The sequence below is a fragment of the Oceanobacillus sp. Castelsardo genome (assembly GCF_001659985.1).
In the GTDB taxonomy this organism is placed as follows: domain Bacteria; phylum Bacillota; class Bacilli; order Bacillales; family Amphibacillaceae; genus Oceanobacillus.
The window spans coordinates 1-57671 of sequence record NZ_LYCS01000010.1; the positions used below are offsets into that span (position 1 = coordinate 1).

Here is a 57671-nt window from a genome sequence, read left to right on the forward strand (position 1 = left end):
CCCCCGCCGTAGGAGATAAAGGAAACATGCCCCTTCATAGGGGTATGTCGACGTTGGCCGCAAAGGCCGGTTTTAGTCGACCTTCCTTAAGTTTGAACCGATGTTGACTTTCACCACAAGGGTATAAGTGCGACTAAGCCCTCTGGTTTCACCAATTGGCAAGTCTTCTTTATCGTACGGAGGTGAAGGAAGTCTACTAGTCACTGGGCGCTGGAGCCGGACGTGGCTATTTCGATATCTAAGTTATCCACAGCCATACAAATTTTATAATTTCCTAGAAAACAAAAAAGGCATGAATAGAGTATGTGAAAATAAAGGATAGGGTTAGTTTTACCCAATCTCTTCATTTTCATAATCTCTACTCATGCCTGATCGAATCAGTTACACGTATAATTATGAATCCTTTTTTAAAAGTAAACGCTGCAGATGCATAGTTAAATAAACAGCTTCTGCATCGTATACAGGTTTTTTTAAGGTTTGCTGTATAATCTTAATAAGTTTCCACGAAAGATTATAACACACTGGATATTCATTTTTCAAGAGGGCAGCTAATTTCATTGGCTCCTCCGATTTTTCACCTTTTAACACTCGTTCAATCGTGTAACGTATATGTCTAACGATACGAAAATAGTCAATGCCTTCACGGTCCATTTTAACATCTAACTGTTCCTCAATCGTGTTAACTAATTGAGATAGTAAATTAGAATACGTATTTAGTTCAGATAATGATGTATCGGTTATCGCACTATGAACGTGTAAAGCTATAAAACCGATTTCACTTTCAGGTAAATAAATATCAAGTGAATGGTTAATGTGATCGACAACCTCTGCTGCAATTTCATATTCAAAAGGATATAATACCTTCGTTTCCGTTAGAAATGGATTCTTTATTCCCATACCACGATTCAGACGTGTAATCGCAAATAGTATATGATCAGTTAAAGCAACATGGACCTTTTCTTTTAGTAGGACATTTGATTTACGTTTAATCATTTCTGTTGCCGTAATGATAGCTCCAAGTGTGGATTCAGATAGGTTAGGCAGTAATTTTAAATAGTTCTCCTGCTCTAATTTATTTCGTAACACAAATAGTTTTTCTACCGTATCTTCCTTAATAAGATCATTTTTCTTCTTATTAAAACCAATACCTTTCCCAATTAATATAACTTCTTCCTTCTCGTCATTCAGTGCAATAATGACATTATTGTTTAAAACCTTAAAGACTAAGTAAGTTTCCAAAGTTGTCTACTCCCTTTAATAATACATGGCGGTGGCAAGTTTTACGGCCGGTGCCCTTGATGTTATTCGATGATGTTTCTCGATTAGATTAATCTGTTGTAGATTTCTCCAGATCCGCTTCAATTCTACTATAAAACTCTTCTGCTGCATTATACCCTTGTTGTTTCAAATACCAATTATTAGCAGCTGCTTCAATCAGTCCAGCTACATCACGTCCAGGTTGAAGCTGAATTTCCATAGAAGGAATTTTTACACCCATATAGTCTGTGTAACTAATCTCCTGTTCCAACTCATTATATAAGGCATCTTTCTCCCATTTCGTCAAATGAATGTCCAGTGTTATTCGTGTCTCATCTTGGAAAGCCCTCCGTCCATACATTCGCACCACATTCATTAATCCAATACTTCGTAATGCTAGAAACTCCTTCGTTTTTTCATCATGCGTGCCTAGAATTGTTCGTGGACTAAGTTTTTTTAACACGACGATATCGTCCGCTACTAAACGATGACCCCGGCGAATTAATGTATGTGCTGTTTCACTTTTTCCAACTCCAGAATTTCCTCGGATTAAAACTCCAATTCCTGAAACATTCATACAAACCCCATGCAACGCTATTTCCTTAGCCAATTCCTTTATTAAATAAGCATCTAATTTTTGGACAAACTCTGAAGTTATTTCAGGACGTTTTGTTACCAATAACGGAATCCCCTCTTCTACACAATGATGCGTTAAATAGGTCAACCCTTCCTCCCCACTAGTAACGATAAAGCATGGTGGATGGTAATGAACGATATTTCCAATTCGGATTTTCCGTTCTTCTTTACTTAATTTATGTAAATAAGTAACCTCTTTTCTCCCCAAAATCTGAACTCTTTCTGTTGGAAAAAAATCAAAATGTCCAACAAATTCCAAGCCAGGTCGATGCACTCGTGATTGTGTAATCATATTTTGCAATCGATTCTCTCCTGCAAGTACTTTCAATTGAAACTTATCAACTAAGTCTTCAACTGTTATTTGCTTCATCCCATTTCACCGTCCAATTAAGATATTAATAGAATTATACTTTAGAATATCGGAATCGTCACCTTAGTAGCTTAGCTAATATTAATAGCCCAATATTCGTATTCGAATATTGGGCTACAATACTTAAGCTTTTTGATAAATTTTCTGTTTACCTTGTTCTTTTTCCCTTAATCTCTCTAAATCCCTTTTCTCCACTTCTTCTTGAGATACTTTACTATCTCTCACGAAAAAGGAGATCACTAGTCCAACAAAGGCAAGGACTGCTACCACGATAAACGCGATATTCACTCCATAAATATCTGGATTAGGAATTTCTGCTCGTGCTGCTGTTTCCCCTGTGGTTGTCATCACGGTAACAAGAATAGCTGTTCCAACAGAAGCACCTACCTGTCTCATTGTATTATCCATCGCTGCTCCGTGAGGTATTAGTCGTTTAGGTAATTGGTTTAATGCCGCTGTTGAAATTGGCATCATCACCATGGATAGTCCTAGCATTCTAATACTATACATGATTGTCATGAAAGCAAGTGATGTTTCCGTGTCTAATCTAGTAAACGGGATAGATGAGACAGCAATAATTAGTAAACCAACTAGCGCTAGCTTACGGGCACCATATCTATCAAAGATCCTACCTGTAATAGGAGACATAAAACCAGAAATCAATGCACCTGGCAACAACGCAAGTCCCGCTTCAAAAGCTGTGAATTCACGCATATTTTGCATATAAAGTGGGATAAGTGTTTCTGTACCGATTAATCCCATAAATGTAATCATCCCAATAGCAACAGCTAGTGGAAAAATGGAATACGTAAAAACTCGGAATTCTAACATTGGATGCTGTAGTCTTAACTGTCTTAATATAAAGGAAAGAAGCGAAACAACTCCAATAGTGAGAGAAATAATGGTTAAACTTGCTCCCCAACCATAATTCCCAGCTGAAGTAAATCCATAAAGCAACCCTCCAAATCCAAAAGAGGATAAAATAACAGATGGAATATCTAATTTCGGTTTCTTTAATTCCGTTACATTCTTCATTGCGAAAAAGGCAATGATAATATCTATAATGGCAATTGGTAGGATGATAAAGAATAATACCCTCCAAGAATAATGCTCCGTCACCCATCCAGAAATAGCAGGACCAAGTGCAGGCGCAAATGAGATAACTAGACCAATTAAACCCATAGCTGATCCACGTTTATGTACTGGGAAGATCAATAGAAATACTGTCTGCATAAGTGGTAGCATAACCCCTGCTCCTGCAGATTGTATTACCCGTCCTATTAACAAAACGGAGAAATTAGGCGCAATACCAGAAATTAATGTACCTAAAGCAAAAACACTCATTGCTGTAATAAACAATTGTCTCGTGGTAAATCTTTCTAATAAAAATGCACTGATGGGAATCATAATACCATTGACAAGCATAAACACCGTCGTAAGCCACTGACCAGTGTTTGCCGTAATTCCCATTTCCTCCATTATAGGAGGTATTGCAGTAATCATTAACGTTTGATTTAAAATGGAGATAAATGCCCCAGCAAGCAACAATGCGACAATCGTTTTTCGATTATAACTTATCTTTTGTATATCGTTCCCCTCCCTTTACTTTTACACAACAATTTATAAATTATAATTCATTTTTGGCAAAAATGATATAGGAAGTTTATTAAATTTACATTACGGAGACACGGGGAGTCAGTCCAGCGTCCTAACATTCGCTGGAACGCTGGTCCTGTCTTTTTTTTTAGTAGGTAGGAAAGTGGAAAAATAACATGTAAAATGATTGTCCTTTTTCGACAATATCAACCATAACTTCCCATTTCCCAATCCCTAAACCATGTGTTATAATTAGCCTTTGTAAGTATTAAATACTTTGTATAAAAGCTAAAAATAACCCAGAAACCATACGAGGTGAATATTAAGTGAAGAAACTAATTTCTACGAAGATGGGGTTCTTCGCAATTGTATTAGTTCTATTTTGGTTAAAGACATATTTAATTTATAAAATGGAATTTGATTTAGGTGTGAAGGGTTCTATCCAGGAATTTCTATTATTCTTAAATCCTTTAAGTTCAGGTTTAATTCTATTGGGAATTACTCTATTTTCTAGAGGACGAAAATTTGGTAGACGCCTAATCTATATGCATATTTTGCTTGGCCTCATTCTTTACGCAAACATCGTGTTCTACCGTTTTAATAGTGACTTTATAACATTAGCTACGATGATGCAAACTAATAACTTTGGTAGCTTAGGTAGTAGTATTATTGATTTAATGCAATGGCATGACCTTCTCTATGTAATTGATATAGTCGTTTTAATAGTTTTATATAACAAGTTCAAAGGTAACTGGTCTGATACACGTATTAAAATCCGTAAACCTTTTATCATTCTAGCAATGGGAGTCTTCGTATTTACTATTAATCTAGGTTTAGCAGAAGCCGATAGACCACAATTGTTAGAAAGAGCTTTTGACCGTAACTATTTAGTAAAATATTTAGGTCTATACAATTTCATTGCCTATGACACGGTTCAAAGTGCGAACACATCTACACAACGTGTTTTAGCAGATAGTGACGATATTACTGTTGTTGAAAACTACACAAAAACTAAATATGCTGAACCAAACCCTGCTTACTTTGGTGTAGGAGAAGGGAAAAATATTATTAAGATTCATTTAGAATCTTTCCAATCCTTCCTTATCGACTTTAAATTACACGGTGAAGAAGTTACACCATTTATCAACTCTTTAGTACATGATGAAAATCAAGATTTCACGTATTTCGATAACTTCTTCCATCAAACAGAGCAAGGGAAAACAGCCGATGCAGAATTAATTATGGATAATTCGCTTTATGGTTTACCACAAGGATCTGCTTTTGTTGTGAAAGGTGATAATACGTACCAAGCTTACCCGGCAATCATTGGTCAACGCCAAGGATATACTAGCGCAATCTTCCATGGTGATGGTAAATCATTCTGGAACCGTGATGAAATTTATAAACACTTTGGTATCGATAAATTTTATCATGAAGATTATTATGATATGAGTGCGGATAAGGTTATCAACTATGGATTAAAAGACAAGCCATTCTTTGAAGAATCCATGAAATATCTAGAAGAATTGGAACAACCATTTTATGCACATATGATGACATTAACGCATCATCATCCCTTTACTATTAATGAAGAGGAAGCAACCATTGAACGCGCGGAAACTAGTAGCAACACGGTAAACAACTATTTCCAAACCGCCCGCTATTTGGATGAATCATTAGAACAATTCTTTACAGATTTAAAAGAAGCTGGTTTATATGAAGACTCTATTATTATGATTTATGGCGACCATTATGGTATTTCAGATAATCATAATAAAGCGATGGAAGAGCTTCTTGGTGAAGAAATTACGCCACTTAAATATTCCGAATTACAGCGTGTACCATTTATGATTCGGATTCCTGGAGTAGATGGCCAGGGAATTAATCATGAATATAGCGGACAAATGGATGTTGTACCAACTATGCTGCATATTCTAGGCATTGATGCACAAGATTATATTTTAATGGGTACAGATATGTTTTCCGAGGACCACAAAGATTATGTACCGTTCCGTAAAGGGAATTTTGTTACAGAAGAATTCACTTATTTAAACGGAGCATATTACGATAATGAAACAAAAGAAATTATCGAGGAACCTACAGAAGAAATGCTTAAACTAAAAGAAACGGTACTTCATGAATTAGAGTTATCTGATAAAGTTATGTATGGTGATCTATTACGTTTCTACACACCGAACGAACAATGGAAACCAATTGATATTAGTGATTATTCTTATATAAAAGAAGAATAAAATGTAAAAACCCGAACAGTTATAGCTGTTCGGGTTTTTCTTTTAAAGAAGGTAGAAGCCAACTCCCATAATTAAATAGGCAGCTAATAGTGCCAGTCCTTCAAACCAATTGGATTCCCCATCAATAGAAATCATTATTGTAAGTAATACCGCTGTTACCATACTAATTAATTCAGGCCAAGTAAATACTAGTGGCATGGAAGTCTCAAATAAAAGTGAGAGTAATACTAAAACAGGAGCAACAAACATCGCAACCTGTAAAGTAGATCCTACAGCAATTTCGACTGCAACATCCATTTTATTCTTATAAGCCATAATAACAGCCGATGCATGTTCTGCCGCATTACCGACAATGGCTACAATGATGACTCCTATGAATAACTCCGTCCATCCAAATGTTTCTCCTACTTCTGAAAAGGTATGAACTAAATTTTCCGACACATAAGCAACAGCTAAAGTAGCAAGAGCAAGAATAATAACAGCTTTCCCTTTCCCCCACTCTGGCTCTTCCTCATGTGTAGTCGGTTCTCCTTCTCCACCGGACGGATAAACTCCACGATGTGTGAAAAGTTTAAAGAATAAAGTAGCTAAATATAAGAAAATTAATATAATCGAGATAGCCACACTCAGATTCATCGTTTCCCCTGCAGTCATAGTGGTAGAAAAAACTTCCGGAATAACAAATGCAACCACTATAGCGAAAATCAATAACGCCGCATTATTCCTTGCATCATGTACATTAAAAGGCTGCCGTTTAAATTTAATTCCACCTACAAAAAAGGACAAGCCTGCCACCAGTAACAAGTTTCCTAATATAGAACCAGTTAAAGAAGCTAGTACAATTCCGATTAAACCAGCTTTTAATGAGAATATCGAGATTATCAGTTCGACCGCATTACCAAATGTAGCATTTAGCAGACCACCAATTCTAGGTCCCATAACAATAGCTAAGCTTTCAGTTGCCCTACCCATATACCCCGCCAATGTAATGATGGTTAAACAGTAAATAATAAACATAAGTACAGTTGGCCAATGCATGAGGGTGCCTGCGACGGAAAGTGGTAGTCCAATAATAAGTAATACGAAGAATAGTTTATTTACCATAACTTGTTATTTCACCTCACTACCTTAATCTATATTAATTTACCCTTAATACGGAAAATTATATAGTGAAGTGAAAGTTTCATAAGTGCAACTATGGATTTTCCAACGTAATAGCAAATTTGATGATTTAAACTTTAAATCGGAACTTTTGGATAGGATTATGAGGATTAGGATTTGAACAAATGTGGAGAAAGGTCAATAAATCCACCTTTCTCCCCTATTGAATGATTTGGTGAACTTTTTTAGATATTTTTTCAGGTGTTGTATCGAGTGCTAATGCTAAATCATTAAACAATATGTCTTGTATGTTCTCTAAAAGCTTTAGATCTTGAACAGAAAGTTTTTTATTCTCTTTTTCGGCATCATTTTGTTTGCGCATTAATGTATTTACAACATTACAAATGTCCGACCGATTACCTGATTGTATTAATTTAGAATATTTTTTATAACGTAATCTTACATCCTGAACCCAACTAATGCCCGGTTCATTGAATGTTTGTAAAAGCTCTTTCGCTTCCTCTTTCTCCAACGTTTTTAGCATGGAAACTTTTTCGTTATCAACAGGGACATTAATAATGAGACTCGAATCATTTTTTGGATGCATGACATAATAAGATTTTGTTTCTCCACGAAAAGTTCTTTCACAAATATCATCAATGACACATACTCCATGGACTGAATAAATGACCATTTCCCCAATTTTAAACATCACATTAGCTCCCTAATTATATTATCGTCAACTAAGTTTACAATTTAATTATAATACAAAACAACAAAACCGTCAATGTAGTTGACAATCTATGTTCACTTTTGTAAAATATTGGGCGTCAGAAAAGTAGTGGGGTGAAATTCATGGAAACAGAATTTAACAAACTAGATTTAATTGATTCTCTAAGTGAGCGTCATCACCAACTTCGAAGGATAATTGAAGAGTTATGGAACGACAATAGTAACATCCAATTATCTAATTCAGAATGGTTTATTATGGCAAGGATATATAAAAGACAACCAACTATCGCACATGTATCTAAAAGTGTGGATATATCTAGACAAGCAACACATAAATTAATCAAAAAGTTAGAAGCTAAAGGATTAGTTGAAATTAATGATGTAGAAGACAACAAAAAGGTAAAATCAATTCGATTAACAACATTGGGAGAAGAATGCTACGAGAAGAATGAACAACTTAAGAAAACAGTCCAAAAAAAAATTTCCGATAAAATAGGAACAGAAAAAATAAACATGCTTAAAGAACTTCTGCAAATGGATTGGGGCCTAGACAATTTAGATTAATAATTATAATACAGATATCAGTATACAAACCGTGTTGGATCCATATCCAACACGGTCTACTTTTATACAATACATTTTAAATTAATCATAATCCGTTCAGAAGTATTGAAAAATTAATTATCCTATGTAGAATAGCTATATAACGTGAAACATCAGATTACGGTATTTTTATCATCATTATCAATTTATTTATGAAGTAAGTCTTCCATCCATTTCACGTTAAAAATGTAAATTGGAAAGAAGGATTTGAATGGAAAAAGCAATACAAAAGAACGCTAGCATGACATATGATGAAAACCAAACTCTTTATCGAATTCTATTCATCATCGGAGCTTGTCACTTATTAAATGATTCTCTTCAAGCAGTAATTCCGGCTATGTTTCCTATTTTAGAAAAATCAATGGGACTATCGTTCACGCAGCTTGGACTAATTGCTTTCACATTAAATATGATTTCTTCTGTCATGCAACCTTTAGTCGGTACATTTACAGATAAAAAGCCTTTACCCTTCGCACTACCAATTGGATTAACTAGTAGCATGGTAGGAATGCTTGGTTTAGCATTAGCACCAAACTTCTGGCTTGTTTTAGTGAGTGTTGTTTTTATCGGATTAGGATCCGCGGTTTTTCATCCTGAAGGCTCTCGTGTTGTTTATCTTGCAGCAGGGAATAAAAGAGGGCTTGCTCAATCGATTTTCCAGGTTGGGGGAAATTCTGGGCAAGCATTGGCACCTATTATAACAGCATTAATTCTCGTTCCACTCGGACAAATTGGAGCGGCATGGTTTACTTTAATTGCTGGTTTAGCTGTTGTATTTTTAACTTATATTGCAAAATGGTACCGCGGACAAATTCAATATATTCAAGCGAAAAAGAAAAAATTAGAAGCCAAAAAACATAGTAAAGCTGTATCCAGGGCGATTAAAAGTGCCCTTATTGTCTTAATTTTTCTTGTCTTTGCTCGGTCTTGGTATGCAGCAGCCATTTCGAACTTCTATGCATTTTATGCGATTGATTCTTATGATCTAACTATCGCTAAATCACAAGTCTACATATTTATTTTTCTAGCAATGGGAGCGGTTGGGACATTTCTTGGTGGACCTCTAGCCGACCGTTTTGGTAGAAGAAATGTTATTTTATTCTCCCTTATTGCATCCAGTCCTTTATCGATTTTATTACCATATGTCGGGCCGGTTTTTGCTATGATTCTGTTAGCAACTATTGGATTATTCTTAATGTCTAGTTTTTCTGTAACGGTTGTCTACGCCCAGGAACTTGTTCCAGGAAAAATAGGTACAATGTCTGGTTTAATTGTTGGTCTTGCATTTGGTATGGGCGCCATCGGATCTGTTGCCCTTGGTTACTTTATCGATGTATTAGGACTCACAACAACTATGATTATGGCTTCCTTATTACCATTACTTGGGTTTCTTACTTTCTTATTACCGACGGATAAGAAAGTGGAGGAGTGGTATGAGTAGGATTCGTGTAACAATTTAACAGACATGAGTAATGAAGTATGCAGTGTGAGTAACGGATTAGCGGCCGTGAGTACCATCAAAATCAAAACAGGTGAATCCAAATTCAGGAATCACCTGTTTTACTATATCAATTCATTACCTTCCGCTTCCCATTTTCTAGTGCTTTTTTTATAAGAGGGACTAACGTAATAAGTTAATGATTATTACCTTGAGAAACGGAATAAGAACCATCCAATTTCTTCTCTCCCCACAGATAACCGATAAACGACCCGATAATAGCTGGGAAAATCCAACCTAAGCCTATATTGTACAATGGAATATAACTATATAAATCCATAATAAAATTTAAGTGAAAACCGATTTCCTTTAGACTACCTACAAGACTAATAAATGCTGTACCCACTATGGCGCCTATATAAACGGAGCGGTACCCTTTAAAATATTTATGTGAGAAAGATAGTAAAATTATAACAATAGTTAAAGGATAGATTGCTGTTAATATAGGTGAAGAGAATAAAATAATTTGATTTAATCCTAAGTTGGCAAGTATCATACTAATTAAACACAGGATTGCTGTCCAGCTAAAATAAGAAAGTTTTGGAACTACCTTTGAGAAATATTCACCACATGAAGCAATTAATCCAACTGTAGTTGTTAAACATGCAAGAATAAAAATAATACCCAAAATCAATGTCCCAACATTCCCAAATAAATGGTTCGTCACTGCTGTTAAAATTTCTCCACCATTACCAGCTGATTGAAGTAAGGATTGGCTTGAAGCACCTAAATGACTTAACATTACATAAATGATGGCTAAACAAAAGCCTGCAATCATACCCGCTTTAATCGTTAATTTCGTTTGAATTCCTGAATCGGTAATCCCCTTTTTTCTGATAGCATTTATAATAACACTTCCAAATAAAAGTGCGGCCATCGCATCCATTGTAGAATATCCATCCGTTATCCCTTTAAAAAGAGCATTATTCATATAAGTTTCGGACGGTGTACCATAATCCCCAATCGGTTGATTTAAACTTTGAATAAAGATCAATGCGATAAGTACAATAATGATGGGGGTCAAAATTTTTCCAATCCGTTCAAAAAGCTTTGTAGGGTTCATACATAACCAAAATGCAATGGCGAAATAAATGATTGTCCACAGAAAAAGTGGCAACCAGTGATTGGTTAATCCTTCTGTTATAAATGGCGCAATTCCCATTTCATAAGCAGTTGTCCCAGCACGTGGAATAACTAAGAATGGACCGAGACATAAGTACGTAATCACGGTAAAACCAACAGCAAAGATAGGGTGTACACGATTGGTTATCGTGGATAAATCACCTGATTTTGCAATAGCAGCAACACCCAATATTGGCAAACCAACAGATGTAATTAAAAATCCAATCATTGCCCATCCAAAGTTTTCTCCTGCTTCAAATCCTAAAGATGGTGGAAAAATAAGATTCCCCGCTCCAAAAAATAATGCGAACAACATTAATCCTGTGTAAAATGTATCTTTCATTGAAATTTTCATAATGTATTCCTCCTGATGTTCATTTAAGATGAATGAAAATTATTCTAGTATTTCTTTTACATCTGAGACGTCTTGAATATTTGAAAACCTTCTTCTTAATTTTTTACATGCTACATCATCTACATAGACAGTAATGTTAATTTGAATTTCCCCTGGCTTTTCCGTTGCTTTGGAAAGAAAATCGTCAAATTTTATGTGATGCTTATATAGTAATTTCGTTATTTGTATAAGTACATTTGAATTGTTATTTGCTAAAATAACGATAGTTTTTTTCATGTTATTTTCCTCCTCCATATACCCCAAAACAAAAGTCGCCTCAGAAAACAAACACAATTGGCTTGTTTCCTGAGGCGACTGTATCGCGTTACCACCCAGTTTTCCCTATTTCCCTCACAGAAAATAGGCTTAATAAGTCTATTTGCTAGACTTTTAACCGTTAACGGGGTCAGTCGTTGCTTACTACTTTACTTCACAAACAATGCTCCAAGGCGACTTCAAAAAGATTTAACGACCATTCTCTCAGAACTAGGAACGGATCTCTGTACGTTAGGGTTCTCTTTTACTACTCCTTATCAAAGCTGCTATATTCGATTGTTGTTTTATTAAAAAAGCCTCAACAGCTCCTCCAATAGATGGAGAAACTGCTGAGGCGTTCGTTTCGCGTTACCACTCAGCTTCCCTATTTTCTTCGCAAAAAATAGGCTCAAAAAGTCTACTAATAGACTCGTAGCCGTTAACGAGGCCAGTCGTTGCTTACTACTTTCACTTCACAAGCAATGCTCCAAGGCGACTTCAAAAAGATTTAACGACCATTCTTTCAGCCCATGGAATGGATTTCTGTACGTTAGGGTTCTCTTTTACTATTCCTTTTCACAGCAAATGTATATTCAATCACGATGAATTCTAGTTGATAGAATTTAGTATATTCACAATCTAATAGTTTGTCAACACTCATTTTTTAGATTCGAAATGCTCCTTCATTGACTTAAATTAGAAAACTATAAATATATTGACATCTTTTTAATAATACATCATAGTTAATGATACAAAATATTAATTGTAATAAGGAGATGTTAAGCTACATGCTTAAAGATTTGTTCATCGCTTTTTTTCGTGCAGGTATGCTTGGCTATGGTGGGGGTTTATCGGCAATCCCTCTTATGCAAAAAGAAGTTGTAGAAAGATATAAATGGATGGATGATGATGAATTTTCCGATATATTGGCACTTGCGAACACATTACCTGGTCCAATCAACACAAAGATGTCAGGCTACATTGGTTGGCGTCTGAAGGGATTTCTAGGAATGTTAGTTTGCATCATTGCGACGGTGGCCCCTACAGCGATTTTGATCATTCTTTTACTCACAGCCTTACATACATATAAAGATAAGCCTTGGGTGCACGGCATGTCTAAAGGAGTGCTTCCTATTGCTGGTGTCATGATAGGTGTACTGGCCGTGGATTTTTTCCGTAAATCTAAAATAAATCTTGGGTGGGGTATGGCAGTTGTATACACAGGGATTAGCTTAGTCATTATAGAGTTAGTTGGTATCCACCCAGCAATCGTTATTGTTTCATTAATTTTATTTGCACTACTCTTTCCAACAAAAGAAGAACGAAGAGGCGCTAAACAGGAGGGAGACTCGTGATTGTTAAGTACTGGCAAATTTTTTATACCAATTTTATTTCCAACATTCTTGGCTATGGAGGTGGTCCCGCAACCATTCCCCTCTTACAGCATGAAGTAGTTGATAAATATGGATGGTTTACAAATCAAGAATTTAGTGAATTGGTAGCTTTGGGTAATGCTTTACCGGGACCTATTGCAACGAAAATGGCTGCTTACGTTGGTTATGATCAAGGTGGGATTCTAGGAGCTGTAATTGGTATTTTCGCATCCGTTGCCCCTTCCTTAATCCTGTTAATAGCCCTTTTAGGTATTTTATTTAAATTTAAAGATTCACCTAGGGTTAAAAAACTAACCCAAATTATCCGCCCTACTATTGCGGTACTTCTTGGAGTCATGACAGTTGAATTTTTCTTTGATTCATACATAGATGTTGGCATGTTTCATACGATTATATTAATTATTGCCGGTTACTATTTCCTAGAAGTTAAACGGATAAGTCCTGCTTTTGTTGTGCTAGGTGCTCTTATTTATGGGGCTGTATTCTTGGGTTCGTAGGGAGACATAGGGACAGTTGCTTGTCCCCCGTCTCGCCTTTATAATAACATCCCCAAATACTTTTCAAAATTAACTCCTTCTACTTCAGGTATTTGTTCTGAGGAGGAATCATTGATAGCCATTGTTAAGAATGCCTCTGCAAGCTGCACAGCTTTTTCCATTTCTTCTCCACGCAACATGCTTCCTACAATGACAGATGCAAATAAATCACCTGTACCGGAATAGCTCTTACCGTTATACTGCATCGCACGATAAAAGGTTCTATTACCGTTCAAATACATATTGCCAATAACCTGCTTATCTGAATCTGTTGATGGTGGATTTATTCCAGTAATGATAACCTTAGCTCCCGTTTCTTGGTGTAAAACGTTCCCAACCTCTTCTATCGCTTTCAAATAATCCGATTCATTCGAATAATGATGTAGTTTTTCATAAGATAATCCCGATAACAAACAGCACTCCGTAATATTTGGTGTAATTACCTCCGCACGTTTCACCAATTCTTTCATTTGTATCAATAATTCATCGGTAAAAAGTTTATAAACTTCTCCTACATCTCCCATTACTGGATCAACTAGTAATGTAGTTTCTTTCGTATGAAATTTATCTAAAAAACGAAAAATATTATTAATTTGCTCACTACCAGTAACGAAGCCAGTATAGATTCCGTCAAAAGTTGCATGAAGCTTACTCCATTCCTCTGTGAAATAGTTCATTTTAGATGTCAAATCTTCACAAAAGAAACTTGGATAACCAGTTTGAGCTGTTAATATTGCAGTTGGTAGGGGACATGCCTGCACTCCCATTACTGAAAGAACCGGAATTGCAGCTGTTAAAGAACATTTTCCAAAAGATGATAAATCCTGTAATACAGCAACCTTTTTCATAATTACCTCCTTAAAGACTTTCTACCTTAAACTTTATCCATATTATCATTAGAAAACTTAGTTGTCATCAAGGCTTTAAGCACCACAAGTATAGCATCCCAACGCTTTAATAGCAGTTACTATCCTCCCCTCCCCAAACTTGTATGCTCTATATTGCCGCAAACTGACCCTAACGTTTTTTATTAAATTGGCACTTTTGATTAGACCAGATTTTTGCTAAAGTTATAAGAAAACTAGATTAGGAAGGCTTACAGATATGCAAAATACACAAAGTTATTTAAAATCACGTCAAAAAACCTTAGATTTAATTATAACATCTATGTTAATTGCCCTTGTTTTTGTTTCTACTGTCTTTTTGAATATTAGACTACCAATTGCGGCAAATGGTGGTTTAGTTCATCTAGGAACAGCTATGCTATTTATTTCATCTATTTTATTTGGGCCTAAAAAAGGGGCTCTTGCTGGTGCGATAGGAATGGGATTATTTGATATCATTGGAGGCTGGGTGTTATGGACGCCTATCACTATCGTCTCTCGTGGTTTACAAGGATATATAGTTGGTAAAATTTCTTGGTTAAATGGGCACAAAGGGAATAGCCTGGCTTTAAATTTAATTGCAACAATTATTTCTATTCCATTTATGATAGCTGTTTATTACATTGGTGAATCGTTCCTTTACGGTAATTGGATTACACCTTTAGCTTCTATACCTGGAGACCTCCTTCAAAATGTATTGGGAATTTTAATCGCTCTACCAATTTGTGTTGCTTTAAAAAAAGTCTCTTATTTTAAATAAAAGTTGGGTATCTTAGTTTGGACCATTCATGGAGAAATAACCTCATTAAAATGAACCACGGGCAATTCCTAATGCAAGAAGTGCTCGTGGTTTTTCAATTAAGTTTTTACATTAAATCCTTGTTTCTTCACATTGCCACTGGTACTTTCCAAGATTTACCATACCATCCGAGCTTACCTCTACCCCTTCCGCTTCTAAGTTTAATCGTTGCTCATGGTACAATTCATCGCTTTTTATCGCAATTTTCCCTTTTGCATTAACGATACGATGCCAGGGAAGATGATATTTTTGACTCATGGAATGAAGAACACGAACAACTTGACGTGCGGCCCTTGGACTTCCCGCAAGCCTTGCTATCTGTCCATATGTCATAACCTTCCCCTTAGGTATATTTTGTATGATTTGAACTACATGTTGAGTAAAAGGAGTCACGTACGATTCCTCCTAGCTTTTAATAGCATTCTTTAAATAGGGAATAACGGTTTTAATAAATTCCTCTGGTGGGATTTTTTCATTCGTTCTTCTCCATTCCACAGAAGCACCGTAAATACCCCAACTCATCATTGTTGCCATCAACTTAAGTGCTTCGTCATTTTCAGATGGATGATGATTTAATAACATTTTGAAAAAGATGACTTCCAGTTGATCCCGAATAATTCGAGCTATAGTATCTTCATACCCCCGATGACAACGATTCGATAAGGACATTTGAAAATTGGTTGTCGCTTTAAATATTTCGGTAAATGCTACCTCATCTAGTTTATTTTTCTCATAAATGGAGCAATCCAAATTAATCAATAACTCTTCAGATAATACCTTCTCCAACAAGTCATAAATATCATCAAAATGATAATAAAATGTTGCGCGGTTAATCATTGCCTCTGTCGTTATGTCTTTGACAGTAATATCTTTAAACTCTTTCTTACTTGATAGTTCAATAAAAGAGTCCATGATAAATTTACGAGTACGTAGAATTCGGGGATCCGTTCTTTTTTCACTCATTTCGAAACGCCCTCCTACTTTTTATACATTTTTATAAATATGTTGGATATCCAACATATCCAAGAAATTATTGGTATCGATGATTTTAATTATGTACTACGATGGGATTATGAAGCAAATAAAAACAATGTCAAAAATATATAAAGGGGATGCAAATAATTATGACGAACAGAAATAATCTGATCTGTGATTTAGAAACTGGAGTTTGTGGTGTACCTGGTGAGGATGAATTGGAAATAGTTGATTTCAATCACCCAAAGAAAACCATTGATTTATATTATGTAACCGATCCAATTTGTTCTCATTGCTGGGCACTTGAACCAACACTACGTCGTTTTAAAGACCAATACGGACATTATTTTAACTTCCATACTGTAATGGGTGGATTACTTGAAAAGTGGGGTGACGGTCCAGTAGATCCAGCAAACGGAATCTCAGGACCTGCTGACGTTGCGGGTCATTGGAGAGAAGTTGGTGATTACTCACGTATGCCAATTGATGGATCACTTATGATTGACAACCCTGTTCAATCATCGTTCCCTTCATCTCGTGTATTTAAAATCATTCAACAAAACCATGGTGATGAAAAAGCGTATGAATATTTGCGTCGTGCAAGAGAGAAACTTTTTGCATTTAATCAAAACATTTCTGACGAATCAATCCTAATTGACATCGTAAATAACCTAGGTCTGGATGGAGAAGCTATTGTAACAGATGCAGAAAGCGAAAAGGGACAGCAATTATTACACGAAGACTTCGCACTTACAGCAAAACTTGGCGCTAGAGGTTTTCCTACCATTATTATGGTAAATGAAGAAAACAAAGGAGTTAAAATGGTTGGTAGCCGACCACTTGAATATTATGTTGCCGGATTAACTCAGATTTTAAATGGTGAAGAACCGAGAGCAAAAGACCAACCTACCCTAGCTAATTTACTTAAAGAAGAGAAATTGCTTTTCGCAAAGGAAATTGAAGTTATGTATGACATGGAGAAAACGAATCTTCCAGCATTTGTAGAAAAAGAATTAGCTTTAGGAACTTATGAAGAAAAGGAATTACTTGGTGAGAAATATTTTGTGAAGAAATAAATGTGGTAAGAGCAAGATGATAGGATTGTAATCATCTGCTCTTTTTTCTATAAACAGCAATCTACTCGTACAGGCGGTCGGGTTACAAATCCGTTGCCCTACCTTTAGATCATTAGAATCGAATTCCTTCGCGGATATCAGCAATCGCTCATGATATATCAGCACTAGTGGTCGGGATATCAGTAATCGCTCATGATATATCAGTAGCAGGGTATTAGCATATTAAATTAAACTTATGATTAAAACAATAAATAGCCCTATTACTACTCCTACATCTGGTACAAAACTTTTAATTTCTTTTCTTTTTTGAAATATAGTTATTAATTTACCAATTATAACCAATATAATAGCTATACTTAATACTGTATGACTAAAAATGGAACTGAATGGAACATCGGTCATCAGAACTGTTAATATCGGAATAACAATCGATAATACAGCAGTTAAATATAAGAAATAGCTCCATTTACTCATATTTTATAAAGGCCCCCACTAGTTTGTAAATCTTCCCTTTCATCACTGTTTAGTTAATTAAACGAACAAAAGATTATCTAAGCATACTATACATCTACTTATAATAAATTCAAAAAAAACAGAAGCGTATCCCATCGCGAAACGCTCTGCTTTTTTTACGTTGTTATGTGATTGGTATCACCTTTTCATTTTCAAAAGATCTATTAGTCCTTTCCCTTCACTTTATGTCCTTTTCAGCAATTACAGGGTTTGCAATTTCACCGATTCCTTCTATTTTTACCGTCACTACTTCCCCAGGTTGTAAAAATCGTTGTGGATCCCTTGCCAATCCAACACCACCAGGAGTTCCTGTTGCGATGATATCACCTGGTTCTAAAGTGATTGCTTCCGAAATATAGGAAATTAGTTTTTCGACCGTAAAAATAAGTTCTTTTGTATTAGAACTTTGCATCACTTCATCGCCAAGCTTTAGTTCAATACCTAAAGTATGAGGATTTGGAATTTCATCTTTTGTTACTAACCATGGCCCCATTGGACCGTGCGTATCGAATGATTTACCAAGACCAAACTGAGGAGAATGGAATTGATAATCACGCGTACTAACATCATTGATACAAGTATAACCCGCTACATAATCTAGCGCACTTTCCTCTGAAATATATCGACCACTACGACCGATAACTACCGCTAATTCCGCTTCAAAATCAACTTCCTTCGATACACGAGGAAGAACAATAGGATCATTCGGCCCATTTACAACGTTAACATATTTTGGAAATAACAACGGGTATTCGGGTAAAGGACGACCCGTTTCCTCCGCATGATCCTTATAATTTAGACCAACACAAATAATCTTGGACGGGCGGGGTACCGGGGCAAATAAACTTACGTCTGTTAATGGTTTTGCAATTTTCGAAGTAACTGCATTTTCTATATCCTTTTTTATGGAGGTTACTACTCTTTTGATTGCCTCCAGAGCAGGAGTTCCCGCTGTTAAAATAGCAGTCATATCTGTAGGCAAACTTTCCTTTTCATTCGTCCAAGCTGCTGCCTTATTTAAATCCACTACATATTGATCAACAATTACTCCAGCTCTCAATCCCTCATTTATACGAAATGTTACTAATTTCATTTTTTGATTCCCCCATTTTTAGATATTTTTTCATTATTTTACTCTACCATTTCTACTAATCTACTTATTAGTCCACCCGTCTGGATCCAATATTATTAAAATTTCTGTAGTAGTACTTGCGCCAATGTTATAGTACGCTGGACATACCCTCGATATTCCATCTTATCTACTAATCGAATTAAAGTATATTTACTTACATTTGCAGTGTATCATATTTTTTTCAGATAATTCACTAAATAGTTAGGTACATATACAATTATAATTACTACATTTCTAACCTAATATTAAGAGGCATAAAAATAGCCTAGAGCATGATACTCTAGACTATTTTTATTGTTTCTTATTTCCTTCAAAGTGAACTATACTCATCCCTATCTAAAAATCCCAATGATCTGCTCTAGCTTGTTTTGCTTTTTCCTTATGTGCTTGATTCGCTTTTGCACTACCGAACTCCTTGGAAAATTCTGTATCCTGTTTACTAGAATCGAATCCTTGCTTATTTTTTTGCTGTGGATCATTTTTCTTTGTACGCTTTGCCATGATACTCCCTCCTTCCACTCTTTATTATGAAGAAGGAATTTGGAAATATACGTGGAAAAAGGCGAAACAATGGGCGGGTATGTAACATATCAAGAGCCCATTCATAAAATAATCCTAGGTATATGGAATGGAGGATTTTTAATGGAAATGAATGTTAATCAGATCTTAAATACTTGGAAAGGGAAACCATTAGAAGGTGCGAAGAAAATTATAAAAAAATACGGAAACCCTAATGAAGCAACCATAAGCAAGTTAATCTGGTATAATAATGGACCGTGGAAACGAACAATTGTCCACCGAGATACCATTCCACATAACTTTCCTCACCCACATCCTGATTTTCTAGAACAAACAATTGATTATCGAGTTCCAATTCATTTATATGATGATCTTGCTGCATTTGATGGTAGCACCACCATTGATAGAACAAAAGGGGAAGTCACGGCGATGTGCGATAAAGAAGCAATGAATATTTTATCTTTAAACGTTATGAATGATATTGTAAATGGACATCGCGATATTCAAGGAGCAAAACTATTTCTCGCACAAACCGCCTATATGTATATAAAAATGAACGTCAAATCCCCTTATACGGAAGGGCTTCTCTTCCCTAAACAGTACAACACAAACAATCCGGGAATTATTTATTTTGAATAACAGTTAGAAAACTTGGCATTCGTTATCAAATTGGGCGAATGCCTTATCTTTTATACAAGGTACTATCCGAACCGCTGTGAAAAAAATCCCCCTTATCTCATTGGGACGAGGAACCTGTCCCCATGGCTCCGTTATCTATAGGTTTAATATTATTAAAAAAGAGATATAGTTAAAAAGTAAGAAATAGAAAATAGAAAGGGTTTATACTTCATGATTACATTCGAAACTGTTAGTAAAGTTTATGAGGAGGGGACGAGAGCTGTAGATTCCATAAGCTTTACGGTTAACAAGGGAGAATTCTTTGTTCTCATTGGTCCTAGTGGTTGCGGCAAAACGACTACCTTAAAAATGATGAATCGATTAATCCCACTATCAGGTGGAACGATTTTCATCAACGGAAAGAAAATTAGTGACTTTAATATTCACGAACTCCGCTGGGACATTGGTTATGTTTTACAACAGATTGCATTATTTCCACATATGACGATTGAGGAAAATATCGCAATTGTTCCGGAATTAAAAAAATGGAAAAAAGATAAAATTCACCGTCGCGTTACGGAACTATTGGAAATGGTGGGGCTTGACCCGGATACATATCGATATCGAAAACCTAGTGAACTTTCTGGAGGAGAACAACAAAGAGTTGGGGTGATTCGCGCCCTTGCAGCTGATCCAGAAATCATTTTAATGGACGAACCCTTTAGCGCACTCGATCCACTTAGTCGGGAAAAATTACAAAATGATATCATTCATTTACAAAAGACGATAAAGAAAACGATTGTATTTGTTACGCATGACATGAAGGAAGCGATGAAGTTAGCAGATAGAATTTGTCTGATGAATGACGGAAAAATCGTTCAATTGGGAACTCCGGAAGAATTGATTCATCAACCCGTGAATGACTTTGTTAGGGATTTTGTAAGTGGAGCATCCTTGGTGAATTCTAGTTTCAATTTAGAGGATATGATGGAACCGATACATGATAACAAACCACTGTCCTCCCCACGCTTGCCTATTAATGCGTCGATCGAAGAAGTTTTAACTCTTTTATCTAAACACGAACTAATTATGATAGAAAGAAACGGAGAAGTGATTGGCTATGTTAATAGACAAATGTTAATTCGTTATTTATCTGAAAGTGTAGCGGTGGGGGGAAATCAGAATGTCTAATTTCATAAATGTACTCCAAAACCGCCAAAATCAATTGATTCAAGCTCTTGTAGAACATATTCAACTATCTTTTATAGCATTATTCTTTGCAGTCATTATTTCCATTCCATTGGGGATTTACTTAACAAAAAAAGCACGTATTGCTGAGAGTATTCTAGGAATTACGGCTGTTTTACAGACCATTCCTTCGTTAGCTTTATTAGGATTATTCATCCCATTATTCGGTATTGGAAAAGTTCCAGCCATTATTGCACTTGTTATTTATGCCCTACTTCCCATTCTTCGTAATACATATACCGGAATAAAAGAAGTGAACCCTTCTTTAATCGAAGCGGCTATGGCCATGGGAATGAACACACCGAAAAGATTGTTGAAAGTAGAGTTACCTCTTGCAATGCCAGTCATTATGGCGGGAATTCGTACAGCAATGGTATTAATTATCGGTACGGCTACCCTTGCAGCATTAATAGGTGCCGGTGGTTTAGGTGATCTTATTTTACTAGGGATCGACCGGAATAATTCGTCTCTAATCATTCTTGGTGCTATCCCAGCTGCACTATTAGCCATTATATTCGATTTATTACTTCGGAGAATGCAAAAACTTTCGTATAAAAAATCACTTATAACCATTGCCGTTATCGTTATTTTAGCTGTCGGTATAACGATTGTACCTAACGTCTTGAAAGGAAACCAAGATACCATTGTCATTGGAGGTAAGTTAGGTTCAGAACCCGAGATTCTAATTAATTTGTACAAATTATTAATTGAGGATGAAACGGATTTAAAAGTCAAACTAGAACCTGGTCTTGGGAAAACATCTTTTTTATTTAATTCTTTACAATCGGGGGAAATTGATATTTATCCTGAATTTACCGGAACGATTGTGACACAATTTTTAAAAGAAACTGCTGTAAGTAATAACAAGAAAGGAGTATATGAACAAGCTCGAGATGGATTATTAAACAAATTAGATCTTACCTACTTAAAACCGATGCAGTTTAATAATACCTACGCACTTGCCGTTTCTTCAACATTTGCAGAAAAACATAACCTTGAATCGATATCCGATTTACACGGTGTAGAAGATGAAGTAAAAGCAGGCTTTACTTTAGAATTTTCTGATCGGCAAGATGGATACTTGGGGATTCAGGAAAAATATAATCTTGAATTTCCTAATCTAGTGACAATGGAGCCGAAACTCAGGTATACAGCTATGGAACAAAATGACATCAATTTGATTGATGCTTATTCGACAGATAGTGAATTGAGAAGATATAGTCTTAAAGTTCTAGTGGATGATCAAGAATTATTCCCACCATACCAAGGTGCTCCCCTACTTAGAAGTGAAACATTAGAGAAGTATCCTGAATTAGAAGAGATTCTCAATCAACTTGCTGGAAAAATAACTGATGAACAGATGCGTGAGATGAATTATCTAGTAGCAGTGGAGGGAAAAAGCGCAAATGAAATAGCACAAGAATTTCTTGAGGAAGAAGGGTTAGTTGAAAACAGTAAATGAGAAAAATGAATAGTAGCCATTGCCTTACCCTTACTCTAGGGAAAGGTAATGGCTTTTTAGCTAATTAACTTTTATTAAATGAAACTCCATTAAGCTGGGGACACTACGCACAGGAAGCGCTATTGCCACAGTACATGGTACATTGCAATTTGTCGCCCAGCCTTTTAAGCTGTAATAATCCGAGATAAAAAGCCCTTCCCATTATTTCTGCTTCTATTAGGTAGAGTCCTACCGTATTTTGGATCTTTTCCTCCGTGATAGCCTTTCTCTCGGTCGAGTTCAAACGTATTTGAAGCACTCTCGACCGTGACAGCCTTTCTCTCGGTTGAGTTCAAACGTATTTGAGGAACTCCCGACCGTGATAACCTTTCTCTCGGTCGAGTTCAAACGTATTTGAGGAACTCTCGACCGTGATAACCTTTCTCTCGGTCGAGTTCAAACGTATTTGAGAGTCAAGTCCATATTTGTGTGTAAAAGTACATTTCCGACCAAAATATTATTAAAGTGAAATCTAAGTACCAGATCAAGCCACAGCTATGCTGCTTGCCGTTGACTGTAGCGCCCGATTCTTAGTATTTGCTGGAAGGGGACGGGGCCCCGCCAGCAGATGCTTAGAATCGATTTATCCGTGTTACAATTTAGAGAAGGATGCCCCGTAAAGGGTGTTTTTTAGCCATCCTTTGACAGCACCACTAACACGGATAAAAGTAAAGTCAATGGTGGCGTTATTCGAGTAAAGCTCCTAATCGTCTTCGTATTTGTCATAATTCTTAAAGTATTGTTTATTCTCCCAATCCTTATCAATGTTCATAAGTACAGAACCGATTATTCGAATAGCTGATTGATCATTTGGAAAGATAGAAATTACCTTTTCTCTTCTGCGTATTTCCCTATTTACACGTTCTAACATATTAGTAGTTCTCAAATGTTTATGATATTTTAGTGGGTGGGCATGGTATTGCATCACATCTTCAAACCCTGAATCTAACAATTTTATCGCCTTTTCAAGGCTTTTTGTATTTTGGTATTTATCCATAAAACGTTCCTTTAGTTCATTGGCATGCTTACGTTTGGATGTTCTGAAAATAGCCTTAAGATCATCCTTGACTTCTTCCATATTCTTTTTAGGCATCGTATCAATGATATTTCGTAAAAAATGAACTGCACATCTTTGCCAAGAAGTACCTAAAAATGTTTGTTTAATAGCTTTAACTAAACCAGCATGAGCATCAGAGATAATCATTTTTGGTGAATGAATACCACGAGATTTTAGGTACTCGAAAAAGCTAGACCAGCATTCCTTAGATTCTTTATGATCAATTTTCAAGCCAATGATTTCCCTGTACCCTCTTTCATTTACACCACAAGCAATATAAACCCCTTTGGAAACCACACGCCTACCTTCTCGAACCTTGATATACATAGCATCTACGTAAATATAGGGGTAGTAATAGACATTCAGTGGTCGACTTTTCCACTCATTAACAATTGGATCCAGTGCCTTCGTAATTTCTGACACAAAGGACTTCGAAACTTTCTTTCCACACAACTCCTCTACGATATTAGATACTTTACGCGTTGAGACGCCATTAATAACCATCTCCATCATGGATATGATTAATGCCTGGTCATATCGCTCGTATCTCTTAAAGGCTGTCGGTGAAAATTCCCCATCTCTCGTACGAGGGACTTTTAATTTAAGTGAGCCAGCACCTGTGATTAACTCACGTTCATAGTAACCATTCCGATACCCTTTGCGATTACTAGTTCTTTCATGAGAGAGAGCATTAATATATTCGTCCCTTTCCTTTTCCATTAATGAATTCAAAATTAAGGCCAGGGAAGATTTTACAGGGGATTCTAGAGAACTATTTTCAACTTTCTCTTTTAGGTCTTCCAAATTTATAGTAATATTAATCTGGGTCATCTTTTCATACCTCCATGTTTTATTTTCTTGGTCGAAAACATTGTAACATGGGTCATGAAAGATGACCTTTCTTTTTACACAATTATATGGACTTTATCTATTTGAGGAACTCTCGACCGTGATAGCCTTTCTCTCGGTCGAGTTCAAACGTATTTGAGGCATTCTCGACCATGATAGCCTTTCTCTCGGTTGAGTTCAAATGTATTTAGGATATTCTCGACCGTGATAGCCTTTCTCTCGGTTGAGTTCAAACGTATTTGAGGAACTCTCGACCGTGATAGCCTTTCTATGAATGATATTTAAATTAGTAAAAAAGACATTTCCCCTAAATAGAAAATGCCTCTAATCTACTTATTTGTATGTAACTGGGACGAGGAACCTGTCCCCACTGTCTCTACACCTTTCTTGCGATTTGCTGTATTGGATCCCATACGCCATTGTACGGTGGTGCATAGGCTAGATCTAGATCAAGCAATTCGTGAATGGTCATTCTATTATATAAAGCAGTTGCTAACACATCAATTCGTTTATCTACCCCTATTTTACCGATTACTTGACCGCCAAGTAATTCGTTTGTTTTCGTATGGTAAATGAGTTTGATATGCAATGTTTCCCCGCCTGGATAATATCCTGCATGCGAATTTGCCTTTCTAGTCTGAACGGAATATGGGAGATTTAACCGCTTTGCTTCTCTTTCCGATAGACCAGTTCGACCTAACGTTAAATCAAAAAACTTCACAATCGATGTTCCGACAATTCCTTTAAACGTTAACGGATTCCCTGCCATATTTGCTCCAGCAATTCTTCCTTGTTTATTAGAAGTTGTGCCTAATGGAATGTGATCATCAAGTTGTTTTACTATGTGATAATGGGTCGCACAGTCCCCTGCCGAATAAATATTTGTAATGGAGGTTTCCATATACGCATTTACATGAAGCGCACCTTTATCATTCATATGAATCCCTGTATCTTTTAAAAAGCTCGTATTCGGCTGAACTCCAATGGCTAGTAAAACGAAATTGGTATCGTATGATTTCTTATCTGTCATGACGGATTCTACACGGTCTTTACCTGAAAACCCTCCAACCGATTCCCCTAAAATTAATTCAATACCATTTTTCTTTGCTTCTTCGTGAATAAGTTTGGCCATATCTTCATCAAAAATCTTCGCCACTTGTTGACCACGTTGAATAAGGGTTACAGCTTTTCCGAGCGTTTTAAAACTCTCTGCCATCTCTAATCCTACATACCCCCCACCAACAATCGTGACATGTTTCACTTCATCCGTTAAATCGTTCATAATCCCTTCCGTATCACGTAATGTTTTCAAAGTATGAGTCCCTTTTAATTGAACACCTTCCCAATCCGGAACAATTGGGTCAGAACCCGAGGCAATCAGTAAACGATCATATGGAACTTCAAAGGCCCCCTTCGTTTTTGTATCGATTCCTTTTACCTTTTGTTCTTTTATATCTACGCTTGTCACTTCTGTATTTACTCTTGCATCGATATGGTATTTTTCTTTAAAAGTCTTAACACTACGAGCAATCACATCATCTAATGAAGAAATCACCCCATTAACCACATATGGTAACCCACATTGCCCATATGAATAGTCAGTACCTCGCTCTAACACTGTGACTTCTGCTGATTCATCCGTTCGAATGATTTCCATTGCCGCACTCATCCCGGCAGCAACACCACCTATAATGACATAACGCAATCTAATTCACTCCTTTTCCTTTACAATACCCCTGTTAGATAGAAAATAACCATTACAAAGCTAGACTTCAATTAATATTCAGATAATGATTCATTTAAAAAGCTTTCTAAAAGACGGATATGAATAAAGTAGTTGGGGATATTAAAGTTATCACAAAAAAGGAGTTCTAGATTATGTCTTCCAAACTACGATATAGCCTTTTTAATATGTTACTCATAGTTATTCCTTGGTTATCCCTCATTTTTATCGGGAAACGAAACTTTAAGCGCTATTCCATGGTCGGAATAATCATCGTTTTTTTCGAAATCATTAACCATATAATAGGTAATAAAAAGAAGTGGTGGGTCTTTTATAATAAGAAAGGATCTTTTTTAGTCAATGAGCTTCCATTTAGTATTGGTCCCTATATGCCAATTTCCATGTGGATTATGAAATATACTTATGGAAACTTCAAGAAATTTGTCATTACTAATATACTATCTGATGGATTATTTGCATTCATAGTTATGGATATTCTAAAGAAGATAAGGATTATCAAACTTCATAAGTTAAACAAATTGCAATTTTTCTTTTATATCCATTATAAAGCTTACTTATTATATGGCATTCAGTACCTAAAAGAAAATTATGGGAATCTCATCTATAAAATACAAACTAAGATTAAAAATAGAGTTCGTCGTCTTATAAGTTCCTAAAAAGCCATTCAACTTACACGGATGGCTTTTTCCCATTCGTACAGTATTCCTTGTCAATACAATAAAGTTAGGGTATAGTTATATTTATATATTCAAATATTTGAATATATAGGAATGAAAGGATGTTTTTACATTGTGGTCAGATTTACAGGAGTTTAAAGCAGATTTTTTCAAAGCACTAGCTCATCCATTAAGAATTCGTATTTTAGAATTATTAGCAGAGGGTGATAAAAGTGTGAACGAAATACAGAATATTTTAAACAGTGAGGGGTCTAGTGTCTCTCAGCAATTAAGTGTATTACGAGCAAAAAATATTGTCGTTGGAACAAAGGATGGAAAAAGGGTTGTATATTCTCTAAGCGATCCTTCCATTATTAAATTACTTGATGTTGCAAAGGAAATTTTTGATAATCATCTAATTAATACGATTTCTATGTATAAAGAATTGGATAAAAAATAAAGCTTTAATAATAAATTAAAGGGGCTCGAATATAGGTATGAAGGAGCTTTTGTTTAAACGTTTTAACGGTTATTCATGGAGTCATTTTCAAAAGGATCTTCTTTCAGGGACAATCGTCGGAGTTATCGCAATACCATTGGCCATGGCTTTTGCTATCGCATCTGGCGTGAAACCAGAGTATGGTATTTACACCTCTTGCATTGCAGGGATTATTATTTCAATACTTGGTGGTTCGAAATTTCAAATCGGGGGTCCTACTGGGGCTTTTGTTCCCATTCTACTTGGCATCGTCATCACTTATGGCTATGAAGATTTATTACTTGCTGGATTATTAGCTGGAATTATGCTTTGTATCATGGGATTTTTCAAACTAGGCTCTTTAATAAAATATATTCCACGTCCAGTAACGATTGGCTTTACTTCAGGAATTGCTGTCATTATATTTTCTGGGCAAATTGGTAATTTCCTAGGGTTATCCGATATAGAGAAACATGAAAAATTCATCGATAACATGAAAGAAATTTTTCTTCATCTAAATTCTATTAATCTATATAGTATTATCACAGCTATCGTTTGTTTAGTAGTCATTTTAATTACACCAAAGTTATTTCCCAAAATACCAGGGTCAATTATTGGTCTTATTGTCTCCACTATTATTGCGATGATCTTTTTAAAAAATAACATTCCCACAATCGGTTCGACTTATGGAAATATTCCGAGCCAACTACCAACATTTCAATTTCCAGAAATAACATTGGAACGAATCATATATTTAATAGGTCCTGCCTTTACCATCGCTGCACTGGGTGGGATTGAATCTTTATTATCAGCAGTAGTTGCCGATGGAATGACTAACAGTAAACATAATAGTAACCGAGAATTAGTTGGCCAAGGTGTTGCGAATATCGTTACACCTTTATTTGGTGGTATTCCTGCTACAGGAGCAATTGCAAGAACCGCAACCAACATTAAGTCTGGAGCAGTTTCCCGCATGTCAGGTGTTATTCATGGAGTATTTGTCTTAATGACTGTCCTTATCTTTGCACCTTATGCCTCGCAAATTCCGTTAGCAAGTATGGCGCCAGTCTTAATGATTGTGGCATGGAATATGGCAGAAAGGAAACAGTTTGCGCATTTATTAAAATTAAAAACTGGAGACTCTCTCGTTCTATTGGTTACATTCCTTTTGACTGTATTTACTAGTATCACAACGGCTGTATTAGTAGGTCTTATTCTGGCACTTGTACTATTTGCAAAACGAATGAGTAACATTTCGATTGTTTCCAAAGTACTTCCTGACCATAGCAATCAACATGAAACCGTACAATCACATGTTGTCAGCGATTCTCATGATTGTCCACAAATTAGCATCTATACCATTGAAGGGCCGCTTTTCTTCGGTGCGGCGCAACTTTTTGAACAACGTGTCATGGAGTCTATTCATTACAAACCAAACGTGTTGATTTTACGGATGGGAAAAGTTCCATTTATGGATACAACAGGAGAAGCCAATTTTAGAAATATCGTTCAATACTTTAGGAAAAATGATGGAATCATCCTTATTTCTGGTCTCCAACCAGAAATAAAAGAGCAAATGAGATTATCAGGTTTATACAAGGTAGTAGGAGAAGAACATATATTTGAACGGACTGGGGAAGCAATTAATTATGCGTTAACTACAATTAATTATAAAAAGTGTTTCGGATGTAAACATTTTGCTTTTCACGAATGTGATCAACTTTCGAGTACAGGCACTTTAGATAAAAGGGAATTAAATATAGCCCAAAAATAGGAGGGGTTGGGGAGGTGTAATGTCCCCCTACCCCATTGCTTTTTCAAGAATTTCATAAATTTCTGGTGCTACTTTATTTATTCGCACTGGTTTCCAATCACGGTCTACCCACATATGTTTTGATGTTCCTGTCGCAAGTAACTCACCAAATGGTTCCATTGTTTCGCCTATTTCCTGTGAAAATTCGTCTTCACTAATTCTTCTCACTTCATAACAAAACTCAATTCGTACTGGAGAATATTTTGTTACTTTAGAAAAGATTGCAACACAGTCGTCATAATGGGCAGATTTCTTATACTGAACGGTTATGTCTAAAACTGGAAGCAAGACTCCCAATTCCTCCATTTTACGATAAGCAAATCCATGCTGACGAATCCATTCTGTTCGGCTTACCTCAAACCATGTTACATAATTCCCGTGATGAACGACACCCATTTGATCTGTATCTTTATATTGGACACGCATATTTTCTTGATGCCATCTATCTGTCATTATTGTCTCCCCTAACTGTTTCTATTTAGCTAATCTTTCTTTGGCAATATCTTTGAGACGGAATTTCTGTACTTTTCCAGTACTTGTCATTGGCCATTCGGATACTTTAACAAACCATACATGACGTGGTATTTTAAACTTGGCAAGTCGAGAAGAACACCATTCTATTATATCTCTTCTTGTACAAGATTCGTCTAGTTTAAGCTCGATAAACGCTGCTCCTATTTCCGTTGTTAAAGAATCGTGCACCCCTATGACATTAACCTGACTAACTGCTGGATGCTCGGAAATGACGACTTCTACTTCACGTGGAGACACTAATTCTCCAGAAACTTTGTACATTTCCTTACTTCTTCCAAGAAGCTGAATATAGCCGTTTTCGTCGATTTTTCCCACATCTCCAGTACGTAACCATCCATCTTTATCAATTACGGACGCTGTTTCCTCAGGTTTCTTATAATAGCCATGCGTTACTGTATTTCCCCTTACTACAAGTTCACCAATAGAACCTGCGGGCAACGTTTTTCTTGTATCTGGATCAATCGTTTTATATTGAACATTACTTCCATTAAATTCAGGCACACTACTAGAACCACCTAGTTTTGGACGTCCTACTCTTGTAGAAATCCGTTCTAAAGGATCCCCAATTTCCGTTGTTACCCCTGAGGAAGAAACCTCTGTTTGTCCATAACCTGTAATTATTTCTGTTAATCCCAATACATCCATTGCTTTTTGCCATACAGGTACGGGGGCAGGCGCTGCACCACACCACATGGCAAAAAGGCTGGATAAATCAAACTCGGAAACACGAGGATGATTTAACAATGGAACCAAAGTAGATGGCACACATAAATAATCATTTGCTTTATATTTTTCCATTAATTGTAAAGACTGAAGTGGGGACGAACCGAGAGCCGAAATAAACGAACCCCCAACAAAGGACATAGCAAAAATTGCTTCAATAATCGCAAAGCAGTGATAAAACGGCAATGGTGCGAATGTTACGCGACCATCTTCAATTGCTCTACTCATACAGGTGGCATAACCAGCACGGAGAAGCATGTCATCCGTTAACATGACACCCTTTGGATTTCCTGTTGAGCCAGATGTATACATAATAATGGCTACTTCATCTGGGTAACGAGACTCATTCCATCTTTGTTGGAACTCCTTATCGGAAACGGTATCCGCCCCTTTTAGAAAGTCATCCCAAAGGAGAAAACGCTTATCGATGGAATCTTTCTCATCAGTTGGTATACATACCACTTTTTCTAGTTGACTATTCTCCCGAAATTCTGGGGTATCCAGTAATTCCTCTATTACTTCTGCATGATGTTTATCTTTCACCTTTTGTTGTACTAGCAAATACTGTGTGTCCGATTGGGAAACAATATATCCTAATTCACCTTTCGTAAGCATCGCATTAATTGGAATAAACACCGCTCCGACCATGGATGATGCAATCATCAATGATGGATAGGTGGAATCATTATTCATTAAAACCGCGATATGATCTCTTCGTTTTACTCCAAGTTTCATAAACGCCTTCGCATATTGAACTGCCAGGTCCCATATTTCCCCGTATGTTAATTCTTCTTCATTTATGTAAATATACGGTCTGTCTTTATACTCTCGGCATGATTTTTCGAAATGTTTTGCAATGGTATCTCTAGGCCAAATTGGATAGAGATTTTCCAAAGCCTTTCTTCTTTCTGTTACACTTAATATCGTTTTTGTAGACAATCAATCTCACCTCATATCTTTTTAAAAGCAATAACCGCATTATGTCCACCAAATCCAAAACCATTGGATAAGGCAATTTCTATAGTACCCTCTACCGCTTGATTCGCAACATAATCTAAATCACATTCCGGATCAGGTTTTTCCAAATTAATCGTCGGCGGGAAAATATTGTTCTTCATACTATTTAGCGTAATAATGGCCTCAACAGCTCCTGCTGCTCCAAACATGTGGCCAGTCATGGATTTAGTAGAACTTACTTTAAGTCGATAGGCATGATTACCGAATACTTCTTTTATTGCTTTCGTCTCCGATATATCTCCAGTTGGTGTACTTGTCCCATGAGCATTAATGTAATCAACATCTTCTGGTTTTATTTCTGCCCTTTCTATCGCTAATTTCATTGCTTTTGCTGCACCTTGATAATCTGGTGCTGTAATATGATACGCATCTGTTGTACTACCATACCCAACAATTTCACCAAGTATCGTGGCACCGCGATCTTTTGCATGTTCATATTCTTCCAGAAATAAAACACCCGCACCTTCTGACATAACAAAGCCGTCTCGGTCTCTATCAAATGGACGTGAAGCCTTCTCCGGCTCTTCATTCTTTGTTGACATGGCACGCATTTTTGAAAAACCCGCAAAGTAAAGCGGAGTAATGGTCGCCTCTGCTCCACCAGCTAAAATCGCATCTGAATATCCATGGGCAATGTTGAAATAAGCTTCTCCTATTGCATGATTACTCGTTGCACATGCAGAAACCGTTGCTAAACTAGGTCCACGAAACCCGGTCTTAATCGCTACTAATCCAGAAACCATATTATGAATGGACGTAGGAATTAAGAATGGTGATACCCTTTTAGCCCCTTTTTCCAACATGATTTTGTGATTATGTAACAGTGTTTGTAATCCTCCAGCACCTGAACCAATATAAATTCCTACACGGTCCTTATCCACACCATCCATATCGATGTTAGATTCTTCCAAAGCTTGCATCGCTGCAGCATATCCATACTGTGTAAATAAATCATATTTTTTTAAGTCCTTTGCATCCGGGTAGTTTTCTATAGTAAAATCATCAATAGTTCCAGCCATTTGAGTTTGAATATCTTTAAATTCCTCTGAGTTCAGCGTTTTGATGCCCGAATTCCCACTTTTAATGCTGTTCCATAGCGTTTCCACATCATTGCCAAGTGGGGAAACAACTCCTGTACCTGTTACAACAACCCTTCTTTTCAAGGTACTCTTCCTTCCTGAAAATATTTACTATTACCATAATACAATGAATTGAAGTAATTCAACTAATTGGATTATGTTTTTTTATCGCCAAACCTTTTCCACGTATAAACTTTATTAATGTTAAGAATATAAAGACGTGATAAAAGAATGATTAGAAAACTTTGCATTCGCTATTAGGCTTGGCAAATGCCTTAATTACGATTATGCAGGGAGTATGTTCGCTCTAAACTTTCCTAACTGCTAAAAAAAGCAAAGGGAGCCCCCTTTGCTTTAAAAATTTCTAACCTATCTAACTACTTTCTCTAACTCATTCACAAACGCAGGTTTTCGGCCGTAAGTTTGCTTCAGTTCTTTTACTAGCCCTTTAAATTTTGATTCGCCGCACGCTTCCTTAAATACAGTAAGCTTTCTACATACATTACGATATTTTTTTCTTTCCGAAGCATGGTCTGCTTCGAATCTAATATATTTTGTAAATATATCTTCTACCTTATCAGGAAAATCATTTATTAAATATGGATAGAGCTCTACAATAGTAATCGGTGATTGTTCACAGTATATCAACACTTTATCACTTCTGTTTTCTGTTTTTGCTATATACACGTAAACATGTGGTAAATAGCCTGATTTATTTTCAAGAACCTCAAATATCTTATCTAAAACTCCATTCCATTCCTCTTCTGAATATAAATCTTTTAGTTTTGCGTAAGCTTCGTATTCATTATCATAAACAAAATCAAGTAACACTTCTTTTTGTTTTTCCATATCTTCTGTCGCTTCATAAATTTGCAGTCGGTATTGTTTCCACTTCTTTACAAGGCCTGGATAGTCACTATCATTTTCCTCACCATCTTCACATATCTTTAAGGCGGCCTCATAATTCCCATTAGCCATTTCTTTTTCAATAGCTAATTTTCTAAACTCATCGAAATCTAAGTTGTCATTAATAAGTTGCTCTGCTTTCTCTAATTCCCCATTTCTTTCTAAAACCTTCAACTGTAATTGGTTAATGGACTGCTGATCATAGTCTGAAGATCTTGAGGAGATAGTAGATATATCAGCAAATAGTTTTTCCAATGTTTCTTCCAATTTCCGTCTTGAATTGACTCGAGCAGAATAAATAGTACAAACATCTAAAAGTTCATATCGAATATTACTCCAACCATCGTATCGTTTTTGCATGGATTCCTTCAAGATAAGTTGGAACATATTGTCCTGTATGCGGAGATCTGTAGATACTAGAATCATAGATGACGCATCTTTAAGAAGCGTGATACTTTCATTTACTATATACCCGACTTCACCACCTGAATCATCGGCGTACTGGAGCATATCAATGACGATGGAAAGCACCGAAATTCCTAATCGAATAGCAGTATCTTCTTCTCCGTTTACTAATTTTTCCCTACCTTTGTCAAGGACCATCTCCGCTCCTTGCAATGCAGCATGTACATTTCTCCATGAAATAAATCCTTGCCTTTTATTCTCGTTTATATATTTTCTAATTAGTTGTTTACTAGCTTTTACTTCATCATTTGGAGTTAAAAGCTTAAACTCCGCTTTTCTTTCAACATCCTCGTCCCCTTCTACTAGATATAGCACTAATTCCACTAATTCATCTTTCGAAAGCTTCGATACCTTTTTCTGTAAATCCAAATCTCGGACTCCTCTCCAAAAAAGCGAAAACGATTTATTTTTAGTGTAACATATTCTGAATTATCTTTCGAAGCGAATTATTTTCTGAAAACTCCGCACCCTATATTGGACTTTAGCGAATGGTTAAGTTTTATTTCGGTAGGATAAGAAAGTGTATTTGCATATCGTATTGCGGATGATTAGCCAAATGACCTAAAAGTAGCAAAAGATGAAGAATTTTAATATGTCATAAGGAATTTCAGAAAGTTGTAAAAATCAGTATGCCACGTTTGATTTATTAGGAAAAATTATTTAAAGTTATATCAGTAGATGAGTTAATTTAAAGGAGGACATAGAATGGCTAACAAAATCAAACTAGGAATCGTTGGTTACGGTAATCTAGGAAAAGGTGCAGTCAAAGCGATTAAAGAAACTCCTGATATGGAATTAGTAGCAGTTTTTACAAGAAGGGAACCTGAATCTCTACCACTAAACGAACCTGGTGTTAAAGCTGTACATATATCAGATGCTATGAATTATAAAGATGAAATAGATGTTATGCTACTTTGTGGAGGTTCTGCAACGGATTTACCTGAACAAACCCCACACTTTGCAAGCATGTTCAATACCGTTGATAGTTTCGACACACATGCAAAAATCCCTGAATTTTACCAATCTGTGGATGAAGTAGCAAGTAAAAGTAATACAACTGCTATCATCTCAGTAGGGTGGGACCCAGGTTTATTCTCCATTAACCGTGTGATGGCAGATGCAATCATTCCAAATGGGGAAAACTATACATTCTGGGGTAAAGGCCTAAGCCAAGGACACTCTGATGCGGTAAGAAGAGTAAATGGAGTAAAGAATGGCGTACAATATACAATCCCTTCCGAAAAGGCGATTGAAAAAGTACGTAGTGGAGAAAATCCAAAATTAGAAACAGCTGAGAAACACAATCGCGTTTGCTACATCGTACCAGAAGATGGTGCGGACACAGGAGCAATCGAAAACGAAATTAAAACAATGCCAAACTATTTTGCTGACTATAACACAGAAGTCCATTTTATCACAGAAGAAGAATTAAAACGCGACCATTCCAAAGCACCACATGGTGGGTTCGTAATTCGTGGTGGTAACACAGGAGAAAACAACAAACAAATTTATGAATTTTCTCTTAAACTAGACAGCAATCCTGAATTCACTGCTAGCGTGTTAGTGGCGTATGCCCGAGCAGCGCATCGCCTAAGTCAAGAAAAACAATACGGTGCAAAAACCGTTTATGATGTAGCACCAGCATACATCTCACCACGTTCACAGGAAGAATTAAGAAGAGATCATTTATAAGATGAATAATCCCCCCTACTTTTTTTGAAGTAGGGGGATTTTTTTGATAATGTTTGTAGCCTACAGCATATGGAGTATTGGATTTTTGTTAATCTCTATCCCTACCTAAAAAATACACCTAATCTCCACATTTAACCCCATAGCTATATGAAAACCTAACTAATTATTTAACCAAAAAATTTTTATATAAATAACGGTTAATACCCATAATAATATGGATAGCCATAATAAGGATATCCATAACCACCATAATATGGATATGGTGGGTACGGATATGGATAACCGGGTGGACCTATAATAGCGCTACCTAATAAACCTCCTAAAACTCCACCAATAAAAGGGGCTCCAAAGCCGAATCCAATTATTCTCTCGTCTCCTGGATGTACGTGATGTACATTTTGTTCATGATACATACTCTTTCCTCCTTGTTTATATATGAGTCAATTCAACATAAAACAAATACCTATGCCTAAGATTAAGCTATTCTAGAGAAGGAAATTTGATTAGACAGAAGCCTAGAATATGGATGGAAATTGTATTACACGTCTCTAATTTCTTATATAAAGTGAAACTTCAATCAGTGGGCTCTTACAGCCAGTTAATGCGGAATAAAATTGGCAAAAACATACAGAATAACCATACTAACCAACACGGTGATGTTGGATGTAGTCGCAATTAACCGTATGCTATCCATGCTGTATTTAAATTCCACCGCATACGTAATTGCCGATGAAGCAATTGGGAGTAACAATCCGATTAGTAAAGTATAACGATACATCTCATCAAACGGGAGAACAAAGAATAAAATCACTCCAAATAGTAAACCTAATGCATATCGAAAGGTTAAATATTTTAACATTGGTTTCATAAATTGTTTATCGAATCTAAAATTTAAAAAGATCCCCAACAGTAATAACGATAAAGGTATATTAGCCGCAGATATGATTTCTGCTACTTCAATTATGAAGATAGGTAATTTGATCTGAGTAAGATTTAAAATACTTGCTACTACGTAGGCCATTAGGGGAATGGATTGGCCAAGTTTCTTGAAAATTTCAACCGGTTTTAAGCTTAATCCTTCTTTTGAAAAATAACTTCCCAATATATAAGCTATCCCCAATGTAATCATTGAATTTCCCACATCAAACATACTGAAATGGGTTAGTCCGTTCATTCCCCATATCGCAAATACGAGGGGAAAAGCAAACAGTCCAACATTAAATCCCGAAGATATCATCATAAAGGAACCCTTAATTTCTTTTTCCTTATTTTTAAATACCCATAAGGCAATAAAAGTTGCTACTAGACCATATATGAAGATGATAATGGGTATATATATTAAACTAGCTTCGATCTTTACTGTATTGAATGTGACAAAAATTAATGCAGGAAAAGTAATCTTAAATATAATTTTCGAGATAATTTGGCCATCTTTTTCTTCTAAAATATTAAATCGCTTTAATAGATAACCTAGCATAATAATTGCAATAACATAAAGAAATTCTTGATTCATTTAAACATGATGCTCCTCTGTCTGGGTGTACTTGCTTTTTATGATTGATAACTTGTACGCGAACACCAGGTGGTAATTGTTATATTGTTATAATTGTCCAACCCTACAAATTACAACAAACCTACCATCTTCAACCCGTGATAAATTCCATTATCATCCACCGATTTCGTAACATATCTTGCTACCGATTTTACTTCATCCACAGCATTTCCCATTGCAACACTATTTTGCACCGTGGTTAGCATTTCCATATCATTTAATCCGTCACCAAAGGCGTAGACATCTTCCTTTGAAAATCCTAGCTTGTCTACAAGTTTTTCAATTCCCCTTGCTTTTGATCCTCCTTTTGGCAGTACATCTACTGATAAAGGATGCCATCTGACAAAATCGAAATCAGTAAATTCCGCTTCGTATTGTTTTTCTTCCTCTTCTGGACAAAACAAAAGGGATTGGTATAATTCACGTCCTTTGTAATAATAAGGGTCATGGTCCGGGAATTGTTTGATTTTTAAAGAAGCTATTCCTTCATTAATAAATGGATGTTCTTGTACATTAGCCTTCATATCTTCATGATCCATATAAACAATTGGATGATTATTGCTAAGTGCTGTTTCTGTTAATTTTAATAGAGAGGCTGTATTTAATGGATTGGTATATATCTCTTCCCCATTAAAAACAACGTATTGTCCGTTGTAACTCACAAATGTATGAATCCCCAATTCTTCCCGCAAATCAGTATACATAAAAGGAGCACGCCCTGTCGCAATGGCTACTTCATGTCCTTTTTCTTTTAATAGAAAAATGGCCTCCTTTGTGGAAGGTGGTAGTTTTTTCTCGTGATCCAGTAATGTTCCGTCTATATCAAAAAAGATAAGTTTTCTGCTTGTCATATCTATCCAACTTTCTGTGCTTGTTATATCTTTCCGTTATACATGTATTACTATCATAAAAGGAAACTAAAGTTTTCCAGTGAAATAGTTGAATTCTATTATACTTATATCGGAAGAAGAATGATTTATTCTTTCCTTCTATCTACTAAAAAACGTTCCCTCTCTTCTACAGAAGGTAATATACAACGCTCCTTCTTTCCAAACCATTTATATCTATTTTTAGCGACTAATTCATAAAAGATATCTCTTAAAGGGCTTGGAACAACTAGTAAGAAGTATAGTAGTTTCCATGCACCTTTCAAATGTTTACAAACTCGGAGGGCTGCGGATGATTTAAAATAACAGTGATTCCCTTCTATCAAAACAAAACTATCCATAGCTTGAGGGGCATTGTACTTTTTCAATAATTCTTTTCCAATATCACTTTGTAACGAAGCAAATTGAAAATGTCCTTTTGGATCCCTTTTGATGATGAATTGAACACTATAGTCACAAAAATTACATTCGCCGTCAAACAAAATAATCCTTTTCATAATCACCCACCTATAAATTCCTGCACCAAAATAGCCCCCAATTGTTAATAATAATATCAAACAATGGGGGGCTGTTTCTATAATTTTTAAATATTATTCCATATGAATATTTTTCAATTAATTAATATTGTCCTTTATCAATCTAGAAATCTACTTTGTATTATAAACTGTAAACGTATTCATTTTATTCGTTTAAGTCTTCTTACAGGTTTCCACCTATGTAAAATAAAGTTTTTATTCACCGTATGGTACACTGTTGTACCGTCTTCAGCATTAGAAAGCTCTTTATTTGCATCTTCAAATTTAATTGATCGTATTGGTACCACTTCATCAACGATTGCCTTATCATCTTCAAAATGGTAATCCAGAATTGAAACTAAAAGAAATTGATCTGGGAATATTTCTCTTGCCTCTTGCCATTTCATTTTAGCAGCCTCCTCTTACCATCATTATAATCGATTCTGTTGAAAATATCACCTTTATTTTAAGAATAATTAAACCGAAAACCGACTGTTCTTAATAGAGGTCGTCCTTCGAAAAACGATTCCTATTTTTCTATGGAAAACCTCCATTTTTAGCATAAAAAACTCATTATATAAAGAAAATTGGAGCAAAAAACAATACAAAAATCAAAATAAACGGATACCATATCAGCCCTGTTATAGAATTCCCTTTTATATGGAAAATTTCTAGTGGATTTTTTGCTGGAGCGTAAATGTAATTTGCAATACTATCAAGCATGGTTCTTTTTATTGGAATTTCTGGTACGTCCACTTGAAATTCATCCAATTTTTTCTGAAGTTCACTTGGAAAATCTTTTTTACTCATTCGTCTACCTCCAATATTCCCTTCAATTTCTTTAGCGAAGTATGCATTCGGGACTTCACCGTACCTAATGGGATTTCAAGAATGTTTGCTATTTCCTTTTGTGTCAAATCGTGATAATACGTTAGTAGAATAACCGCACGTTGTACATCGGAGAGTTGTTGGATTGCTTCTTGGACGGTCAGTTTTTCTTCTAGAGGTAATTCTTGCTCTACGTTTCGTTCATATAAAAAGGGTAATAACTTTTTCCATCGACTACGCCTTTTTAATCGATTAATCATGAGTTGATACGCCATTCGGAACAAATACGTTTTCATACTCGATTTCGCCACGTCGAAGTTTCCCTTATATTTATGAAATCGAACAAATGTATCTTGAACGATATCCATACTTAGTTGTTCATCCTGGCAATAGCGGTAGACAAATTGATAAATTGGATTTTGGTACGTGACAAATAATTTTTCTAGCGAATACTCCTCATGCTTCCCCGCATTCTCAGGTACTGTATCTTTATTTAAATTCATCGGACCACCGCTTTTTTATCCCCTTAAACACAAAAGCAATTCTCGTAATAAACCAAAGAAATGTAATTAACGAAAAAACAAATGTTTGATGAATAAAAAATTGGATCCAAGGACTTTCAATGGTATCCCCCCGCAATAGGAATACGAGAAGTCCTGTGATACATAAAAATGTATAAACTGCTGCCACAATTATCGTGTAATCCCATCTCGTCCATTGAAAATAAATATCTGATTTACTAAAATCAATATCTCCTCTTTTATCCCGAACGACCTTCTTATTCATCGTTGCAATTAGAGTTGCAAAGGTTGTTCCAAGCATAGCCGCAACAATCGTACTTATTATCCACCCTAAAGCCATTACATTCTCCACTCCTTTTCATCCTTCTATTAACTTATACAACCGGACCGATGAAAAGGTTCATTTGTTTCTTGAAATATTCCTTGTTCTTTTACATTTATCCCCGGAACACCATTTGGCTATTTATTTCTTATCCCATACAACCAATCTGGTCGATCTTTATTATCCTTTTTTAAAATAGGATAAGCCACAACCGCTAAAACAATTAGATAGCCAAAAAGCACAACAAATAACATGCCATTTAAACCATTCAAGTCAAATATGCTGCCAACATTTTCCCCTTCTATTTGTTTGAAGTTCTTATTTTATTTACTTTCCGCTCCCGAGGTACATACGGCCTCTCTCATAAAATCCCTTCATTTCCTCTTTTGGGACCAATCCTCCTCCAGTGGACCAAGCGATATGTGTAGCCATTTTCACATTCATTTTTTCCATATACTTCGATTTTTCTACTTGATACGCACCAACTAATCCCCCTGTTGCAGAAGGTTCTACATGCATTTCTTCCGTATCAGCAAGAAGCGTCAATAATTCATATAATGTTCTGTCTTCCAACGTATAAATTCCACTAACCATTTTCTCACTAAAATGACTTGCAAATTTCGATGGTCGTCCTACCGCTAACCCATCCGCATCCGTGATATTATCAATCCCAAAATCTTGAACACTAATACAGTCTTTTTTTCCTGTTAAAAGACCCAGTAAATGCGAAGGCGATTTTACAGGCTCTGTATAAAAACAATGGACATGGTCACCAAAGACTTGTTTCAACCCAAATGTTATTCCACCCGGTGCTCCACCAACACCACATGGAAGATATACAAATAATGGGTGTTCCTGATTTACGATAATATTTTTCTCTTCTAATTGTTTTTTCAACCGGAATGCAGCCGTGCTATACCCTAAAAACAAGTGTTTGGAACTTTCGTCATCAACAAAGTACCCATTCGGCTTTTCCAACATTTGTTGCCTTCCAATCGCAACCGCCTGACTAAAATCACCATCAAATTCAAGAACAGTCGCACCTTTTTCCCGTAAAAGATCCTTCTTCCATTGTTTTGCATCCCGTGACATATAAACAGACACTTGAAAGCCAAGCTTTGCACTCATGATTCCAATACTTAATCCTAAATTCCCAGTGGAGCCAACTCCAATATGATAGTTTTTAAAAAGTTCTTTACATGTTGAAGTGGATAAAACTCCGTAGTCTTCTGTTTTTTCATTAATTAATCCGGCCTTCTTTGCAAGACTCACTGCATAATATAGAACTTCATAAAATCCACCTCTCGCTTTAATGGAACCGGCAATCGGTAATTCGTTATCGCATTTTAAATAAAGGTTTCCATTGATTTTTACATCAAATTGTTTGTCAAGGGATTCCTTTAAATTGTTTATTTTTCTTAATGGAGATTCTATGATTCCATTTGTTTCTCGCACCTCAGAAAATTCCTTTCTAAAAAAAGCCGCACTTTTTTGCCAGAACTCCTCCGCTTGGATCATGTCTTCCTTATTAAGGTCCATCGAATGGATTTCATTCATTTTAGTCAGGTTAGGATTCAGCCAGAGCATAGGTTTTAACGCAAGAATATTATCTAATTCGGGAAATTTATTTTGATATTCTTTGATTTTATCTTCAGTAAATATTTTGGATTCCCCCTAATAACTGTATATTTTAAAGTATAGCATCGATAAAAATAATACATCTAATAATTCAATGTTTTTTTCCCTGCCAAAAAACTTCTCTCACTAAAACACTAGTTTAAATCCACCTCTTCACAATCTCCCTATTTAACTGTTCTATTTCGATATACAAGGAGAGTAATTACATTTAGAATAATGGTAATGATGAGAAGGATTGCTGTAACGAATACCCTAGCTCCCATTATATCCATAAGAGCAGACCAATCCTCAATCCTTACTCGATGATAGCTATTTAAAATCTGGAAATATAGCGAAATAGAACAAGCACTAATACTTATAATGGATAGAACAACCCAATTATTATTTCCCTGCTTTTTATCCCGTATTAGATTCATAATTGGGAGTATCCACGCAATTAGTCCAAATACGAGGCTGCCAACATTAAACCAACCAATCATCTCTAATCCCCCCCTGTATCTTTTGTTTCTTTTGTTTTTTCGTTCATATACTCCTCAACTAATTCATAACATCTTTCTTCTGTAAGAATTGCTAGTACAGTCACATATTCCAAGTGTTCCTGGGTACCACCTTTATATTTTAACGATGCTTCCAATGCACGATCATCTCTATATTTAATCCAATTCCGTTGTTCTTCTTTTAATTGATTCATCTCTTCTGGTGGCAGTTGCTCCTTTAAAACTCCATAAATTTCATTCAACCATTCATCCCAAATATCCCATCTATCGTTTTCTATTTTTTTCAAAGCATATGTCGATGAATCTACCGCTTCCAATTCTTCCGCTTCTTTTTTAGCGTTGTTTAATTTCTTGAGATACTCTTCCTTCAGTCTTCCGCCCGTATAATTAGTAGAAGGTTCTTCTTCTTTTGTATGTACATTTTTGGGTGTATCCTCTGTTTTATTTGTATTATTATGGTCTGTAACGATGGTGTCTGAATTACTGGTGTCAATGTTTGAAACACTTTCCGTGGTATTTGCATTAGAAGAATCATCATTTGTGTTTTGAGACAAATTGTTTTGCGACTGGTTGTCCGACGCATTGCTTGATTCTTCAGATGAACTTTCACAAGCTACCAATAAAATTACTAATACTAAAGTAAATATTGCTATCAAAACTTTTTTATTATTTTTCATAAAATAGCCTCCTCTTGTCGTGAATATCCCTATTAAGGACTAAACCTATAAAAATTCTCTTAGAAATCAATCCCCTCTAAAAAACGGAGATAATTCAAGATAAACAGTGAAACATTTAAAAAAACTCAGTACTTTTATATCATATTAAGACGAATGTCTAAAAAATATGACTCTGGTATAGAACCAGGGTCATTTGCAATAAGTTCCACTTTTATAGATTAATAACACATTTTTTCCATAAAAAAGTTACCACCTGCTAAAATCCTACAACACTACCAACGTAACGCAATAAGCAGTTCACAGCATTGTCCTGCTATTTCTGAATTAGCCAATATGATTCGAATGCCTGTTGGAGTAAAAGATGTTTCAATATCAATGGTAATTCCTGTAGATTTAATCAATTCATCTACTTTCGTTGTATTCGATTGTTGAGCTTCACTCATAAGTTCCTTTGCAAAAACTGGATCATTGACTAATTTCGTTAGTAATAAATTAGCCTGTTTCATTAGCCCCTGGAATCTGCGAACGGATTCATCTAACTGCTGGATATCAACGGGTGGATAATGGTTTTGCTGTCTTACCGTATTCTGTAATGAATCACTTCGATACACGGGAGCATAATTCACAGGAACCGTATTCATTCTTTGCGGTTGATAATATGGATAAACCACGTATGGATGACCGTAATTATACACGGAGGACCCTCCTTCTTATAATCATACCGTATATCTTATGTGTGACAGCTTGGCAAAGGTGTGACTTTTTCGAGAGATTGAACAGGATGCTTCCTTTAATAAGACAAATGAAATTAACGTTCTTAGCCACTATTTTAATTCTTTTTGAAAAACGACAAACATAGAGGGAACGGCTAGCATCTGCGCCAAATCGGGAAATAATGCTTCAATGGTTTCCATACGGACTGGACGATAGCCAATTCGAACATACCAGTTTTCCAAGATTGATTTGGATGAGTGAGAACCATTCTGAGGTACTAACAATTCGAGTTGCATCTTACGAAGGTGTTCTTTTTTGCACATTTGTTCAGCAAAATGGATTAACTCTCGTCCAGTGCCACCCCCCCTGGAATTGATTGTCCACCGCTAGCATTCCGAATTCTCCCGTTTCCTCGTCAAGCCGTCGAACACGGACACATCCGATTATTTTCCCCATCGATCTTGCAACGGCAATCTCACCGTTGCTAGTGTATTCTGCCATTTCCTCAACTGACGTACGGACTGCCCCATGCATCCAAAGACCTTTCTCTGATGCTTTATACACACGGTTGACTATGTTCGTAATACGCTCCATGTCCATAGTATTAGTACTTGCATTACTAGACAATAGTTGTATCTCGATTGACTGCATCTTAAGTGATATCCTCCTTATTTCCGTTTGAATTCTTTTTTAAAATACTGCAATCTTGTTGATCTGGAAAAGCCTGTCCCCTTTTATGTAAATGGCCAGTTTCCTTAATTAAATCGTAATTTCTCAACGATTTATGAAATACTTTATCTCCTCTATCATTTTATCCGCTTCATCTGCCCTAAATATAACCGTATCGATATATTTATTATTACTGTAAGAGGACCTCATCATTGTTGGCTCTTTTAACAACAGTTCAAAATCCGGAGTATCAATCTTTAACAAAGAGTAATAGGTACTTTTCGGAATCTTTACTCCAAATTCACTTTCCTTAGCCTTCTTGACACTCTTAATATTATCCATATCTATCTCTACACTACTCTGAAATCCTAAACGAATGATTACTTTGTCTTTTTTTAGATAATGAGGTAAACATTTCACCGAATGATATAACCCAATCATATACAACAGAGCATAAATATTTAGAATGGTAAATATCCACGCAAGGACGGTGCTCCATTAATGGATTAGATAATGGAAAAATACGCCTTCCACTACAATTAAGATTGAAAATAAAATAACAATCATCTTAATCTGTGACGTTTTATGGTACGTATAAGAATTCTGTTTCTCTTTCCTATTAGGCTTTCGAAACCGAATGAAAATGGAATAATAGAGAACACTTAGTTCAGTTAGAACAGCCTCTAACAGGAATCCCGTTCCTAGCTTTGGTTCAAGAGATATCCTCACTACATCTATAAAACTTTGATCCCTATTCTTATTATTCGCTTTATAATGGAAGATGCTTTTAATAATACTATACACGACAATCAGGATGATACTAACCTCTAATACAGGGATGAGCCAAACTAAGATTTGATTAAAAAACCCTTTTTGTGAGGAGGGGATAATGATATAAGACATTCCTAAACACAGAATAAAAGAAAAATAGATAAAAAGTTTCGGTAATGATTTTGGACGAATGAAGAACCAATAGATACCCGCTGGAGGAACAATCATTAAGGATAGCGTCAATATAATCACGGTAGAGTTGCTAATACTATCCAATCGCAAAATAAAGAAACTTCCTACCATAAAAGTCAGGAGTAATACTAATAAAATAGGGATGTAATATGTTTTCATCATTGGGACCTCCCTTTTCAAAAACATAACTAGTCTTTCAACTGGAAAAACTTAAATTGCTCCCCTATCATCATTTCATTCCATATTTATACAGAATTTCCTTAGGATTGATAACAATTAGTATCATTGCGATGACAAAATAGGTAAGCATAACAAATACAAGAATATCTAATAAATCTCCTTTAATCATCACAAGAGAAAAATTAAATAATTGATGAACAATAATCGGTATCAATAGGTTCTTATTTAGGTTATAAAACAACGTCACTATAATCGAAAAAGATAAAATCCCTATCATAAAATACAAATGATACTCAAATTGTAGCATTTTCATTTACAGGTTCTGGACTTTGGCTCATTGCATTTTTGGATAATTTGGTTAGGGGGCCTCTAATAGCTCATATCCATTTTCTCGTGCTATGTTTAAAAGCCTTTCTCCTATTTCACGATCCATATTTTTCCCACCATTAACCGCTCTACCATTTTCTATAACCATATAAATACATTTCGGATGAGCAAGGACCTCACCTTTAGGACTATTATTAGTATCTTCTATTTCATTTACAACGATAAATTTATCCTCTTTCATCTCTTCTTCATCAAAACGTATAACTCGTCTTACACTCATTAAAGTGACAGCTCTATTTAAACTTTCTGTACCATTTCTTATTATGTCATATTCATTATAAGCAGTGTAGTCCGTTATTTCGCCTTTAACTTCTATTGGTTTCATCTCTTTAATTGTATAGTGATCTAAATGTCTTTTTATTTTATTGCAGTCCTCTTTCACCGATTTTATTTGCTTTAGAACACGTTTTTTATATTCCAGTTCCTCTAGAATTTTCGCTTCTTTTTCTTCTAATACATACTCCAAACTCTCTACACTCTTACTACGCCTTATCTCCTGAATCTTCTTAATCTCAATATCTAGTTCTCTATAAAAATTCGTTGTGATAACATCATGAATATCATATTGATTATATTTTCTATAACCATTTTCATTACGCTTAGGTTTGACCAATTCCTTTTCCTCGTAATACTTTAATGTATCCCTAGAAACACCTAAAAAGTAAGGAGACACAGGGACAGGTCCATCGTCCCGGAAATCGCATGAGCCAATGTACCTGTCCCACACGAGCCAATGTACCTGTCCCTACGTCCCATGTCCCTACGTCCCAAAAGATTAAAAACCACTAATTTTTAGTACAAAGTAAATATTCAAAAAAAACCATTGACAACCTTGTCGTATTTTGTTATAAATAAGTTATAATTATTTCGAATAAAATCCGTGACGAGAAAGAGTAAGATAGGAATCCTGTTCCCTAGAGAGTCGACATTTGGTGAAAGTCGATGTACAGCTCATATCCGAAGATCATCTCTGAGATGCAAAGCTGAACATAAGTAAGCTTTGACGGAATTCCGCCGTTAAAGGAGCGCGTATGATAGTACGTAGCTAGAGTGTCGTATGTTATTTTTCATACATACGGAATTTGGGTGGTATCGCGAGTATAAACTCGTCCCTTACATGGGACGAGTTTTTTTATTTGTTATAATTAAATTCAATCTCGAGGTGTTACAGATGAGCAGAAAACATGTTGTTTTTATCGGATTTATGTTATTTTCTTTATTCTTTGGTGCTGGCAATTTAATCTTCCCACCAATCGTTGGACTAGAATCAGGAAGTCAATTTACTCCAGCCATTATCGGTTTTCTTATTACAGGTGTTCTGCTTCCATTTTTCGCAGTCCTTGCAGTTGCACTCTCAGATGGTGGAATTGTTGCAATGGGTAGCCGTGTCCATAAAGTTTTTGGAATTATTTTCGCAATACTCGTTTATTTATCTATCGGTGCTTTGTTCGGAATTCCACGTGCTGCGAACGTAGCATATGAACTTGGATTCCAACAAGTTCTCCATGCAGATGGTCAATTCGTATTAATTATATTTTCTATCATATTTTTTGGAATCACGTATTTTATAACATTAAATCCAAGTAAAATTGTGGATAGAGTAGGTCAGGTATTAACCCCCATTCTACTACTTACATTAGCTATACTTTTTGTACGGGCATTTATGATATTAGACAATCCGCCACTTCAGGCAACGGAAAAATATACTGCTTCTCCATTTACGGCTGGAATTTTAGAAGGATATTTTACCATGGATGCAATCGCGGCGTTAGCTTTTGGGATTGTCGTCATTCAAGCATTAAAGGGTAAAGGAGCAACTACGAATAGACAATTAATTAAAGGTACATTTGGGGCCGGTGTAATTGCCGCAGTTGGACTAGCGATTGTGTATTTATCACTAGGATGGATTGGAGTCGTTATTCCCAAAACGGAAACTTTCGAAAATGGAGCACAAATATTAACGCTAGCGTCTAATTTACTATTCGCATCAACTGGTAGCTTATTATTCGGAGTCATTGTCATTCTTGCATGTCTAACTACTTGTGTTGGTTTGATCAGTGCATGTGCAAGTTTCTTCCATGAAATTTATCCAAAATTAAATTACAAATTATATGCTACAGTGTTCACTTTATTAGGTTTCTTTGTTTCTACTTTCGGTTTAGATGCTGTATTAAGTTTTGCTGTACCATTATTGGTATTCATCTATCCAATCGCTATTGTATTAATCATTCTTTCTATTGCACAAAACTTCTTACCAGAAAGTAAAACGATGTTTAGACTCTCTGTATTGCTTACAACCATTTACTCAGTCTATGAAGTTCTTACATCCCTTGGACTTAAAATGGAGATGTTTACTAAATTAATAGGTTTTGTACCATTTTTTGAAAATGGATTAGGTTGGTTTTTACCAGCATTTGTTGGCGCGGTTGTTGGATTTTTAGTTGATAAAGTTAGTGGGCCTAGGGCTGAAGCTTCTTTAACACATAAGCATTAGGACTGATTGAGGAAGGACAAGTGTTTTTACTTGTCCTTCTTTTTTTTCATAGCTGAGATTCACTTTCACATAAAATCGGGATGATATGGAAAGAAGAAAGCTTGTAGAAGAAAGCAGTTACACTTTCTCTACAAGCTAATCCAATTGTTTATATCAATCTATATGTAATTCCATTACAACTCCAACTACAGGACCAGAATCATCGATTTTCCCATTCAACTGAAAACCAAAGGATTCGTATAGCTTTTGTGCTAATTTGTTGTCTAAATGAACACTTAAATAAACCTTCTTACAACCATATTGATATTGTATCTTTCGAATTAATAATGGAAGAAACTGTTTTGCATACCCATTTCCCTGAAAATGATAATCAATCATAAAACGATCTAACCATGCACTTTGAGTCAAATGACAAGACCATCCGTACATTGCATATCCAACAAGAGTTTCCTCATCATATAATCCCACAGAAATCCCATTTCCTTCAAACTTCGATTCTGCTAAAGAAAAAGCATTACTTTCAATATATTGCTTTTGCTGTTCTGATACGGATAAAGCAGCGATAGAACGCCAATTTTCAGTTGTTACTTCACGAATGTGAAGAGCCATGTTTCCAACTCACTTTCTAAAAAATAAAGCTTGTAAATATTTCATGGATAAATTGTACCATGTAAAGAACCAGGCGAACAGTTTCTTCTTCCAACTTTTATAGTTACAATCGGGACGGTACCTGTTCCCATAGTACTTTTTATAGTAAACTTAAGAATGCATCATGTAAAAGGAGGAAGAGTTAATGGATCAACATACAGTTGTCATCACAGGAGCCGGGAGTGGACTAGGCGCTTCGCTCGCAAAAAAATGTTCAGAGTTAGGCTCTTATGTCATATTATTAGGACGAACGAAAGAGAAGCTGATTAAGACTGCAGAATCATTACATTCAGGTTATTCCATCTATGAACTAGATGTTTCTTCAAAATCAGATGTAACCAATGTATTTCAATCCATTCAAAATGAAGTAGGTTCTATTGATTTATTAATTAACAATGCAGGGTTAGGTGTATTCGACCTTGCGGAAAATATTGAAGAGAAATATATAAATCAAATGATAGATATTAATTTAAAAGGAACGATCTTCTGTACCCAAGAAGTCCTAGAGGATATGAAATCACGAAAACAAGGTATGATTGTGAATATCGTATCCACAGCTGGGAAAGAAGGAAAAGTAAATGAATCAGTTTATTGTGCCAGCAAATTTGGGGTCCGAGGATTTACAGAGAGTTTAGTCGAGGAACTTAAGAATACTGGGGTTCAAGTATATGCTGCATATATGGGCGGAATGAAGACCGAATTTTGGGATGGTATTTTTACAGAAGAACAGACGAAGAAATTAATGCATCCTGACGATGTAGCTGATATTATCATGGATAATATCAAACCCCGAAAACATATCGCTGTAACAGAGGTTACGATAAAGAATAGATAAGATATAATAAAGTGAAACTTCAATCAGTGGGGGGATTCGACGCACAGGACGTGCTAGTGCCGACGTTGCGATAGGACGTCGCGGTTTTAGTCGGCCTTTTCCCCCCACCGATTGAAAGTTTAATTTCTTGAGTAAAAAGGATTAAGCAGATACTTAATAATAGTACAAGACTATATTTTATATAGTTATTTATACTAGTCTCCATTATTTATTACTCCTAACCATCAATTTGTACATGAATCGTTGAAGTGGCGCTGCTAAGAATACCACAGTACAGAGCTTACCATTTTCATTAAATTTATATCCCAATCGTACTGTTTTTGGACATACTTTCATATAAATAGGGATAAAGGAGGCGATTCATTGTTACAGTTAGGTAAAAAGTTGTTTTATAACAATCCAATTCAACTCCTTCTTATTTTAACATGCTTGGCCCTAGCTTTATTAGCACAAAAACTATCATTTAACATCATCCATCTCTCTTTAAATCAATTTATTGCTGCAAAAACGGATCGTATTTTTCTAGCTCAGGACAACTTTAGCTTTATCTTCAATGTTACATTACCATCCTTATCATTTATCCTCTCGGCTACCCTTCTAATATGGATGGGGATAACTAATCTTATATTATTTAAAAGTGAAGACAATAAAATTAATATTATACTTAGATTTATTTTAGCAATGATACAAATTGCATTCTTTATCTTCTTTTTATATACCGGAGGAAAAGTCTTTTTCTATTTTTCAATGTTTATATTGATAGTTTTTGTCATGGGTGGAATCATATTGTCAGGATTAGGTTGTGAAGAATGATAAAGAAGACTAAGTTTCAGGTGGAGTTTTAACCCCACCTGAAACTTAGTCGCCCTTATTTCGAAGCTTGGCGGCACTTATCTCCCGGCTATAGAGGCGGGAGTTTTAGTAACGCCGCGTAGATAAAGAGCGGACACGCTTGTATCCGCTCCATGCATATAGTCAACGTTCATAATAGTACATCCACCGCTGATACGCTTCATTTTCTAAATCTTTTTCATTGAACATATTTAATTCCTTCTTTGCCCTGAAAACAAGATGTTCATCATCGTAATAGTGGAACGTTTTATATATTTCCTGATTCTTTTTATGGAACTGGTGAATGAACTCTGTTAATTCAAAATATGGTAATTCCCCTGATTTCCACTGTTTGAATTGGTCAAATAATGGTTCAAGTTCTTTTTCAGTCATGTGTTTATGATATAAATCTAATATTCGACGATCACGCTGCCGTTCTTCTTTTGACTTTTTCATTTTTAATAGTATCCTTTCCTTTTGATTTCTTTTCAAAAAGGAAGATCCCCATCATCATGAAATTGGTGTGAAGCTTTTTGGGATTCCTCCATTATTTCTTTATAACGATTCTCTTCCTTTTCCCTCGACTGTTTCCACTCTTCCCATGTTATCCCGTAAGGAGTTCCGCCATCCGTATATCCAGCAATAAATGCAAATGTTTCGTCACTATCTTCCCAATTTCCTCCCATTAATTCTTGCTTTTTCTTTTCGGCTATTCCTCGCCTTTTTGCATCCCGTTGTTTTTTACTTTTATAATTTTCGCTTATGGGAAGTCCTAATAATTCAAATTCTTTTACTGCACATAACTTGTCAACAGCAAAATGCTTGCTATACCCATGAATAAGATTGCTTCCATCATATCTTGGTATCCAATGCTTCGCAGCCTGCAGACGGCTGCTACGGTTCATCCGTTTATGACAAGGTATGTTTAATCTTTTCCTTTTTGGCTTGGCCATACGTACCACCTTTAAGATAAATAAATTTTCAACCGAAAGTTTGAATAATAAATTATAACATTGCGGAAAATTAAGTGAAACCATAGTTAGGCTGTACTATCTTATTAAGCAAATTTTTTTCCTTTCAAGTAGACCATGTGAATCTTTGTCACGGTTGATTACTTCTTTTTTTACTGACAACTCGACCATGAGAGTTCTTCTCTCGGTCGACTACTCCAATTTTTTACTAACTACTCAACTGTGAGAGCTCTTCTCTCGGTCGACTACTCCAATTTTTTACTAACTACTCAACCGTGAGAGCTCTTCTCTCGGTCGACTACTCCAAGTTTTTACTAACTACTCAACCGTGAGAGCTCTTCTCTCGGTCAACTACTCCTTTTTTCACTGTCTACTCGACCGTGAGAGCAACCTCGAGCTTATTCATTCTCATCCTCCGACAATATCTATCATTTTGGGACGAGGTACCCGTCCCTCTGGTACCATATTAATTCTTAATCTCGGCTCCACCGAAAATCATAAGACAATTAATTTTCAATACGGCAACCTCATGAATACTTCTTGTATTATCTTCCCATCCACCAAAGATTGGGATTCCTGATGTTTCAACACGAACATTTTCTGGAACTATGATGCTTGCCCCTCCCATGATACAGGTTAGATCAAGTGTTGTCCTCTCTGTGATAATAGCTTCTCGGAGGTCTATTTCTACACCGCCACACAACGTCATAACACTACCACCATGAAAGTTTTTCGATTGACTTTTAATCTCTGCACCTGAAAACAACAAGAATGTGTTTAGTCTCTCACTCGTATGCGAAGTTTTCCCATTTTTAACTCGGGTAAGTATGATAACTAAACCAATGAAAATGAAAACAAGTGGCCATAAATAAAAAATTAAATTCAAATCGTACCATTGATTTGCCAAAAATATAATCCCGATTAATAAAAATAGGAAACCGGACACTGTAGAAGCATATGAACGATTGGTTAACTGAATAATACCGATAATAATGAAAATGAATGGCCACCAAGTAGACAAAACTTGCGACATGTTAATAATATCAGCCTGATGCAAAAGAAAACCAAAACCAAACATAAGAAAAAACAGACCTACCCATATTCTTCCTGACATGGACATCCCTCCTAGGACTAATTTATGTTCCATGGGGCTTTTTAATGATTAGAGTATTTATCGGAATATTTAAATATCCCAACCATCATGTAAAATGATACGACTTTATTTATTTTCCTCCTGTTTTCATAATAGACACAATAAACTGTATTTTCCTTTTTCCTTAAGAATATAGGACTATTTGCCGATACTGTATATAGGGTCTAATTTCATAGTTAAAAGACTATCTATAAAATACAGATTTATTGGAGGAAAGTGATTTGAAAAGAAACAAAAAGAATACGGCGAAAGTATCACTTAGCCTGAGAAAGAAATTAATTATATCGTTTCTAGCTATTTTATTAATACCTAGTATATCTATTGGCCTTGGAACATATATGACTTCAAAGTCTAATACGGATCAAGTAATGATGGGTACATCTCAAGAAAGTGTAATGATTGTCAATCAAACTATTGATCAATTCATAATTTCACAGATGGAAAACGTGGATTATTTGTCCAATTCCATTGTTGCCAACAATATCAAAAATGATAAAGATGCTAAAACGAGGGAAATTCTAGATACGATTCAAAAGGCTAAGGAAAGCGTGGTCGAGCAGACCTATGTGGGTACGGAAACAGGAGATTTTATGAACTCACCAACCTCGTTTCAAAACCCACCAGACTATGACCCTCGTGAACGACCTTGGTATCAGGAGGCAATGAAAAATAAAGGTAATGTCATTATTACTGACCCTTATGTCTCGCAATCATCTAAGGATGTAGTAGTTACATTGGCGAAAGCGACTTCGGATAGTCGAGGCGTTGTCGCGGTTAACTTAAAACTTGGAAGTCTTACAGATATCATTAGTTCCGTAAAAGTTGGGGAAGAAGGCTATTTATTTGTGTTAGATAAAACCAAACATTTCATAAGTCATCCTACCAATGAAGCAGGTAGTGTGGCAGAGGAAGACTTTTATGAAGAAATATATGCTACCGACTCCGGAACGTTTAATTACAATCTTGATGGTGAAAAAAAATTAGCCTTTGCAACTAATGACATTACTGGATGGAAGATTGCTGGAACGATGTATCAAACTGAGGTGAACGACGCCGTTAAACCAATTTTGCATTCTACCCTTACTATTCTCATTATTGCACTCATTCTAGGAGGCATCATTATCCTATTTATCATTCGCTCGATTACTAGACCAATTCATCAACTAGTCGGAGTAAGTGAAAAAATGAGTCAACGAGATCTGAGTGTCGATGTTGAAATCAATACAAATGATGAGCTAGGAACATTGGCCGAATCCTTTAATCATATGAGGGGAAATCTTAATGAAGTCATCTCGGAAGTTCGTGACAAGTCTCATCATGTTGCAGCAGCATCTGAACAATTAAGTGCAAGTACTGAACAAAATACACAAGCAACAGAACAAATTTCATCATCCATTCAAGAAGTTGCGGTAGAAATGGACAGACAGACAAATAGTATTGAAGATAGTAAACAAATGGCAGAAGAAATGGCTGGTTCTATTCGCCAAATTACAGCAAGTTCTGATGAAGTTTCCACAACAGCAAAAAATACAATGTCGGCTGTAAATGAAGGGAACAAAGCATTAGAAACAACTGTCAATCAAATGGAATTCATCAAGAAAAACACCCATGATTTGGCAAGAAATATCCAGGGATTAGGAGATTTATCTGGACAAATTAGTAATATAGTAGACGTTATAACAGAGATTTCCGATCAAACTAACTTGCTTGCATTAAATGCTGCGATTGAAGCTGCTAGAGCTGGTGAACATGGAAAAGGTTTTGCCGTTGTTGCTGATGAAGTCCGTAAACTTGCGGAAGAATCCTCTCAATCGGCAGACCAAATAAAAGAAATGATAGGAAAAATCCACACCGAAACTAGTAACACTGTAAAATCTATGGAAACAGCCACAGAACAGGTTGAAAAAGGTATTGACGTTGCGCACCATGCAGGAGAGTCATTTACAACGATAACAGGATATGTTGATACCATTACGGAACAAATTATGCAAGTTACATCAGAAATTCAAGAAATTTCTTCTAGTACAGAGCATTTCATTCAAATTTTTGAAGATGTTGCATCCATTGGCGAGACAATATCTGGTCAAACTCAAAACGCCTCTGCATCAACACAGGAACAGCTTGCATCGATGGAGGAAATTTCAAACTCAGCTTCCTCTCTTACAAAAATAGCTGAAGATTTACAACAGATAGTGGAGAAGTTTAAATTAAGTGATAAATGAGTTAAGAATAGAGTGAAATAAACAGCCTAAATTCATAGAATTTAGGCTGTTTTCACTTTCATAATAAGAGGAATCCATTATCCATTGTTTGTGTATGTTAATGTTTTACCAGTGAATCCAAACAAAATAGTTAGCACAGGTGATAATAAACAGAAAAATGCCAACGGTAAGTATTCGAGTGTGGGTACTCCGAGAACATTAGTTATAAACACACCACAAACACTCCAAGGAACGAGAGGATTCACAACCGTACCGGCGTCCTCTAACACCCTTGATAAATTTTTATTAGCAAGTCCCACCTTTTTAAAGTTGGACTGAAATGCTTCTCCAGTTAGGAGAATGGATAAGTATTGTTCCCCGATAAATACATTAACTCCTATAGCGGTGCATGCAGTAGCCATAATAACAGAGCCCACATTATTTAATAATTTTCCTACAGATTCCAATACTACTGGAATAATGCCTAAAGTAAAGGTAAGTCCCCCCATACTTAAAGCTAATATGACAAGAGCAACAGTGAACATCATACTATTAATTCCACCACGAGTTAATAAGCTATCGATAGCTTCAATACCTGTTGTAGATACATAACCATTAAATAGAATACCAAATAATTCCTCTCCGGATGGTATGTAATGAACTAGTGACAGAAAAATAGAAAAAACAGAAATACAGGCCAACGTAATGAATGCCGGGACCTTTTTTATGGCAAAGATAATAAGGATTACTACCGGTATTAAGCTGTACCAATGAACTAAGTTTGTTTGTAATAAACCAGCTTGAATAGAAGCTAACCTATCAAAATCAACGGTTGTTACATTTGGTGAAATAAACGCATAAAGGACAAGACTTATCAAAAAGGCCGGAATGGTTGTCCAAGCCATATTTCGAATATGCTCAAATAAATCGACCTTTAATATGCTTGAAGCAATATTCGTTGTATCGGATAGTGGTGACATTTTATCTCCGAAAAAAGCTCCTGAAACAATCGCACCTGCTGTTACTGCTAATGAGATATCAAGTGCTGTCGCAATCCCGATAAAAGCTACTCCTAAAGTGGCTGAAGTCGTTAACGAACTTCCAATTACCATTCCTACAATAGCTGTAATTACAAAAACAATGACGTAGAAAAAATGGGGAGTGACCATTTCAAAGCCGATGTAGACAAGTGTTGGTATTGTCCCACTAATCATCCATGTAGCAATTAACAAGCCAATTAGAAAAAAGATAAAAATTGCTGGTAAACCTGATCTAGCACCATTTACCATTCCCTCTTCCAACATTTTAAATGGTACTTTTTTTACTAATCCGTATAAGATTAATAGAAAAACAGATAACAAAATCGGAATATGTGGGGGTGATGAAAATTTAATGATGCTTGTACTAATCAACCCTACTATAATCAGTAGAAGGGTCAAAGCCTCTCCAATTGATGGTGAATATGCTCTTTTTGTTGTAAACATGCCGCTGCCTCCCTATGGTGTAAGAATGTAAAAAAAGAGCACTCTCATCCCAAAATCAGGGACGAAGATGCTCTCCGCGGTACCACCCTAGTTAATAACTATGTCATTCACTCTTATTTCCCATTTAAATAAACGGTGTATTTCACTTCCATTGCCGCCTGAATTCCCAGCATCCATTCAGTCTCTTCTTGCTGCTACCAATAGAATTACTTTTTTTCCGTTATATAGGATAAATATTAACTTTTACACGTTCATGCGATAAAGTATTTATGCAATAAAGTATTTTCTCTATTACTATACCTATGTCCAACGAAATTTTCAAGTACCATTTTTTGGGCAAGCATAAAATACCCACAGATACACTACCATCACCTGTTAAAAATCAACTTAAACTTTTCTCCTTTAAATTTAACACATCTCCCATTACCACATTTTCAAAAACAGCAATCCAATTATTATTCCTATCATGAACACTTAGACTTTCCGCATCTTCTAAAATTTTGTAGTTCACTTTACGGATATTTCCAGATAGCGGTGAAGAAAGTTCACTAGCCGCTTTCGATGTCTCAACATGTAGAAAAGGATCTCCCTCATTGATTTCACCTATATCTAATAAATCAACAAATGAAACATCCCCAAACGCTTTTAAAGTCTCTACTGATAATCCCACTCTACATGTG

General features: G+C 35.9%; 61 protein-coding genes and 3 other annotated features (1 of these 64 running past the window's edge). Of the genes, 18 read left to right on the top strand and 43 right to left on the bottom strand.

Features of this window, described 5'->3' with window-relative positions; all coding sequences use genetic code 11:
- Positions 1-393: 393 nt before the first annotated feature.
- From glcT to A9178_RS14810, 3 genes are all read right to left on the bottom strand, one after another.
- The gene (glcT, locus tag A9178_RS14800; protein ID WP_068676662.1) at positions 394-1239 is read right to left on the bottom strand and encodes a glucose PTS transporter transcription antiterminator GlcT; all 846 of its coding nucleotides are present in this window, start codon (positions 1237-1239) and stop codon (positions 394-396) included.
- 88 nt (positions 1240-1327) lie between these two features.
- Positions 1328-2263 carry an HPr(Ser) kinase/phosphatase gene (gene hprK / locus A9178_RS14805; RefSeq protein WP_068676664.1) on the bottom strand — a complete coding sequence of 312 codons (936 nt, stop codon included), beginning with the start codon at positions 2261-2263 and terminating at the stop codon, positions 1328-1330.
- Between the two features lie 123 nt (positions 2264-2386).
- Entirely contained in the window at positions 2387-3850 is a 1464-nt protein-coding gene (locus A9178_RS14810; RefSeq protein WP_068676666.1) for an MDR family MFS transporter, read from the bottom strand.
- Positions 3851-4185: 335 nt separating this feature from the next.
- Between A9178_RS14810 and ltaS the strand changes: the two genes are divergently transcribed.
- Positions 4186-6111, top strand: coding sequence for a lipoteichoic acid synthase (ltaS, locus tag A9178_RS14815; RefSeq protein WP_068676668.1), 1926 nt, complete (start codon positions 4186-4188; stop codon positions 6109-6111).
- Between the two features lie 42 nt (positions 6112-6153).
- On the opposite strand, the gene cax is transcribed toward ltaS, so the two are convergent.
- Positions 6154-7215 (bottom strand): calcium/proton exchanger, encoded by a 1062-nt coding sequence (cax, locus tag A9178_RS14820; protein WP_068676670.1) that lies wholly within the window; start codon positions 7213-7215, stop codon positions 6154-6156.
- Between the two features lie 217 nt (positions 7216-7432).
- Positions 7433-7924 (bottom strand): CarD family transcriptional regulator, encoded by a 492-nt coding sequence (locus A9178_RS14825; RefSeq protein WP_068676672.1) that lies wholly within the window; start codon positions 7922-7924, stop codon positions 7433-7435.
- Between the two features lie 143 nt (positions 7925-8067).
- Between A9178_RS14825 and A9178_RS14830 the strand changes: the two genes are divergently transcribed.
- On the top strand, positions 8068-8508 hold the full coding sequence (locus tag A9178_RS14830) for a MarR family winged helix-turn-helix transcriptional regulator (RefSeq protein WP_068676674.1): 441 nt from the start codon (positions 8068-8070) through the stop codon (positions 8506-8508).
- Between the two features lie 250 nt (positions 8509-8758).
- Positions 8759-9988: an MFS transporter gene (locus A9178_RS14835; RefSeq protein ID WP_068676676.1), complete on the top strand. Its 1230-nt coding sequence runs from the start codon at positions 8759-8761 to the stop codon at positions 9986-9988.
- 193 nt (positions 9989-10181) lie between these two features.
- Here A9178_RS14835 and brnQ (A9178_RS14840) read toward each other — a convergent pair whose 3' ends face one another.
- Positions 10182-11525 (bottom strand): branched-chain amino acid transport system II carrier protein, encoded by a 1344-nt coding sequence (gene brnQ / locus A9178_RS14840; RefSeq protein WP_197482206.1) that lies wholly within the window; start codon positions 11523-11525, stop codon positions 10182-10184.
- 36 nt (positions 11526-11561) lie between these two features.
- Positions 11562-11798, bottom strand: a complete 237-nt coding sequence (locus A9178_RS14845) for an ACT domain-containing protein (protein ID WP_068676680.1) — start codon at positions 11796-11798, stop codon at positions 11562-11564.
- A gap of 67 nt (positions 11799-11865) precedes the next feature.
- Positions 11866-12107, bottom strand: a binding site (T-box leader).
- A gap of 57 nt (positions 12108-12164) precedes the next feature.
- Positions 12165-12405: a binding site (T-box leader), on the bottom strand.
- 199 nt (positions 12406-12604) lie between these two features.
- Between A9178_RS14845 and A9178_RS14850 the strand changes: the two genes are divergently transcribed.
- Both A9178_RS14850 and A9178_RS14855 read left to right on the top strand, forming a co-directional pair.
- Positions 12605-13171, top strand: a complete 567-nt coding sequence (locus A9178_RS14850) for a chromate transporter (protein ID WP_068676682.1) — start codon at positions 12605-12607, stop codon at positions 13169-13171.
- Positions 13171-13707: a chromate transporter gene (locus tag A9178_RS14855; RefSeq protein ID WP_068676862.1), complete on the top strand. Its 537-nt coding sequence runs from the start codon at positions 13171-13173 to the stop codon at positions 13705-13707. Before A9178_RS14850 ends, A9178_RS14855 begins: the two co-directional genes overlap by 1 nt.
- A 38-nt stretch (positions 13708-13745) precedes the next feature.
- On the opposite strand, the gene A9178_RS14860 is transcribed toward A9178_RS14855, so the two are convergent.
- Positions 13746-14594 carry a pyridoxamine kinase gene (locus A9178_RS14860; RefSeq protein ID WP_068676684.1) on the bottom strand — a complete coding sequence of 283 codons (849 nt, stop codon included), beginning with the start codon at positions 14592-14594 and terminating at the stop codon, positions 13746-13748.
- A gap of 256 nt (positions 14595-14850) precedes the next feature.
- Here A9178_RS14860 and A9178_RS14865 point away from each other — a divergent pair, with 256 nt between their 5' ends.
- Positions 14851-15390 (top strand): ECF transporter S component, encoded by a 540-nt coding sequence (locus A9178_RS14865; protein WP_068676686.1) that lies wholly within the window; start codon positions 14851-14853, stop codon positions 15388-15390.
- Between the two features lie 111 nt (positions 15391-15501).
- On the opposite strand, the gene A9178_RS14870 is transcribed toward A9178_RS14865, so the two are convergent.
- Both A9178_RS14870 and A9178_RS14875 read right to left on the bottom strand, forming a co-directional pair.
- Entirely contained in the window at positions 15502-15822 is a 321-nt protein-coding gene (locus A9178_RS14870; protein ID WP_068676688.1) for an MGMT family protein, read from the bottom strand.
- 12 nt (positions 15823-15834) lie between these two features.
- Positions 15835-16392, bottom strand: coding sequence for a TetR/AcrR family transcriptional regulator (locus A9178_RS14875; protein WP_068676690.1), 558 nt, complete (start codon positions 16390-16392; stop codon positions 15835-15837).
- 161 nt (positions 16393-16553) lie between these two features.
- Here A9178_RS14875 and A9178_RS14880 point away from each other — a divergent pair, with 161 nt between their 5' ends.
- Entirely contained in the window at positions 16554-17480 is a 927-nt protein-coding gene (locus tag A9178_RS14880; RefSeq protein WP_068676692.1) for a DsbA family protein, read from the top strand.
- Between the two features lie 222 nt (positions 17481-17702).
- On the opposite strand, the gene A9178_RS14885 is transcribed toward A9178_RS14880, so the two are convergent.
- The 3 genes from A9178_RS14885 to A9178_RS19225 all read right to left on the bottom strand — a co-directional run bounded on the left by A9178_RS14885 (position 17703) and on the right by A9178_RS19225 (position 19626).
- On the bottom strand, positions 17703-17954 hold the full coding sequence (locus A9178_RS14885) for a histidine kinase (RefSeq protein ID WP_068676694.1): 252 nt from the start codon (positions 17952-17954) through the stop codon (positions 17703-17705).
- A gap of 217 nt (positions 17955-18171) precedes the next feature.
- Positions 18172-19086 carry a fumarylacetoacetate hydrolase family protein gene (locus tag A9178_RS14890; RefSeq protein ID WP_068676696.1) on the bottom strand — a complete coding sequence of 305 codons (915 nt, stop codon included), beginning with the start codon at positions 19084-19086 and terminating at the stop codon, positions 18172-18174.
- 375 nt (positions 19087-19461) lie between these two features.
- A complete protein-coding gene (locus A9178_RS19225) occupies positions 19462-19626 on the bottom strand; it encodes a hypothetical protein (RefSeq protein WP_197482205.1) in 165 nt (54 codons plus the stop codon).
- Between the two features lie 141 nt (positions 19627-19767).
- Between A9178_RS19225 and A9178_RS14895 the strand changes: the two genes are divergently transcribed.
- The 3 genes from A9178_RS14895 (at position 19768) to A9178_RS14905 (ending at position 22972) form a co-directional block, all read left to right on the top strand.
- Positions 19768-20283, top strand: a complete 516-nt coding sequence (locus A9178_RS14895) for a hypothetical protein (protein WP_068676863.1) — start codon at positions 19768-19770, stop codon at positions 20281-20283.
- Between the two features lie 210 nt (positions 20284-20493).
- Positions 20494-21453, top strand: coding sequence for an ABC transporter ATP-binding protein (locus A9178_RS14900; RefSeq protein ID WP_068676698.1), 960 nt, complete (start codon positions 20494-20496; stop codon positions 21451-21453).
- Positions 21446-22972: an ABC transporter permease/substrate-binding protein gene (locus A9178_RS14905; protein WP_068676700.1), complete on the top strand. Its 1527-nt coding sequence runs from the start codon at positions 21446-21448 to the stop codon at positions 22970-22972. Before A9178_RS14900 ends, A9178_RS14905 begins: the two co-directional genes overlap by 8 nt.
- A 742-nt stretch (positions 22973-23714) precedes the next feature.
- Here A9178_RS14905 and A9178_RS14910 read toward each other — a convergent pair.
- Together A9178_RS14910 and A9178_RS14915 are read right to left on the bottom strand one after the other, a co-directional pair.
- Positions 23715-24899 carry an IS256 family transposase gene (locus A9178_RS14910; RefSeq protein ID WP_068673896.1) on the bottom strand — a complete coding sequence of 395 codons (1185 nt, stop codon included), beginning with the start codon at positions 24897-24899 and terminating at the stop codon, positions 23715-23717.
- A 394-nt stretch (positions 24900-25293) separates the two neighbouring features.
- On the bottom strand, positions 25294-26622 hold the full coding sequence (locus A9178_RS14915) for an FAD-dependent oxidoreductase (protein WP_068676702.1): 1329 nt from the start codon (positions 26620-26622) through the stop codon (positions 25294-25296).
- 173 nt (positions 26623-26795) lie between these two features.
- On the opposite strand from A9178_RS14915, the gene A9178_RS14920 reads away from it, so the two are divergent.
- The 3 genes from A9178_RS14920 to A9178_RS14930 all read left to right on the top strand — a co-directional run bounded on the left by A9178_RS14920 (position 26796) and on the right by A9178_RS14930 (position 29569).
- Positions 26796-27317, top strand: coding sequence for a hypothetical protein (locus tag A9178_RS14920; RefSeq protein ID WP_068676703.1), 522 nt, complete (start codon positions 26796-26798; stop codon positions 27315-27317).
- A gap of 133 nt (positions 27318-27450) precedes the next feature.
- Complete coding sequence (locus A9178_RS14925) at positions 27451-27777, top strand: ArsR/SmtB family transcription factor (RefSeq protein ID WP_068676705.1); 327 nt, start codon at positions 27451-27453, stop codon at positions 27775-27777.
- A gap of 37 nt (positions 27778-27814) precedes the next feature.
- Complete coding sequence (locus A9178_RS14930; protein WP_068676707.1) at positions 27815-29569, top strand: SulP family inorganic anion transporter; 1755 nt, start codon at positions 27815-27817, stop codon at positions 29567-29569.
- Positions 29570-29596: 27 nt separating this feature from the next.
- On the opposite strand, the gene A9178_RS14935 is transcribed toward A9178_RS14930, so the two are convergent.
- The 4 genes from A9178_RS14935 to A9178_RS14950 form a co-directional block, all read right to left on the bottom strand.
- The gene (locus tag A9178_RS14935) at positions 29597-30061 is read right to left on the bottom strand and encodes an acyl-CoA thioesterase (RefSeq protein ID WP_068676709.1); all 465 of its coding nucleotides are present in this window, start codon (positions 30059-30061) and stop codon (positions 29597-29599) included.
- A gap of 21 nt (positions 30062-30082) precedes the next feature.
- Positions 30083-31804 (bottom strand): class I adenylate-forming enzyme family protein, encoded by a 1722-nt coding sequence (locus tag A9178_RS14940; RefSeq protein WP_068676710.1) that lies wholly within the window; start codon positions 31802-31804, stop codon positions 30083-30085.
- Between the two features lie 11 nt (positions 31805-31815).
- Positions 31816-33045, bottom strand: coding sequence for a beta-ketoacyl-ACP synthase II (fabF, locus tag A9178_RS14945; protein ID WP_068676713.1), 1230 nt, complete (start codon positions 33043-33045; stop codon positions 31816-31818).
- A gap of 285 nt (positions 33046-33330) precedes the next feature.
- Positions 33331-34701: a hypothetical protein gene (locus tag A9178_RS14950; RefSeq protein ID WP_068676715.1), complete on the bottom strand. Its 1371-nt coding sequence runs from the start codon at positions 34699-34701 to the stop codon at positions 33331-33333.
- Between the two features lie 336 nt (positions 34702-35037).
- On the opposite strand from A9178_RS14950, the gene A9178_RS14955 reads away from it, so the two are divergent.
- The gene (locus A9178_RS14955) at positions 35038-36024 is read left to right on the top strand and encodes a diaminopimelate dehydrogenase (RefSeq protein ID WP_068676717.1); all 987 of its coding nucleotides are present in this window, start codon (positions 35038-35040) and stop codon (positions 36022-36024) included.
- A gap of 197 nt (positions 36025-36221) precedes the next feature.
- Here the strand turns inward: A9178_RS14955 and A9178_RS14960 are convergent, their stop codons facing one another.
- From A9178_RS14960 to A9178_RS15035, 18 genes are all read right to left on the bottom strand, one after another.
- Positions 36222-36437, bottom strand: a complete 216-nt coding sequence (locus A9178_RS14960) for a hypothetical protein (protein ID WP_068676719.1) — start codon at positions 36435-36437, stop codon at positions 36222-36224.
- A gap of 185 nt (positions 36438-36622) precedes the next feature.
- Positions 36623-37537, bottom strand: coding sequence for an AEC family transporter (locus tag A9178_RS14965; protein ID WP_068676721.1), 915 nt, complete (start codon positions 37535-37537; stop codon positions 36623-36625).
- A 110-nt stretch (positions 37538-37647) separates the two neighbouring features.
- The gene (locus A9178_RS14970) at positions 37648-38427 is read right to left on the bottom strand and encodes a Cof-type HAD-IIB family hydrolase (RefSeq protein ID WP_068676723.1); all 780 of its coding nucleotides are present in this window, start codon (positions 38425-38427) and stop codon (positions 37648-37650) included.
- 125 nt (positions 38428-38552) lie between these two features.
- Positions 38553-38960 (bottom strand): thiol-disulfide oxidoreductase DCC family protein, encoded by a 408-nt coding sequence (locus tag A9178_RS14975; RefSeq protein WP_068676725.1) that lies wholly within the window; start codon positions 38958-38960, stop codon positions 38553-38555.
- A 179-nt stretch (positions 38961-39139) separates the two neighbouring features.
- Positions 39140-39385, bottom strand: coding sequence for a hypothetical protein (locus A9178_RS14980; RefSeq protein WP_068676726.1), 246 nt, complete (start codon positions 39383-39385; stop codon positions 39140-39142).
- A 166-nt stretch (positions 39386-39551) separates the two neighbouring features.
- Positions 39552-39788, bottom strand: a complete 237-nt coding sequence (locus A9178_RS14985) for a hypothetical protein (RefSeq protein ID WP_068676728.1) — start codon at positions 39786-39788, stop codon at positions 39552-39554.
- Positions 39785-40309 carry an RNA polymerase sigma factor gene (locus A9178_RS14990; RefSeq protein WP_068676730.1) on the bottom strand — a complete coding sequence of 175 codons (525 nt, stop codon included), beginning with the start codon at positions 40307-40309 and terminating at the stop codon, positions 39785-39787. The genes A9178_RS14985 and A9178_RS14990 overlap by 4 nt, the downstream gene beginning before the upstream one ends.
- Positions 40296-40667, bottom strand: a complete 372-nt coding sequence (locus A9178_RS14995) for a hypothetical protein (RefSeq protein WP_068676732.1) — start codon at positions 40665-40667, stop codon at positions 40296-40298. Before A9178_RS14995 ends, A9178_RS14990 begins: the two co-directional genes overlap by 14 nt.
- Positions 40668-40976: 309 nt before the next feature.
- Positions 40977-42311 (bottom strand): D-serine ammonia-lyase, encoded by a 1335-nt coding sequence (locus tag A9178_RS15000; RefSeq protein ID WP_068676734.1) that lies wholly within the window; start codon positions 42309-42311, stop codon positions 40977-40979.
- 140 nt (positions 42312-42451) lie between these two features.
- A complete protein-coding gene (locus tag A9178_RS15005; RefSeq protein ID WP_068676735.1) occupies positions 42452-42766 on the bottom strand; it encodes a hypothetical protein in 315 nt (104 codons plus the stop codon).
- Positions 42767-42768: 2 nt separating this feature from the next.
- A complete protein-coding gene (locus tag A9178_RS15010) occupies positions 42769-43461 on the bottom strand; it encodes a lysozyme inhibitor LprI family protein (protein ID WP_068676737.1) in 693 nt (230 codons plus the stop codon).
- Between the two features lie 272 nt (positions 43462-43733).
- Entirely contained in the window at positions 43734-44156 is a 423-nt protein-coding gene (locus tag A9178_RS18735; RefSeq protein ID WP_082918220.1) for a YuzC family spore coat inner layer protein, read from the bottom strand.
- Positions 44157-44285: 129 nt separating this feature from the next.
- Positions 44286-44459, bottom strand: coding sequence for a hypothetical protein (locus A9178_RS18740; protein ID WP_156520778.1), 174 nt, complete (start codon positions 44457-44459; stop codon positions 44286-44288).
- Between the two features lie 43 nt (positions 44460-44502).
- The gene (locus A9178_RS18745; RefSeq protein ID WP_082918222.1) at positions 44503-44826 is read right to left on the bottom strand and encodes a GNAT family N-acetyltransferase; all 324 of its coding nucleotides are present in this window, start codon (positions 44824-44826) and stop codon (positions 44503-44505) included.
- A 123-nt stretch (positions 44827-44949) separates the two neighbouring features.
- Positions 44950-45186 (bottom strand): hypothetical protein, encoded by a 237-nt coding sequence (locus A9178_RS19400; RefSeq protein ID WP_231889861.1) that lies wholly within the window; start codon positions 45184-45186, stop codon positions 44950-44952.
- A gap of 156 nt (positions 45187-45342) precedes the next feature.
- Positions 45343-45966, bottom strand: a complete 624-nt coding sequence (locus A9178_RS19405) for a hypothetical protein (RefSeq protein WP_231889862.1) — start codon at positions 45964-45966, stop codon at positions 45343-45345.
- Between the two features lie 70 nt (positions 45967-46036).
- A complete protein-coding gene (locus A9178_RS15030; protein ID WP_068676739.1) occupies positions 46037-46300 on the bottom strand; it encodes a hypothetical protein in 264 nt (87 codons plus the stop codon).
- Between the two features lie 45 nt (positions 46301-46345).
- On the bottom strand, positions 46346-47047 hold the full coding sequence (locus A9178_RS15035; protein ID WP_082918223.1) for a MerR family transcriptional regulator: 702 nt from the start codon (positions 47045-47047) through the stop codon (positions 46346-46348).
- Positions 47048-47245: 198 nt separating this feature from the next.
- Positions 47246-47491, top strand: a binding site (T-box leader).
- Positions 47492-47545: 54 nt separating this feature from the next.
- On the opposite strand from A9178_RS15035, the gene brnQ (A9178_RS15040) reads away from it, so the two are divergent.
- Positions 47546-48868, top strand: a complete 1323-nt coding sequence (gene brnQ / locus A9178_RS15040) for a branched-chain amino acid transport system II carrier protein (RefSeq protein WP_068676745.1) — start codon at positions 47546-47548, stop codon at positions 48866-48868.
- Positions 48869-49021: 153 nt separating this feature from the next.
- Here the strand turns inward: brnQ (A9178_RS15040) and A9178_RS15045 are convergent, their stop codons facing one another.
- Positions 49022-49477, bottom strand: a complete 456-nt coding sequence (locus A9178_RS15045) for a GNAT family N-acetyltransferase (protein WP_068676747.1) — start codon at positions 49475-49477, stop codon at positions 49022-49024.
- A gap of 184 nt (positions 49478-49661) precedes the next feature.
- Between A9178_RS15045 and A9178_RS15050 the strand changes: the two genes are divergently transcribed.
- Together A9178_RS15050 and A9178_RS15055 are read left to right on the top strand one after the other, a co-directional pair.
- Positions 49662-50351 (top strand): SDR family oxidoreductase, encoded by a 690-nt coding sequence (locus tag A9178_RS15050; protein WP_068676749.1) that lies wholly within the window; start codon positions 49662-49664, stop codon positions 50349-50351.
- 363 nt (positions 50352-50714) lie between these two features.
- On the top strand, positions 50715-51164 hold the full coding sequence (locus tag A9178_RS15055) for a hypothetical protein (protein ID WP_068676751.1): 450 nt from the start codon (positions 50715-50717) through the stop codon (positions 51162-51164).
- A 162-nt stretch (positions 51165-51326) separates the two neighbouring features.
- On the opposite strand, the gene A9178_RS15060 is transcribed toward A9178_RS15055, so the two are convergent.
- The 3 genes from A9178_RS15060 to A9178_RS15070 all read right to left on the bottom strand — a co-directional run bounded on the left by A9178_RS15060 (position 51327) and on the right by A9178_RS15070 (position 53267).
- Positions 51327-51674, bottom strand: a complete 348-nt coding sequence (locus A9178_RS15060; RefSeq protein ID WP_068676753.1) for a hypothetical protein — start codon at positions 51672-51674, stop codon at positions 51327-51329.
- A complete protein-coding gene (locus A9178_RS19020; protein ID WP_068676755.1) occupies positions 51671-52135 on the bottom strand; it encodes a hypothetical protein in 465 nt (154 codons plus the stop codon). Before A9178_RS19020 ends, A9178_RS15060 begins: the two co-directional genes overlap by 4 nt.
- 484 nt (positions 52136-52619) lie before the next feature.
- On the bottom strand, positions 52620-53267 hold the full coding sequence (locus tag A9178_RS15070) for a LiaF transmembrane domain-containing protein (protein WP_068676757.1): 648 nt from the start codon (positions 53265-53267) through the stop codon (positions 52620-52622).
- 260 nt (positions 53268-53527) lie between these two features.
- Between A9178_RS15070 and A9178_RS15075 the strand changes: the two genes are divergently transcribed.
- Complete coding sequence (locus tag A9178_RS15075; RefSeq protein ID WP_068676759.1) at positions 53528-55528, top strand: methyl-accepting chemotaxis protein; 2001 nt, start codon at positions 53528-53530, stop codon at positions 55526-55528.
- Between the two features lie 77 nt (positions 55529-55605).
- Here the strand turns inward: A9178_RS15075 and nhaC are convergent, their stop codons facing one another.
- Together nhaC and A9178_RS15085 are read right to left on the bottom strand one after the other, a co-directional pair.
- On the bottom strand, positions 55606-56991 hold the full coding sequence (gene nhaC / locus A9178_RS15080) for a Na+/H+ antiporter NhaC (protein WP_068676761.1): 1386 nt from the start codon (positions 56989-56991) through the stop codon (positions 55606-55608).
- A 382-nt stretch (positions 56992-57373) separates the two neighbouring features.
- Positions 57374-57671: the 3' portion of a glycine cleavage system H family protein gene (locus A9178_RS15085; protein WP_068676763.1), read on the bottom strand. The gene runs 59 nt beyond the window's last position; the window shows 298 of its 357 coding nt (coding positions 60-357); the start codon falls outside the window, past its right edge — the gene reads right to left on this strand; it ends in the stop codon at positions 57374-57376.

What these genes read in the sequence shown, in the direction of transcription:
- hprK (WP_068676664.1), bottom strand. Translation starts at nt 2,263, where the DNA reads ATGAAGCAAATAACAGTTGAAGACTTAGTTGATAAGTTTCAATTGAAA.
- cax (WP_068676670.1), bottom strand. Translation starts at nt 7,215, where the DNA reads ATGGTAAATAAACTATTCTTCGTATTACTTATTATTGGACTACCACTT.
- A9178_RS14825 (WP_068676672.1), bottom strand. Translation starts at nt 7,924, where the DNA reads ATGTTTAAAATTGGGGAAATGGTCATTTATTCAGTCCATGGAGTATGT.
- A9178_RS14830 (WP_068676674.1), top strand. Translation starts at nt 8,068, where the DNA reads ATGGAAACAGAATTTAACAAACTAGATTTAATTGATTCTCTAAGTGAG.
- A9178_RS14835 (WP_068676676.1), top strand. Translation starts at nt 8,759, where the DNA reads ATGGAAAAAGCAATACAAAAGAACGCTAGCATGACATATGATGAAAAC.
- A9178_RS14845 (WP_068676680.1), bottom strand. Translation starts at nt 11,798, where the DNA reads ATGAAAAAAACTATCGTTATTTTAGCAAATAACAATTCAAATGTACTT.
- A9178_RS14850 (WP_068676682.1), top strand. Translation starts at nt 12,605, where the DNA reads ATGCTTAAAGATTTGTTCATCGCTTTTTTTCGTGCAGGTATGCTTGGC.
- A9178_RS14860 (WP_068676684.1), bottom strand. Translation starts at nt 14,594, where the DNA reads ATGAAAAAGGTTGCTGTATTACAGGATTTATCATCTTTTGGAAAATGT.
- A9178_RS14865 (WP_068676686.1), top strand. Translation starts at nt 14,851, where the DNA reads ATGCAAAATACACAAAGTTATTTAAAATCACGTCAAAAAACCTTAGAT.
- A9178_RS14875 (WP_068676690.1), bottom strand. Translation starts at nt 16,392, where the DNA reads ATGAGTGAAAAAAGAACGGATCCCCGAATTCTACGTACTCGTAAATTT.
- A9178_RS14880 (WP_068676692.1), top strand. Translation starts at nt 16,554, where the DNA reads ATGACGAACAGAAATAATCTGATCTGTGATTTAGAAACTGGAGTTTGT.
- A9178_RS14885 (WP_068676694.1), bottom strand. Translation starts at nt 17,954, where the DNA reads ATGAGTAAATGGAGCTATTTCTTATATTTAACTGCTGTATTATCGATT.
- A9178_RS14890 (WP_068676696.1), bottom strand. Translation starts at nt 19,086, where the DNA reads ATGAAATTAGTAACATTTCGTATAAATGAGGGATTGAGAGCTGGAGTA.
- A9178_RS19225 (WP_197482205.1), bottom strand. Translation starts at nt 19,626, where the DNA reads ATGGCAAAGCGTACAAAGAAAAATGATCCACAGCAAAAAAATAAGCAA.
- A9178_RS14895 (WP_068676863.1), top strand. Translation starts at nt 19,768, where the DNA reads ATGGAAATGAATGTTAATCAGATCTTAAATACTTGGAAAGGGAAACCA.
- A9178_RS14900 (WP_068676698.1), top strand. Translation starts at nt 20,494, where the DNA reads ATGATTACATTCGAAACTGTTAGTAAAGTTTATGAGGAGGGGACGAGA.
- A9178_RS14905 (WP_068676700.1), top strand. Translation starts at nt 21,446, where the DNA reads ATGTCTAATTTCATAAATGTACTCCAAAACCGCCAAAATCAATTGATT.
- A9178_RS14910 (WP_068673896.1), bottom strand. Translation starts at nt 24,899, where the DNA reads ATGACCCAGATTAATATTACTATAAATTTGGAAGACCTAAAAGAGAAA.
- A9178_RS14920 (WP_068676703.1), top strand. Translation starts at nt 26,796, where the DNA reads ATGTCTTCCAAACTACGATATAGCCTTTTTAATATGTTACTCATAGTT.
- A9178_RS14930 (WP_068676707.1), top strand. Translation starts at nt 27,815, where the DNA reads ATGAAGGAGCTTTTGTTTAAACGTTTTAACGGTTATTCATGGAGTCAT.
- A9178_RS14935 (WP_068676709.1), bottom strand. Translation starts at nt 30,061, where the DNA reads ATGACAGATAGATGGCATCAAGAAAATATGCGTGTCCAATATAAAGAT.
- A9178_RS14955 (WP_068676717.1), top strand. Translation starts at nt 35,038, where the DNA reads ATGGCTAACAAAATCAAACTAGGAATCGTTGGTTACGGTAATCTAGGA.
- A9178_RS14960 (WP_068676719.1), bottom strand. Translation starts at nt 36,437, where the DNA reads ATGTATCATGAACAAAATGTACATCACGTACATCCAGGAGACGAGAGA.
- A9178_RS14965 (WP_068676721.1), bottom strand. Translation starts at nt 37,537, where the DNA reads ATGAATCAAGAATTTCTTTATGTTATTGCAATTATTATGCTAGGTTAT.
- A9178_RS14970 (WP_068676723.1), bottom strand. Translation starts at nt 38,427, where the DNA reads ATGACAAGCAGAAAACTTATCTTTTTTGATATAGACGGAACATTACTG.
- A9178_RS14975 (WP_068676725.1), bottom strand. Translation starts at nt 38,960, where the DNA reads ATGAAAAGGATTATTTTGTTTGACGGCGAATGTAATTTTTGTGACTAT.
- A9178_RS14980 (WP_068676726.1), bottom strand. Translation starts at nt 39,385, where the DNA reads ATGAAATGGCAAGAGGCAAGAGAAATATTCCCAGATCAATTTCTTTTA.
- A9178_RS14985 (WP_068676728.1), bottom strand. Translation starts at nt 39,788, where the DNA reads ATGAGTAAAAAAGATTTTCCAAGTGAACTTCAGAAAAAATTGGATGAA.
- A9178_RS14990 (WP_068676730.1), bottom strand. Translation starts at nt 40,309, where the DNA reads ATGAATTTAAATAAAGATACAGTACCTGAGAATGCGGGGAAGCATGAG.
- A9178_RS14995 (WP_068676732.1), bottom strand. Translation starts at nt 40,667, where the DNA reads ATGGCTTTAGGGTGGATAATAAGTACGATTGTTGCGGCTATGCTTGGA.
- A9178_RS15005 (WP_068676735.1), bottom strand. Translation starts at nt 42,766, where the DNA reads ATGATTGGTTGGTTTAATGTTGGCAGCCTCGTATTTGGACTAATTGCG.
- A9178_RS15010 (WP_068676737.1), bottom strand. Translation starts at nt 43,461, where the DNA reads ATGAAAAATAATAAAAAAGTTTTGATAGCAATATTTACTTTAGTATTA.
- A9178_RS18745 (WP_082918222.1), bottom strand. Translation starts at nt 44,826, where the DNA reads ATGCAGTCAATCGAGATACAACTATTGTCTAGTAATGCAAGTACTAAT.
- A9178_RS19400 (WP_231889861.1), bottom strand. Translation starts at nt 45,186, where the DNA reads ATGGATAATATTAAGAGTGTCAAGAAGGCTAAGGAAAGTGAATTTGGA.
- A9178_RS19405 (WP_231889862.1), bottom strand. Translation starts at nt 45,966, where the DNA reads ATGAAAACATATTACATCCCTATTTTATTAGTATTACTCCTGACTTTT.
- A9178_RS15030 (WP_068676739.1), bottom strand. Translation starts at nt 46,300, where the DNA reads ATGAAAATGCTACAATTTGAGTATCATTTGTATTTTATGATAGGGATT.
- brnQ (WP_068676745.1), top strand. Translation starts at nt 47,546, where the DNA reads ATGAGCAGAAAACATGTTGTTTTTATCGGATTTATGTTATTTTCTTTA.
- A9178_RS15045 (WP_068676747.1), bottom strand. Translation starts at nt 49,477, where the DNA reads ATGGCTCTTCACATTCGTGAAGTAACAACTGAAAATTGGCGTTCTATC.
- A9178_RS15050 (WP_068676749.1), top strand. Translation starts at nt 49,662, where the DNA reads ATGGATCAACATACAGTTGTCATCACAGGAGCCGGGAGTGGACTAGGC.
- A9178_RS19020 (WP_068676755.1), bottom strand. Translation starts at nt 52,135, where the DNA reads ATGGCCAAGCCAAAAAGGAAAAGATTAAACATACCTTGTCATAAACGG.
- A9178_RS15070 (WP_068676757.1), bottom strand. Translation starts at nt 53,267, where the DNA reads ATGTCAGGAAGAATATGGGTAGGTCTGTTTTTTCTTATGTTTGGTTTT.
- nhaC (WP_068676761.1), bottom strand. Translation starts at nt 56,991, where the DNA reads ATGTTTACAACAAAAAGAGCATATTCACCATCAATTGGAGAGGCTTTG.